Below are 48101 nucleotides of genomic sequence, written 5' to 3'. Positions count from 1 at the left end.
CCGCAGCCCCCGAAGCGCGAATTCGACCTCGGCAACGCCGTCCACACCGCTGTGCTCGGCGAAGGCCACGACATCGTCGAGATCGACTACCCGAACTACCTGAAGGCCGACGCCCGAGCCCAGCGAGACATCGCCTACGACGAGGGCAAGGTGCCGCTCCTGCCGAAGGAGAAGAAGCAGGTCGACGCCATGGCGGCAGTCGTCCGGCAGCACCCGATAGCCGGACCGCTGTTCGCGCCCGGCTCGGGCATCCCTGAGCGGTCGATCTGGTGGACCGACCCGGCCACCGGTGTCCGCTGCCGAGCCCGCCCCGACTGGCTGAAGACCCTGCCCGGCCTGACCCTGTGCGTCGACTTCAAGACCTGCCGCGACGCCAGCCCCGAAGCCGTATCGCGGGCCATACGCGACCACGCCTACCACCAGCAAGACCCGCTCTACCAGGACGGCATACAGGCCGCCGGACTGGCCCCCGACCAGTGCCGCTTCATCTTCGTCTTCCAGTCCAAGCAAGCCCCGTACCTGATCACCGTGGGGGAGCTCGTCCAGCAGGACCGCGACATCGGCCGCGCCCGCAACCGCCGCGCACTCGAGATCTACGCCAACTGCGTCGCCACCGACACGTGGTCCGACTGGACCGGGCCCGTCACCGAAATACCACCCATCTCCATGCCGCCCTGGGACACCATCCGCCAAGCCGAGGAGTACCTGTGAGCACCAACGAGATCGCCACCCGCGAAGAAGAGAGCGCGGCCGTCTCCACCTACCTCAACGCCAGCCCGCCGACCGAGTCGGAGCTGGAGGCGTGGGCCCGCGACGCCATCGCCATCTCGAACATCGCCGCGAACATCGCCACCACCAGCCTCGCGGGCCAGTACCGAGGCAAGCCCGACGAGGTCACCGCCGTCATCCTCGCCGGACACGAGCTGGGCATCCAGCCGATGACCTCCCTCAAGAGCATCGACGTGATCCAGGGGCAGCCCGCCCTGCGGGCGCACGCCATGCGTGGGCTGCTCCAGTCGAAGGGCCACGAGATCGAACTCGTCGAGTCTGACGACATCCACTGCGTCATGCGGGGCCGCCGTAAGGGCGCCGACGAGTGGCAGCAGGTCGTGTGGGACATCCCCCGCGCCCAGCGCCTGGGCCTCATGGGCAAGGACCAGTGGAAGAAGCAGCCCAAGACCATGCTGATCAACCGGGCCACCGGTGAGATCTGCCGACTGGTTGCCTCAGATGCCCTGCACGGCATGCCGTATGCGGCCGAGGAACTCGACGGGTACGCGCACGCCGAGATCGTCCCGCAGCAGGCTCCGCTCAGCGTCGCCACCATCACCGCACCGACACCCCCGGCCAAGCCGCAGCAGACCGTGGCCACCGACACGTACAGCGTGTCCCGCGCCGACACCACAGACGACGCCTCCGACGGCCTGTGGGACGAGGACGCCGCCGCCAACTCCACCGACTGGCCCGACGTGGCCCAGCCCGGATCCGCCGCCTAACCCACCAGCGAAGGGACGCCCCCGAGGCAGACGGGGGCGTCCCACCCCAAGGAGTAGCACATGACCATCAACCACCGGGCCGAGGCGGAGAAGCAGCTCGCCAACGCCGCCCGACACCTCACCGAACACCCCGGCGACATGCGGATCGCTGAAGTCGCCGCCGCCATCGGCCAGGGCCACGCTGCTCTCGCCCGCGACGAGGAGCAGGCCGCCCGGACCGCGGACATGCGGGACGCACTCCGGCTGCTGCGAGCCCGTGAATACGACGTCCGCGAGGCGGTGTCCACGCACATCGCCAAGGCCCTCGCCAGCCGAGAGCCGAATCGATGGAAGGCCGGACGCGAACTCGCCCAAGCCCTCGACATGGCCGACTGCAACGTGGACGACGCTATCGACGCCCGGCTCTCCGACGACGGCTGGGACCCGCGCGGCGCCTGGAAGGCCCCGGCGGACGGCGGCGGATGGATCGCCTTCGCCGCTGAAAGGGCCCCCAAGCGCGACCCGTGGGGGCCGGCGCCCGACATCACCGACGCGATCCCCGAGAACATCCGCCGAATCATCGCCGAGCAACTCGCCGACATGCTCCTCAACGGCGACAGCGAGACGGTCCAGTTGTGGGCCCGCAACTTCACCTACGCCCTGAAGAACGAGGGCGCCGACCTCACCGGCGACATCGAGAAGCGCATCACCGAACTCACCCTCGGCCGCGACCCCTCCGACCCGCCTTTCTAGCCCACCCCGGGCCGCCGCCACCCGACATGGCGGCGGCCCCACCCCTCCACGGAACCACACCCGGAAGGACACCCGCCATGAGCACTGCGCCCGCCCATGAAGAGACCTTCGCCGTGTACATCGCTGGCGAACAGATCGACGGCACCGACATCGGCATGACGTACATCCAGGTCACCACCCCACTCGGCCACCTCCGAATGACTGCCGAAGAAGCCGGCGACCTCGGACGCAAGCTCATCGCCGCTGCCGAATACGACCTTGTGGCCGAGCAGGAGGACGACCGATGACCCGCCGTCTCACCCCGGCCGAACGCCTCGCCGCTGTCGCGAAGGACCAACTGCTCGACGACATCGTCCGCCAGTCGGAGTGGTCCCAGTTCCTGGTCGAGCAGGCCGTGTTCGCGTTCTGCCTCGCCAACGGAACCGTCAGCGCCAACGACCTCCGGGAGGTGCTGCCCGAGCTGGGGCACGGCTTCATCGGTGCCGCCATCAACTCGATGCGTACCGCCCGGATCATCTCTCACACCGGAAAGGTTGTCCCTTCCACCTCGGAAGCCACCCACGGGCACCGCCTGGCTGTCTGGGAGCTCACACACAAGGGGCGGGCCATAGCCGCACAGCGGCGGGCCAGGCCCACGGAGCGGGCCGCGTGAGCCCCGCCGTGGCCTTCGCCCTCCACGTGGCCGTCTTCCTCCTCGCCGCCTGGGCCGCCACCCGCATCATCCGGCGGCGCCACCGGCGCGCCAAAGCCCGCGCCCGACTCGGCCGCGAACTCTTTCTCCTTCGCCACCGCAGCTGGGCCCGCCGGACCCTCAACGACATCCACGCCCTCCCCACCACCCGCGAATGGGGGACACAGTGACCACCACCCGCACCAAGCCCCTGCCGCCACACGGCAGCTACGCCCGAGCAAACGGCAGCCCCGGCTACCGGCCGCCCTGCAAATGCGAACCCTGCCTCATCACCCGGCGCAAGGAAGAAAAGCGCGCCAGGGTCAACAGGGAACTCGGCCGCAGTCCCTTCATCGACCCTGCGATGGCCCAAGCCCACCTCAAGCACCTCCACCAGACCATGACTTGGCCCAGCCTCGCCACAGCCACCGGCGTCCCCCTGAGCGGCCTCCTTCGCATCTACAACGGCGAACGCACCAAGATCTGCCACAGCACCCACGCCCGGATCATGGCCGCACAGCCCCCCGCGAAGGGCGATGGCGGACAACTCATCGACGTAACCGGCTCCAGGCGCCGCATCCAAGCCCTCGTCTACATCGGGCACTCCCTGCGCGCCATCGCCGACGCCGCCAACACCGGTCGCATGCGCATCCACGCCATCGCAACCAACGGTCAGCCGACGATCCGGCGCGAGCTCGCTGAACGCATCGAAGCCGCCTACAAGCAGCTCGCCCACCAAGCCGTGCCTGTCAACAAGTACACCCAGCGCAGCCGGAATATCGCGAGGTCCAAAGGCTGGCACGGCCCACTCGCCTGGGACACCGACACCATCGACGACCCCAAGGCCCAGCCCGACATCGAGCCCGCCGTAGAGCGCAAGCCGAACCGGACCGAGGCTGCCCGGCACATCTCCAGCGAAATCCAGCACCTCGCCGCCTTCAACCTCAGCGAAGACGAGATCGCCGCCCGCGTCGGCCGCTCCCGCTCCTACGTCCACGAACAACTCGCCGGCCGCCGCGGACCCGGATGGCGCCAGCAGCTCGACACCGCCGCATAGCCAGTAGCCGCACACAACAACGAAAGGGGAGCACATGGCCACAGACCTTGACCTGCCGACACGCGAGCAGGCGCGAGCCCTCACCGACCGCATCAAGGTCGCCGTCGAAGGCACCTGGCAGCTCATCCGCGAGGCATACACCTCCCGCACCTGGGCCGTCCTCGGATACGACACCTGGGACGCCTATGTGTCGAGCGAGTTCGGGAGCGCACGGCTGGCGCTCCCTCGAGAGGAACGCGCCGAGACCGTCGCGTCTCTTCGCGAGGCAGGGATGAGCATTCCTGCGATCGCGTCAGCCACGCGGCTGGGTGTGGGGACGGTGCATCGCAGCCTGAGCTCTACTTTTCCAGATGGAAAGGTAGACCAGCCCGACCTCATCACCGGAGTCAACGGCAAGAGCTACGCAGCGGTTCGCTCAACGGAGCCCAGGCAGAACATCTGGAGCGAAGCCAGCACGGGCGAGGTCATCGATGCCGAACTCGTTGACGAGCCCGCCCCTGCCGAGCCGCCGAAGGTGAAGCGGCGCCCGCTGCCCGAGGCGTTCACCGATGCTGGCCGCGACCTCACCCGAGCCGCCGAACGCCTTTCCCGGCTCGCCGAGGACGACCGGTTCAACAAGAACCGGACCCACACCCACCAGCAGGTGCCCGAACTCCTTGGCGCCCTGGAGCACACCGTGCGACTCGTGCAGGCCATGAACCTGCCCACCGCCACAGCAAGCGAAGAGGCCCGCCGCTGGTGGGCGACGAGCCTCCACAAGATCAGCGACGCCCTGACCGGCATCGCCAACTCCATCGAACAGGAGAAGTGATGAACCACTCCAGCGTAACCGCCCTCCCCTTGCACGACCTCTCCAGCAACAACGAGCCCACAGTCGAGGTCGTCACCGTCACCCCCGCCCTCGCCAAAAGCTGGCTCCAGCGCAATACCCACAACCGCAACCTCCGCCCCCGAGCCGTCTCCGACTACGCCCGCGACATGGCGGCAGGCAAATGGCAGCAGAACGGCGAAGCCGTCAAGTTCGCCAGCAACGGTGCCCTCCTCGACGGACAGCACAGGCTCACCGCCGTCACCGTCGCCGGCGTCCCCGTCCCCATGCTCATCGTCTCCGGACTCGACCCTGCCACTCAGGAAACGATGGACGCCGGCCGCAAGCGGTCCACCTCCGACGCGCTCGGCCTCCGCGGCGAAACCAACTTCACCATCCTCGCCTCCGTCCTGAAGCGCGTCTGGCTGTGGGAGCAGGGCGACTGCAAGTTCAACGGCAACGCAACTCCCACCACCGCCGAATGCACCGCGCTCCTCAACGAGAGGCCCGAGCTGCGCCGCTCGGCCGAGATCGCCGCCCGCGTCCACCAGACGTTCAAGTATCTGCCGCAGTCGGTCGTCGGCACAGCCCACCACGTGTTCTCTCGCATCGCAGCCGAGGAAGCGACTTGGTTCTTCCAGCGGCTCGCCGACGGCGCTGAGCTGCCCGTCGGCCACCCGATCCTCACCCTCCGCACCAGGGCTATGGCCGAGGCCGCCGACAGGCGGAAATCACCGGCCGACCGCCACATGGCCTACCTGGTCCGCTCCTGGAACGCAGTCCGCGATGGCCGTGAGCTGGGCCGCATCCAGTACGGCCCCAACGACGCCATGCCCATGCCCAAGTAGTCACGCCGCGGGGCCGTCCATCGCGACGGCCCCGCCCTAGCCGCACACGACAAAGCCCCGCCGATGGCGGGGCAAGGAGGGGATGGGGATGAGGTCAGGACTCGGAGGCTTCGGCCTTCTGCCGGCGCCGGAACGCGGCGACCTCGCGCTTGATGTAGACGCGCAGGTCAGCGGCGCGCGACAGGCCCTTGGCCTCGCACACCTCGCCGTAAGCCGCCCACGTCTCTTCATCCACGCGGATCACGCGGCCCGGGGTTCCCTTCGTCGTCATGGCACAACCATAACTGACCTGACATGCGAGGGGCACCATCGCTATGCAAAGTGCCCCTCTAATGACTCTCGGGTGCACGGGCACCTTGGGGTAAGATTGCAGCAGCCGGAGGGCAAGGACCGTGCCCTGCTGAAGCCTCCATGAGCGCTGCCCGCACGCAGCCGAAACCAGCAGCGAACCCCCTCCCCGAGAAGAGATTCACGTGAGTAAAGAGGCCATGGACTGGGCGATGGAGTACGCCCCGCCGATGCCGTCTCAGCTCGTCGCCACGCTGAGCGGACTCGCACGGCATGCCGACAAGCATGGCCGCGGAGCCTTCCCCTCTGTCGCGCGCCTGGCCGCCTATGCGTGCAAGGACAAGCGGTCCGTGCAGCGAGACCTGCGCAAGCTCGTCGAGCTCGGACTGATCCGACTTGGCGACCAGACGAAGGCGCAGCACCTGCCGGAGGGCAAGCGGCCAGACGTCTATGACCTCGCCCTCGAATGCGTCGTGCCAGGCGGTCGCGCGAGCTCGGATGAGGTGACGCAGGCGTCACGGGTGACGCTGGCGTCATCCCGCCGCAGGGGTGGCAAGAAAAAGCCCAGTTCAGACGACTTCTCGGAGCCGGGAGCGGATGACGTGGGCGTCACCGGTGACGCCGACGTCACCGGTGACGCCGACGTCGCCGATGGGGTGACGTCCACGTCGCAGGAGGGGCGACGCCCACGTCACCCAAACCAAAAGACTGAACCCACTACTGAACCTAAGAACACTCCTACGCCTCCGGCTTCGGAGAGCGAGTCACAAGGCTCCGCGCTCTTCGACTCGCCAGCTTCGTTTCCCGACGCCACAGACAGCCAGCAGCAGGAAGACGCCGCCTTCGTTGCCTTCTACTCCCGCTACCCGCGGAAGGTCAGCAAGGGCAACGCACGCAAAGCCTTCGCGGCCGCAGTGAAGCGTGGGGTGAAGCCGGAGACGCTCATCGCTGCCGCCGAGGCACACCGCGACTACTGGCGCCGCGTTCGAACCGAGACCCGGTTCATCCCGCACCCGGCGACCTGGCTCAACAGCGAGCGGTACGACGACGAGCTTCCTGCCGCAAGCCCGCCGGGCCCCTACGCCAAAGCCAGCGGCGACTACGAGCCCTGGCACAACCCCACCAACCAAGACGAATACGACGAGCCCTTCTAGGAGACCCCGTGGACTACGTCCAGCCGATCAACCCCAGGCATCACGACCTCGAGCCGCTGCTCGCCGCCCAGGGCCGCACCGTCGACTGGTTCAACTCTGGCGACTGCGATCCATACACCGAGTCGAACATCGCCCGCCACTCGTTCCTCGAAGCCGCCAAGGTGGTGCCGTTCCACTACCGCAGCACCATCGCCACCCTGCCCGAGCTCCGCACCTGGATCGCCACGCTTGTCGCCGAGGCCCGCAAGGTGCAGGCGGCGCACGGCCGGAGCTTCGCCACAGTCGCTCACGGCCCGTCGCTGATGCTGCTCGGCGTCACTGGTGTCGGCAAAACCCACCAGGCATACGGTGCGATCCGGTCCCTGGCGGTCACCGGTGTCGCCTCCCGCTGGGTCGTGACCACCGCCGCCGACATGTACGGAGCACTCCGGCCCCGGCACAACATCGACTCGGAGACCGAGTTCCGCAAGTACCGGGACGCCCGGCTGCTGCTGGTCGACGACCTTGGCGCGGAACGGAAAGCGACCGAGTTCACCGAAGAGATCAACTTCCGGCTCGTCAACCACCGGTACGAGCGGCACCTGCCGACCCTGTTCACGTCGAACGTGCTGCCGAAGGAACTCGCCGCCCGCCTCGGGGACCGGGTCACGTCGCGGCTCGCCGAGATGTGCCAGCGGATCACCATCAAGGGTGACGACCGCCGCCGGGGTGAGGCCGCGTGACCACCGACATCGACCCCGAGATGTGGACCGATCCCGTCGACGCCTCCGACTTCACACGCGTCCCCCCGCAGGACATCGACGCCGAACAGTGCGGGCTCGGCGCCCAGCTGCTCTCCAAGAACGCCATCGCCGATGTTCTCGACAGCCCGCTCCAGCAGCGCGACTACTACCGGCCCGCCCACGAGACCATTCAGCAGGCCATCCACGACCTGTACGCCAAGGGCGAGCCGGTCGACCCGATCACGGTTACCGCCGAGCTCACCAAGCGTGGCGAGATCACGCGCGTCGGCGGTCCCGACTACCTGCACCACCTCGTCCAGCAGACCCCCACCGCCGCCAACGCCGAGTACTACGCCCACATCGTTCACGAACAGGCTGTGCTGCGGCGTCTCGTCGAGGCAGGCAACCGCATCACCCAGCTCGGCTATGCGGGCGGCGACGCCAACGAAACCGCCGACGCGGCCATGGCCGAACTCAACGACGCCGTGCAGGTTCGCGAAGACGCCGACTCGGCCCTCATCGGCGACGACGCCGAAGACATGGTCGCCGAGCTCGAGGAGCTACAGCGCAACGGCCGCGCCATGGGCGTACCCACCGGCTTCTCCGATCTCGACGACCTCCTCCACGGGCTCCACCCCGGGCAGATGATCATTATTGCGGGGCGGCCCGCCATGGGAAAGTCCACCCTCGGCGTCGACATGCTCCGCGCCTGCTCCATCAAGCACCAGCGGCCAGCCGTGCTGTTCAACCTCGAAATGTCCAGGCGTGACGTCCAGCACCGCATCATGTCCGCCGAAGCCCGCATCGGCCTGCACCACATCCGCGGCGGCGCCATGACCGACTCCGACTGGGCCCGCTACGCCGAAGCCCTCCCGCGCTTTACCGCCGCGCCACTGACGATCGACAGCACCACCAACCAGACCGTCATGCAGATCAAAGCCCGCTGCCGCAAGCTCAAGCAGACCACCGGCCTCGACCTCGTCGTCATCGACTACCTCCAGCTCCTCGAATCCGGATCCTCCCGCCGCCAGGAGAACCGGCAGCAAGAGGTCTCCGACATGAGCCGCAACGTCAAGTTGATGGCGATGGAGCTCGAGGTGCCCGTGATCGTCCTCTGCCAGCTCAACCGCGGACCCGAGCAGAGGCAGGACAAGCGGCCGACCAAATCCGATCTGCGCGAGTCCGGATCCCTCGAGCAGGACGCCGACATCGTCATCCTCGTCCACCGCGAAGACGCCTACGAGCGCGAGTCGCCGCGGGCCGGCGAAGTCGACCTGATCGTCGACAAGCACCGCAACGGCTCCCTGGCCACGATCACCGTCGCCAACCAGCTCCACTACAGCCGTTTCGTGGACATGGCCGCCGACTTCAGCGCGCCCCTTGCCGCGGTGCCGGACGCGGGGGAGGCGGCGTGATCCTCACCGACTCGTGCCCCCGTTGCTGCCGCCGCGACATAGCCCCCACCAGCGCTCGCCGTGACGGCCAGCAAACCGTGCACTCCTACCGCTGCCGCTGCGGCCACCGCTGGACGACCTCCCGCCTCACGCCCGCCTACCGCCACCTCCACGCCGTCGACACCCGAAAGGCCGCCTGATGAACGCCGTGCCGATCCCGATCACGGTCCGCCGTTTCCAGTGCCCGCACTGCCGCCGCACCCACAGCAAGAAGCCGGCCGCGGTCGAGCACATGGGCCGCTGCTGGAAGAACCCGGCTAACCGGGGCTGCAAAACGTGTGCGCATCACCAGGAGGAGCGCTGGAGTACTCACCGTTGCTTCCCGAGCGTCGACTGCGGCTGTGATTCGTGGCCCGAGGCTTGCTGCCACCCGGATGGGCCGGAGCCGCTCGAGCAGCCGATCATCCACTGCCCGCTGTGGCAGGCACGTGCAGAGGAGCCTGCCGCATGATCGTTCATGGTTTCGCCGGCATCGGCTGGTCCGAGGGATTGCGCGAGCTCGGGTTGTCGGACATCGGCCTTGAGCTGGATGCGGCGGCGTGCGCGACCCGCATACGGGCTGGGCACGCCACGATCCGCTGCGACGCCACCCAGTACCCCACGTGGCCGTTCAAGGGCCGCACCACCGGCAAGATCGACTCCCCGCCGTGCCCCGGCTTCGGCAAGTCCGGCAAGAAGCTGGGCCTGTTGGATCTGCCGTTGGTGCATCAGGCCATCGAAGACCTGTCCCGCGGCAAGGACACCCGGGCCGCGATCGGCGCCGCATGCCGCGACGAACGCTCGATCCTGACCGCCGAGCCGATGCGCTGGCACTACGACCTGATGCCCGAATGGATAGCCCTCGAGCAGGTGCCGTCGGTGCTGCCCGTCTGGCAGCAGTACGCCGAGATCCTCACCCGCTGGGGCTACAGCACCGCGGTCGGCATCGTCGACGCCGCGGATCATGGGGCCGGGCAGCGGCGGCCACGCGCCATCCTCGCGGCCTCCCGGGTGCGCGAAGTCCAGCTTCCGGCCCCGACACACGGCGGGCTCGGGCAGCCGCCCCACGTGGCCATGGCCGATGTTGTCGGCTGGGGCTACACGCAGCGGCCGGCGCCCACCGTCACCAGCGGAGGCACCTACACCGGCGGCGCCGAGCCATTCGGCAACGGCACCCGGCAGGGCATGAAGCGGGCCTTCGGCACGCCGCTGTGGCGCGACCGGAGCGGTATCCCGCACCTGCGGCCGACCGTCGAAGAGTGCGCGGCCCTCCAAGGCTTCCGGCCCGAGCTCGAGTTCCACGGCCGGGCCGGGCAGCGCTATCTCCAGGTCGGCAACGCTCTCGCCGTCGCCGTCGCCGTCGCCGTCGTCCGCGCCGCGGCAGGTATCCCGGCGCCACAACCGGCCGCCCTCTCCGCCGCCACCGCCCTGCCTCTGCCTGCCCCTGCCACCGAAAGCGAAGCCGCCTGATGAGCACGGTCGCCCCCGGGGCTAGCGGGGGCGACCGCCCACAGATCCCACCACATCCGAAGGAGAACCATGAACCGTGACCCGATCACCCCCGCCACTGAGCCTGTTGGCCCGGACGGCTTCACGTTGCGCGAGCGCGCCTGGCTCAAGGCGGCCAGCGACGACATGGCCGAACTGAACGACCTGCTGGCCGAGCGTGGCTCCGGCCGCCGGTTCGGCATCGGCCCCGATACCCCGCCCGCCCCGTCGCCGCTGTGGGTGGCGGCCCGCCGCTCTGCCGCCTGGCTGGACGCGGCGAACGGTGCCAGCGAGCGGGAAACCCAGATGCGGCTGATGAAGATCAGCGAAGAGCTCGGCGAGGTGATGCAGGCGTACATCGGCGCCGTCGGCCAGAACCCCCGCAAAGGGATCACCCACAAGCCCGAGGACGTGGCGGCCGAACTGTGCGACGTGATCATGTCCGCCGCCGTGGCGTTGCACCGGTTCGCCGACAGCCCCGAGCAGGCCATGGCCGAGCACGCCGCGCAGGTCGTGGCCCGCATCGAGGCCCTCACCACATCCCCATCGCACGCTGAATGACGGACGGAGATTCCGATGACCTTTCACCTGTCCCCGCGCCAGGCCCTGGTGCTGGCTGCTGCCGCTGATGGCGTGCCGCTGTCCGTGGTGGCGACCCGGTTGGGCACGACCCGCACTCAGGTCGCGTCCCGCTTGTCGGAGGCGTACCGGGCGCTGGATGTGGTGTGGCTGCCGCGGGATGAGCGGCGGGCCGAGGCGGTGCGTGTGGCCCGACGGCACGGGCTGATCCCCGCCGAGGCGAAGCGGGAGGCGGCGTGATGGCCGCCGAAACCCCGTGCGGGCCGCTGTACGTCCGCCTGAGCGCCTCGGAGGGGATTCCCGGGCCTCGGGTCGTCTGGGGCGACGAGAGGCCGTCAGGCGCCCGCTCAGGCGGCTGGGTTGACGGCGAGCCCACCGTCGATGCCCCACCGCGGGGCTCCACGGCGCCTCTGAGTGCCCCGCAGCGCCCGGAGGTCGCCCGGGACCCGCAGGCCCCTCAACGGGCCGCGGACGAGCGCACAGCCCCGCCACACATCCCCGGGCAGACCGAACTCCCACTCCACCCCTACCAGCCCACCCTCTGGAGCCTGTGATGCCTGAGCCCTACTACGCCGACGACGGGGTGACACTCCACCTCGGGGACTGCCTCGACGTGCTCACCACACTGCCCGACGCCAGCGTTGACGCAGTGGTGTGCGACCCGCCCTACGGACTCGGGTTCATGGGCAAGGAGTGGGACACCCCCGGCTCCTTTGTTGAGCGGAAGGCCGCGAAGACCAACACGTTCGATCACGTCGGCGGCAACCACAACCCGATCAACTCGGCCGACGCCGCACGGACCTACCGGGTTGAGGGAATCCGCTTCGGGAATTGGTGCGAGCAGTGGGCGAGCGAATGCCTGCGGATTCTCAAACCGGGCGGATACCTCGCCGCATTCGGAGGAACCCGCACCTATCACCGGCTTGCCTGCGCGATCGAGAACGCCGGATTCGAGGTACGCGACTCACTTCACTGGATCTACGGCAGCGGATTCCCGAAGAGCAAGCAGCACCTCAAGCCGTCACACGAGCCGATCGTGCTCGCCCGGACGCCGCTGGTCGGCAGCGTTGCCTCCAACATCCGACAGCACGGCACCGGTGGCATCAACATCGACGGCTGCCGCACGATGGCTGGGCAGGACTACCGCGACAAGTGCGCCTCCGTCGTCGGGCTCGACTCGAACCGGAATGGCGACGCCTACGGTGAGTGGACTGGTGTCCGAGAGGACTCCGCACACACTGCGGGTCGCTGGCCGACGAACGTTGCACTGTCTCACGCGCCGCTTCTCGACGATCAGGGCGAGTCGGTTGGCGACGCCTGCGCTGACGGTTGCGTACCTGGGTGTTCCGTTGCCGAGATAGACGCGCAGAGCGGCGTGACGCGGAGCCGGATCGGCAAGCCCCGAGGCGCGGCTGCCGGAAACGGTTGGGGCATGACCAAGACCGGCACCGAGTACGACGATGCGGGCGGTGCGTCCCGGTTCTTTCCTGTCTTCCGATATGAAGCGAAGGCCCCGGCGTCGGAGCGCCCCCGGCTGCCTGACGGAACCGCACACCCGACGGTGAAGCCACTCGGCTTGATGCAGTGGCTGGTCCGTCTCGTCACCCCGCCGGGTGGCACGGTACTGGATCCGTTTGCGGGGTCCGGAGCCACGCTCGAAGCGTGTATCGGTGAAGGCTTCACGGCGATCGGAGTGGAGAAGCATCAGCCCTACGCCGAGCTGTGCAAGCTGCGCTTGTCCAAGCCGATAAAAACGACCCTGTTCGGCGACTTCAACCCGGCCGCATGAGCGCCGACCCGCCTGGGCTCGAGCGCACAGCCCCTCCGTCCGCCCCCGTGCAGCTCACCCTCCCGCCCGAACTCCTCGCCGCCATGCTCCTGCCCGCCCCGATCCCGTCCGCGCGACGCCGCGGCAGGCGCATCCACTGCCTGCCCGGCATCGCCACCTACCAGCCTGAGGAGAACCACCCGTGATCCGTGAAGGCAAGTTCCTGATCTCCCGCCGCCCCTACGCCGTCGACCTCAGCTCGCTGCGTCGCCTCGAACGTGACCCCGGGAAGACGTGGGCCTGGTGCGTGGTCGATGCCGTCTGGTTCCGGGGCCGCAAAACCGAGCCCGTGGCCTGTATCGGCACGCTCCGGACGATCATCGACAACCCGGCGCCCGCCGACGCCAGGGAGTTCCTGGAGCGGTACACCGACGGCCGCTATGGCGGCGACTGCGACGGCCGTTGGGACGGCGAGAACTACTGGGGCGCGCAGAAGCCCGAGGTGATCGAGCAGCACCTGGCGCTGCTGCGCCCCATGCTCGCCAACTATCCCGAGATCCCCGCTGGCCACAACGGGTGGTGGAGGTTCTGATGGCGACTACCCCGGCCGCCCTGGTCGCGGCTGCCGTGCTGCTCGCCGCCGGATACGTCCTCGGCCGCTGGCGGCCCGCCCGGCGTGCCTCCGACTGGGTCAATTGGAAGAAGTACCACCCGTCCGCGCGGCGTAACGGGCCCGTCTGGTGGGCCGCGTGGCTCGTCCTGTCCGCCGAGAACATCGGCTGGCTCATCGCCCACCCGATCCAGGGAGCCCGCGCCTGGCGGCACCGCAACGACCCGCCCCCGACCCGTAGCGAACCCCTGCGCTTCCGCAACATCACCGACCAGGAGAACCGATGACCGACACACAGTCTCCGTACTGCGCCTTGCTGGCCCGTCTGGAGGCGGAGCGGGCGAAGGCCGAGCGCAACGCCCCGCTGTGCCGCACCGAGGATGCGGCCCGGATCAACGAGGGCATGGAGGCCGGGCTCCGGATCGCCATCGGCCACGTGCTGAAGACGCTCCACGGGTCGGATGCGGTCGCGGCCTATCTGCGGGACGGCACCCTGCCGCAGGGCGATGCGGCGTTCGTTCCGCCGCCTCCCGGTTCGACCGCCGAGCAGCTGCCCGACGACATCCTGGCGTTGATCGATCCGCCGCCGTACCTGTCCACCGCGTGCGAAACCGCGCAGCTCCTCGAGCAGGCGGTGGCCGAGCATCCCGACCGGTCGGCGGGGCTGGCGGAGTGGGCCCGGCGAATGCATGACCGGTGCAGGATCAATAACAAGTACACCGGGAAGCTCTGCGCCTGCGCCCACCACGGGCCCGGCTGACCCCGAACGTGCGTGAGCCGCACCTGGTGGGGTGCGGCTCGGCGCCACCCCGTCCGATCCATCGGCCGGGGCCTTGTCCGAGTGGCGCAACGGTTGACGCAGCCGCCTTAAAAGCGGCCCCACCTGCGGGTTCGACTCCCGCCTCGGACGCCCCGACAGACCACACCGCGAACCACCGGAGAACCGCATGATCTCAACCCTCCCATCTGATTGGCATGCTGGCCACGGCTACACCTTGGCCGACCTGCACGATCTCGCTCGCCTTGCCGCTGCGACCGCTCACGGCGGGGAGCTCGATCCGGCGCTGCGCTATGACCTGGCGTGGTCCGCGATCGCCGTCGCCTTGACGGAAGCTGACGAACCCCCGACGCGACGCGACCTCTTGGCCGCCGGACGCACCGACATTCACGCCGAACTACAGGCGGTGAGGCATGCCCGGGGCGCGCTGAGCTCCGGCTCGGAGACGGCATCCAGCCGCGCGTACTGGCGCTTCTGGACGGACCTGCCAGAAGAGCGCGCAGAAGACCGCCTCACCGACCGGATCGCCGTGCGCCAGGTCCTCGATGTCCTCGACGCCCAACTGCTGGACGTGATCGCCGCCCTGGCGGTGCACGACGACTATCGGGCGGCGGCCAACGCGCTGGGTATGCCCTACAAGCTGCTCGCGAAGAAGATCGGCGTGGCGCGGCGGCTTGTGTGGGCAGCCTGGTTCGCGCCCGAGACGGCGCCGGCTCGCCGGGGTTACGACAAGCGCCGCGGCAATCGGCCACCCGGAGACCGCTGCGCTGCCGGGCATCTGCTGGAGGGCAGCAATGTGCGTCTCCGTAACCGGGGCCGAGGGCGGACGTCGCGGGTCTGCCGGACGTGCGCCGCTGTGAGAGCTGCCCGGTTCACCGCCGGGAGGGCCGCATGAATCCGCGACCCGAGGCGACTCTCGACAGCGCTCTGATGATGGTCCTCACCGGCCTCGTCGCGGTGCGCATCCTCGCCCTGGCCCGGCCTGGCGAGATGGCCCGCGCCCATGCAGAGGCGGCTGCCGACGGAGGCTTGGTCGACATCATCAGCGAGACCGGGGACCGGCTCACCGCGCCCGGGAACTTCCGCGGCCCCTGCGAGCGGAAGACGCGGGCGGAGGTCCTGAACGCCATGGCCGCGTGTCTTGCTCTCGGCGCACACCAGCCCGGCGGTGTCACCTGGGCCGGACACCACTGGTGCACCGCCCCCCACGACAACTGTCCGAACCGTCGGTACCGGGCGGCGTGACCGCCCTGCTCATATGGAGGAATCCAATGCGCCATGCCACCTACTACGCCTACGGGATCCGCATCCCCTACACCCATCCGGACAACTTCGAAGGTGTTCTGCGCGCCCTGAGGGCGGAGGGCGGTCGAATCGACTACCTCCTCGCCAGCGACATGGCCTTCCTGGTCACCGAGTGCGTCGAGATGGAACCCGGCGAGTTCAAGGTCATCACCCCTCGGTCGTTCGAACGGCCCGAGCGCGCCGCTTGGGATCGCACCCTGCATGAGGCCGCCGCCCTGCTCGGTCTGGCGGAGTCCCCAGAGCCTGGCTGGATCCTTGTTCCTGACCTCAGTTGAGCCGTGTGCCGCGAACTGGGGCGGGTCAGGCGTCGGGCTGGGCGGCCTCCCCGGTCGGCTCGGCGCGCTGAGGTAGTTCGGTGCCGGGGCGTCCGACGCACCATTCCCAGAGTTGGCGGGTGATGCTGCTGCGGTCGCCGCCCAGTTGGCGCGCGAAGGCGTCGAACTCGGCGGCGAGCTCGTCGTCGATGCCGCGTAGGACGCGTTGCTTGTGCTTGTGGGCGTTGGCCATGGACCGATCTTCTCAGGTGGGTTGCCACCCGTCAAAGGGTGTGTCATATTGGAGGTGGCAAGCCACCTGTGACCAGGGGAGGAAATAATGAGCGTCGCAACCGCCCAGATCGGAACCACCAACTGGCACCTGGCCGGCATTCGTACCTCCTCCGGTACCGAATGCGATCACTGCGGCCGAATCCTCAAGAACCTGTACGACGTCATCGACACCACAAACGGCCGCAAGATGACCGTCGGTCGAGGCTGCTGCAAAAAGGTCACCGGATGGTCGCTCGCCGCCTCCGAAGCCGCCCGCCTCCTCCGCGCGGCGCAAGCCGCCGCCCGCCAGGCCCAGGTCTGGCTGGAGTTCACCGCCGCATTCCCGGAGGACGCACAGATGCTGGAACACGACATCCGCACCTGGCGCCCGGCCCACCCGGGACAGTGCAACATCCCAGCCACCGTGAAGAACGACATCGCCCGCGAGGCCACCCCGCGCTCTTGGTGGAAGGGACGAATGCAGGAGTACCGCCGCACCCGCCGGCCCTGACTCACCGCCCCTGCCCGGCCTTCGGGTCGGGCCCTCACCCACCACCGCCAACGTCCCGAGGAGGGCGCCATGACTGAACTGGTCGAGGTCCCCGCCGAACTGGCCAACAAGATCGGCGCCGACGGCGGGCGCAGCGCGTGGCCGTGGTTCGCGGACCGCGATGCCGCCCACTGGGGCGCCACCCCGTACCACCACAACGGCGACCAGGTCATGCTGCTCCTCGACGGCGACGACGGCGAACTGGTCGCCGCCACCCGGCCCAGCGTCGAGGCCACCTACGGCCCGCTGACCGAGGTTCCGCACTGCACCACTTGCGGCAGCTACTTGTTCTACCGAGGTGCCTGCCGGTCCTTGGTCTGCCGCCAGGCGTGACGAGAGTGGCCTCCGTGGCCCCAGCCAATAACCCGCCGCACCCCCAACCCGCAGAGGAGGCCCCGATGGACACCGCCCTCACCCCGGCAGGCCAGGCCATCTACCTGTCCGACCTACCCACCGGGTCCCTCGTTACCCCGCACGACGCCCAGACCATTCGGGCTGCCGCGGTCGCCGAGATGGGCTGGGAGGGCTTGCGCCGAGCCCAGTTGATCGCGGCCTTCCGCAACGCTGCCCTCATGCCCGAGGCGCACCTCGCCCGCCACCAGTGGGCGCACGCGGCGGCCCTCTTCGCTTGCCCGGAGGGGATCCTGTGAACGACCGCGAAAAGTGCCGGAACTGCGGCCACACCTGGGGCGTTATCGGCACGCCGCGCGCTGAGGTGCTGTGCGGCCCGTGTGGCCGCCCGTCGCCCTCCCGCAGGCCCGCCCACTACTGGCACCTGCGCCGATGGGTCGGCCATGCGGATGTCCGTTACCGGTCCCCGGAGTGGTGGGACCAGCAGACCAGCATCGCCGACCTGGAACGCGCCGCCGAATACGCCGCACAGCAATGGCCCGAGGCGTCCTAATGCCCTTCCGTCGCATCACCTGCATCCTGCGTTGCCCCACCCCGCTCGGCCCTTCGGGGCCGGGCCCCACCCCGCCGCACGATCGCCCCTTGAGGAGCCCATCATGCACCGCACGATCGCCGGTCCCGCAGTGACTTGCCCCGACTGCAAGAACCAGACCTGCCACACCTGCCGATTCTGGCTCGAAAAGATCTCCTGGCATGAGGCTGGGGACGCCTTCCCCGGCGACACCAGCATCGTGGTGGCCCGTGTCGACAGCGTCCATTTCGTCGTCCGACCGATGAACAGCACCCTCCCCGCTAGGCATCTCGGGCTCGGCGGCCGCCAGATCACCTTCCGCTTCGACGACGGCCAGACCGTCACCTCCAACGACGTCATGTGCCAGGGCGACATCCCCGCCTGGTTCCGCAGCCGCCTCCCGGACAACGCCGTCATCGTCTCCCAGTCGACCGCCGGATCCCGTGCCTTGTTCGGGCCCGCGGAGGGCATCGACACCGACCAGGCCACGAGCGCGCCCGCAGAGGAGTCCCGGTGACCACCACGGCCCCGTCCGTCTACGAGATCGCCGACATCCTCCGCGGCGCACACACCGCGATCCGCTGCCGCGGCTGGACGCAGACCGAACCGCCCGCCGGCTGCGGCCCGGTGCACGCCCTGACCGCGATCGGCATCGGCGTCACCGGCTGGCTCTACGACCCGCGCACCATCCTCAGCCTGCACGACGAGGCCCGGTACGAGGCCGCCATCGCGCGCGTCTCCCTGCGCCTCGACCTGCACGGAGCGGATGACCTCGAGGCGTTCACCGCCTGGCATGACGACCCCGCCCGCACCCCGGACGACGTCCTCCACGCTCTCCAGGACACTGCCCGCGGTCTCGAGGGCTACCGGCCGGACCGCGTCATCACCCCCACCGTCCGGGACGTGACGAGCGTCCACCAGGGCGTGCTGCTGACCTGCTACGGCGAGGACAGCAACTACATGGCCATCGGCCACATCGCCCCCGCCCTCATGGTCACGGCCGGCGCCGAATGCAACCTGCACCTGACGGGCGAACCCCTCGCCGACGGGTGGCCGCAGGGCCGGCTCGAGCGGCGTGTCTGGCACACCTGGGCTCTGCACTGGCGGAACCCGCGGGGCGAGATCTGGTGGGACGTTGACCACGACCGGCGCACCCCCGGCGCGACGCCGATTACGATCCTGCCGGGGGACTGACGTGACCGACCGCCCCACCGTCATCCGCCGAACCCCGGCAGAGCTCCGCGAGCAGCGGGCCCGGCTCATCGCCGAAGCCGGCCTCACCTACGACGAGCTCCGGGACCGCGCCGACGCCTGGACGCTCAGCCCCGAGCAGCAGGACATCTGGGCCACCATCGAGGGCATCGACTACCTCCTCGGCGGCGCCACCCCGGCAAACCAGGAGACACAGTGAGTCATGCCATCGAGCCCGACCAGGTGTATGTCGCCTGCTACGACTCCGCGTTCCGGGTCCGGGTGCTCGACCACGAGCCGGGCGCCTTCTACATCCCCGAGCAGGCCATCACGTGACACTGTGCCCCGACGCCCGGTCGCACCCGTTCCGGTCGCGGGGCGCACTGTCCTCAGGTGTTCTTGAGTTTCGAAGGCCAGACCTGGTGCTCAGGGTCCCACCAGATGACATGGAAGACGTTTCCCACCAGGAAGCCCCACAGCCTGCCTGCGCCGCCCACTCGCAGTTTCCAGATTTTGGTCATGTCGGGCAGGCCCAGAATCTCGAGGCGCTCCAGTGCGGTGCGGTTCGGTAGCAGTGGCACGTCGTGGCATTTGCCCGGCCACTCTCCCTGATGGAACAGTTCGTTGATCGTCAGACTTTCGAATTTCCTCATGTCCGTGATCAGCGTCAATAGTCGTTCGTGGTCAAGCTGAGTGAGACCCCATGGCCCATCAAGGTCCAGGTGCGTGAACCGCCAACAGACCCGCTCCTCCGAGTTCGACGCGCTCGGCAACAGTGAAGCCGGATCACCCGTTCGCTTCTGCTCGGCGACGCGAGCCGACGGGACTTGCAGCTTCTTCTTGGCCTTCCCCCCTTTGGCCATTCAGTCCTCGCGGTCTACCAACGCGCCGAAATAGTCGGCGATGTCCGCGTCGCGAAGTTCCTCGTTGCTCCTCGCCAGATCCGTCACCCCGGCCCGATCCCGGGCGTACACCCACGGGCCCGCCTGATGTGTCATAGCCGACAATTCGTGCGCCGTGTACGTCTTGAAGTTCTCGAGGACGACATCAACCGACTCGCGCTCGTCATCATCCAAGGCTGTCGGGTCGCCGGCGATGTCGCCCTTGTCGAGCCGGTACCGGCCGCGGTGCTGGTCGTACAGCTCGTACACGACGGGCCCATTGGCCCAGGCTTCGAAGCGCTCGGGAAACAGCTGCCGGTCTTCCCAGGCCAGGTGGTAGCCGTAGGCGAAGTAGCAGAGCTTTTGCAGCTTCATGGCAGACATGGGCGCGGCTTTGGCCAGTATGTAGGCGGCTACGTCTTCAACATTTGCCATGGTCAGCGTCCTCCGGTGTCTGTCCTGTCACCGTAGACGAGTCGTCCCCTGTCGCGACTCGGCGGGTCTGCGGGCAGGGCGACACTTCCCCCAGGTGGGTCTACCGTATCGGCCGGTCCCTGAGCCTTGGAAGAGGGTGGGTGACAGGCTGGACAATATGCGACGCATCGAACGAGTGCGCGAATGATTGCCTGTCGAGGGAGCCCCGGCGCGCCAAGCGTCCAGGCCCACCTCACCGCCACCCGCCGAGCCCCCACATGATGAGCGCCCAGCCGCCCACCATCACCGTGGCGAAGATGACCAGCCACACATACACGCCGAACGGCGGCGACCACGGCTCGTCCGGTTTCGGCGGCTTCACCGGGCAGCATTTCGAGCAGTGCGGATCGTCAGGCATCCCCGCAGAATGCCGGGCCGCGGCAATGCGGGTGGCCTCGAGGGCGGCAGTCCACCCGGATAGGTGACGAGTCGAGGCGGGCTCGAGCTGGCCACATCGGCCGGAACCTGCCGCGTCACCCCAAGCCGGCGCGGGGAGCCTTCCACCGGCGAAACACCGCAACCAGGCAAGGGGGGAATGCGTGTTCGGAATTGGTGCTGTTCTTCAAGCCGTCGAGGACCTGAAGAAGAAGATCGACGGATTACAAGGCGCCCTCACGGCAGTGATCAAGCAAGGGCTCGACAACATCAAAACCAGCATCGACCAGATCGGCGGCGCAGCCCAGCGCACCAGCGAATCCGCGGGCAACATCAGCCGCAGAGTCGACAACCTCCACACCGAGGTCCAAACACTCCACACCGACATCGAACGGCTCCGCGCCAGCGTCGAAACCGCCGGAGCCGCAGCCGACAACCGAAGCGACGACCGGATCCTCCGCGAGATCGCCGATCTCCGGGCCACCATCGAAGGCTGGCGAGCAGACATTGCAGAAGCCCGCCATGCTGCCCAGCTCGCGCCGACCGCGCCCGCGGAAAGCCCCGAGACGCCAACCAGCAACGGTGAGCCGGACGGGCAGAAGCATCGCGACCACCTGAACCAGGCGGCCAGCATCAGCTCCGCCGAGATCACCTGCCACCGCGACATGTGGAACTTCCTCGTCAAACACGCCGTGAACGGAGACCTCTTCCGACTCCCCGGCAAGACCACCGAGCAAGCCGACGGCCGCATCTCCGTCCACACATCCGGGCCCACCCTTACCGCCGCCCTCGAAGCCCTCTGGGCGCTCCAGCACGAGGCAGCAAACCCGCCAGGCGTACAAGCCCTCGCCCGCGTCTTCTACCAGCGCATCGGCGAAGCCCTCGCCAAAGCCAAGCCGGCCGCCACCGAGCCGCGAGAAGAGGCGGCAGACCCCAACCAGCCGGGCCTTCCGCTCACCCGCATCGTCATCGACGACCGGCCCCCGGCCGAGGCAAGCAGCTGAACCAGCCAAAACGAGGCCCCCACCTGCTTGGGTGGGGGCCTCGCTGTGTTACTGGGCGGGCGAGCCCGAGCCGGAGCACGTCCCCTTGGACTGGTCCCCGTTCTCCTGATGCATCGGCGTCGGCTCGCCAGCCCGGGCGCTCGTACCCAGACCGCAGACGGGGCAGCTAGCGGCGAGCATGCCAGGGTCGAACCTCACGGGCGCCTCCTCGAGTCGTAGTCACCCGAGGGATACACCCGGCTACGGGGCGTGCGGGAGGCGCGTCAGAGGGTGCGCGCGAAGATGCGTGCGCCGTCATGGAAGTGCACCGTCACCCCGTGGTGCCCCTTCTTTGCGTCCTTCTGCAGCGACCACTGCTCGATGCTCGCGATCTCCCGCGACCCCGAGCCGGCCAGGATCCGGGCCAGCCAGCCCTCCGGGCCCTCAGCCCACGGCCCATCCAGGCTGACCGGGTCACGCTCATCCGGCCGCTCCGGCTGGTCGTACTGGTCACCCGGGGCCGACTGTGCGTTGAACTGGAAACGGGCTGTACGGCCCTCCAGAGCCACGGCTAGGCCGAACGGGTGCTTGCTGTCACCCGCTTCCTTCAGCGTGGACGCCTGACCCGCGGCCGGGTCCTGGCGGGCAAGGGACAGCGCGAACTCCTCGAAGCGCGTAGGGCGCATGTGGGTGATCCTCCTTGGCGGTGGTGGGACAGTCTACGAAGCCCCGGCCGGGCGGGCGGCCACCCGGCCGGGTGACATCAGATTTGCGGCAGAACCTTGCCCAGGAAGTCCTGCACGGGCCCGTAGAAGCCCTCAGGGACGTACTCGGCGAGCTGGCTACGGCTCGCCCAGGCGACTTCCGCGACCTCCCGGGCGGACGCCACGCAAGCCTCCCCGGAGACCACCGAGCAGGCCGTGTAGGAGATCCTGCGCCCTGTATCCGGGTGCACCCGCTCGCCGAGGTGCTGCGCCGCCATGACGGTCAGCCCCGTCTCCTCGAGCGCCTCCCGCGCCGCGGCATCGGCAGGGCTCTCGCCAGGCTCGACCACCCCGGCAGGGAACTGCCAGACGAGCCGGCCCTCGGTGACGCGCCGACGAATCAGCAGCACCCGGCCCTCATGCGTGATGACCGCAGCAGCAACAGCGGGCTGCCCGTCGGCTTCCTGTGGGGCCACACGAATCCCTCCCTCTTCGATCGTCATGCTTATCGCTGCCGCGGGAAGCGGCGCAGCCACTCGGGGATGCCGGGCTCGGCGTAGTGCAGCAGCGCGTACTTGTAGCTGAGCAGGTCCACGGCGCGCACCGACTGCGGGCCCCGCAGGTCCGCTGGACTCTCCCGCTCCAGTTGCGCGAGGGCTGACTGCCGCTGCTCTCGGTAGATGCGTGGCCGCTTCTTCTCGAACTGGAGGAGGAGGCGGCGAAGCCGGTCGTCGTCGAGGTCGTTGGCGGCGGCGTACAGCCGGTCAAGTTCCGCCTGTTGTCGATCTTGCTTGCCCGCGTGCTGGCCCGCGCGAGCGCCAGCGAGTGCGGAGGAGGATTTCCCCTCCTCGTCTTGCTGATCATTCTTGTAACTACCCGTGTTGTTAAAGACTTCCTGGTCCTCCGCCGTACTGGACGTCCGGCCTCCTGAACCTCCGGCTTCCTGGAAGGCCGTAACCCGGAGCTTCAAAGCCTCAGGGTCGTCACACGCCACGGTCTCCGTCCTCCAGAAGATTCGCTTCGTCTCCTCGTCCTTCATGCGCTTCCGCACGTGGGCGACGTAGCCCTTGCGTTCCAGCTCTTGCAGCGCTCGGCGCATCGCGTCCCTGCCCTCCACATCCGGGTCGCCCGAGGCGCGGGCCATCGCGACCAGCTTGTCGAACGTGATCTCGTAGCCGTCCGGGAAGCTCAGCAGATCCAACAGCAGGCCCTTCGCCCGCCAGGACAGGCGCCGGCTCTGTGCCGTCGTGTTGGCGACTGGAACCCAGCCGCTATCCGGCATCGTCCGTATGACTCTCATTGCACCGCCGCCCACTGGCAGACGCGGGCGCACTTCTGTACCTTCAAGACCGAACTCCTGGATCGCGGGCCGCATACCCGTGGATCTGAAGACGGCCGGGTGGACGCCACATCCACCCGGCCGTTGCTGTTTGCCTACGCCCGTCAGCCCGCAGTCTGCTGCTCGGCCACCCTCCGCGCCTCGGCCAGCTGCCGCACTTGGTCGCGCATCTTCTCGAAGTGCGCGATCGCCTGATCGATGAACGCCAGCGCCGCATGCTCCTGCAAGCTGGTGGGGTTTCCCCCTCCCGTAGCGTCGAAGCCCAGATACGGCATCCCGCTGTCCTCGTCCCTGTGGAACGGGTCCTGCCGGAGAGCGGCCACCATCACCTCCGACACCCCGCCGAACTCCGGGGCGGCCAGAGCGAGCGTCTCGCCCTCGTGATACAGATCCGACAGGTCAGCCAGCCGCTCCTCCGAGTGGCTACGCACACACCATTCCGGACACGGAACGGCGATCCGCTGCCCGCGGACCACAGCCGCCACCAGGCGCGGGGAGGCCGGCGGCGGGGGAGAGGCGGGGGCGGGAGACTGCTGGGTCGGGACATCGTGGGCTAGAGTCATGGGCAAAGCTCCACTTCTTGGTTGGGGTGAGCTACTGGTCAGCGGGCTGGCACCCGCTGGCTGAACGGGCCGGGCGTTCCAGCGCCCGGCCGTTCGCGTTACGGGGATCAGAGTGGGGCGCGACCCACCCTTCGGTGAACAGTTCGTTGCGTGAATGGGCTCACACTTTCGGCGGGACATCAGTGCCGTTGTGCTGGATGTTGTGGCGAGGTCGTTCGGTCCGGATCGCGCGGGCCTCCATGGCGAGCGCCTCCGTCTTGCTGTCGAACCACTCGATCGACAGTCCCGCCACCTCTGGCCACCAGTCCTTATCGGCGGCATGCTGCCCCCAGCGCTGCGGAGGCTTGGCGCTGATCCCGACGTAAAGCAGTTCGCCATCGGCGTTGCGGATTCGGTACAGGGCAGTGCGGACAGAGTCGTCAGACACCCGCGCCTTCCTGTTGGTCTTCTTCGATCGCCGCCCCTGGCCTGTCTCGGTTTCTTCAGCCCGATCCCGGGTGGGCTCTTCGGCTACGGCGGTCCAGTAGTCGGGAATCTTCGGGTGCCGCGCGTACAGCCAGCCAGCCATGGGGCTGGAGTAGCTGACGATCGGATCGTAGGGGTCCTCGTACATCTGGATTGGCCCGCCGTCGGAGGTTCTGAACACGGCACTCCCTCCGTGCGCGCACGAGCGCACACTCGGTTCATGACCGCATACGCTGCGCGGTCGTCCTAGACAGGAGACTCCACTGGTATAGGACCAAATGTCAAGGTGTCTGAGTTGGCAGAGATGGACGCCTGGTATACGCCCAGTCGGTTCCGGCAGGTAGACCGGTATCTTGGTCGTTCGTAGACCTGAGGAGGGATGGACGTGACGGATCCAGCGCAGGGCAAGAAGCCGCGCTACGAGCAGATCGCGGATGAGCTGCGCGCGCGGATCGAATCCGGTGTGTTTGACGAAAGCCGCAAGCTGCCCAGTGAGCGCGAGCTCTCGGAGGAGTTCGATACCGCACGCAACACTGTCCGGGACGCGATCCAAGTGCTGCGAGCCGAGGACCGCGTAGAGTCTCGCGGAGGTTCGGGCGTCTACCTTCGGTCGTTCCGGCGAATCAAGCGCGATGCCGTCGACCGACTGGCCAAGAAGCATTGGGGGGCAGGTCGCGCCATCTGGGACAAGGACTTGGGGGGGCGCGACCGGGGCGAAGAGGTCACCGTCAAGAAGGTGGTTCCGCCGGACGATATCGCTGGCACTCTCGGTGTCCGAGGCCAGAAAGCCTGGATGCGTAGCCGGGTGTTCCAGTCCGAAGGGCGCAAGATTCAGCAGGCGACGTCCTGGTACCCGGTCGACTTGGTGGAAGGCACGGCGATCACCGAGAGGGACACCGGTCCCGGCGGTTCCTACGCTCGGCTTGACGAGATTGGGCACGGCCCGTCTCGCTATCGCGAGGAGATCAAGATTCGCCTCCCCTTGTCGGCCGAGGCGAAGACTCTAGGGATCACCATGACTACCCCTGTGATCTTCATCATGCGCACGGCTTTCGACTCGGAGGGGCGCCCGGTCGAGGTCAACGAGATGATGCTGGACTCTGATAGCTACACATTGATCTACACATTTCCCTCCTGACCTGGAGGTCCGCCCCCTCAGCCCCTGCTGCTCAGGCAGGGGCTTTTTTGTGGGTGCTCAACTGGTCCTAGACAGGCGCTTGCGCTGAGCTGTCTTAGTTGCTTAAGTGGTCCTATACAGGTTCCGAGTCCGGGGCCTACACCACACCCATGCCCGAAGGGAGACAGATGAGTGACACCGCCCAGGTCCCGGCCTCGACAGCCGAGCGGATGCTCGCGGCAGCCGAGGTGGCCGAGACCCTCAACCTGTCGCTGACGGCGGTCTACCGCCTCGCGCGGAGTGGGGTTCTCCGAAGCCACCGGCACGGCCAGGGAGCAGTTCGCCCCCGCGGACTTCGCTTCCCCGAGTCGGCGGTGATCGAGCATCTCAACCGCTCGCGAGTCCCTGCCCCCGCGGCCGACGCCGCCTGAAACGCAAAAACCCCGGCCCGGCGCGCCTACGCCGATGGACCGGGGCCGACCCCCCGAAGCTGCTAGCAACTGGAGATCGAAATGAATCGTAGCGTCACTCCCCCGCCGCCCGCCTCGCTCTTCGACGGCGATGCCGCTTCCACGAAGCTGGGCCGCCGGCGCCGCTCTCTGACCCTGGTCTCTGACCTTCAGGTTCCGGCCGGCCCGGACTTGGAGGACGAGGCGTGGGAGAGCATCCGTATCGCCTATCTGACGGCGCTGGGACAGCGTGATTTCGACGCGATGGCTGCCGCCTATCTGGACGCGGCGGACATGGACGAGGCCCGGCCGGGCCAGCCGAAGCTGATCCCGGTTCTGGACGCGGCCGGCGTCCGTCTCCAGTTCGCGCAGGTGGCGTGATGGCGTCCTTTGTGATCGTCACGGAGGACGGCTCGTACCGCGAGGGGCGCGAGGCGTCGTTCCCGGAGCTGAACGTCGACCCGGTGCGGCTGGAGTCGTATTCGCACGAGGGCGACTACGTGGTGCTGCACTACGAGGGCGGCATCAAGAAGGCGATCCCGGAGTGCCGGGTCCAGCACATCGCCTATCGGAAGCAGGTGGCGTGATGGCTGCCGATTCTCTTGCCGCTGCCGAGGAGGCTGTGCGCGAGATTGGTGCCCGACTGGCGGCAGATCTGCCGTTCGAGGAGCGGTGGCAGGTGGCGCGGGAGCACGAGAAGGCGCTGCTGGACCGGGCCCACGCTCGCCGGGCTGCGGGTGTGCGGCTGTCGCGGTGGGATCTCATCCAGTTGGACCGGGCCGACCGGCACAGTCAGGGCGGGGGAACCCGGTGACCACCGCCGAGATGCTGCGTGAGCTGCCTGCCGGTGATGACCGGAACCTGCCGGTCCTAGACCGGATCGCCGAGGTGCTGCGGGCCGGGGGCGAGGACGTCGAGGTCGTGTACAACGCCCGCCGGGACGTGTTCCGCATCGTCACCCGAGAGCGGGTCGCGTCGTGAGGGCGGGTCGGGATCCGAAGCCGCAGTCGCCGGAGGAGGAGGCGGCCCGGAAGAAGCGGGTCGCAGCACTCCTCCAGCAGGCCGCCGAGGACTACCGCACCGGGTTCGGCAAGCCGAAGACGCAGTCGCAGAAGGCCCTCGCCGCCTAACCCCCCCTGATCCGCCGGGCCCGGTGGTGCATCCCCCAGCCCCGGGCCCGGCACCCCTCCCGACCTACCGGAAGGAGGTGAAGCCCATGGGTCGCCGTGACAGCCACACCCCCTAACCGCCCCACGGCGGGGTCTGTCGACGGGCCCCGCCACCACCGGCCCGGTTGTCCCCGGGACTCCCCAGCCCCCGGCTGGCGGGTGCCGAGCACGACCAGACCATCCAAGCCCAACACCTACAACCACCTGGAGGATTCATGGCCACCACCTACCAGCCCGGCAACTACGTGATCAGCGTCGTCGCCACGATGCCCGCCAAGGTCGCCCGCCAGCTGCATGCCCCGGAGCGGTTCCAGTACGACGGCGATGTCGCGACCGTCAAGTTCGGGCCGGTGCCGATCCGCGCCGTGAAGAAGGAGACCGACAAGAGCCTCGCCGCCGGGTTCCTCCGCTTCTGCATGGAGGAGCAGCCCGGCGCCAAGTACAAGATCCAGAGCATCGACATCAAGCCCGACGCCAGCTGACCACCTGACGCCCACATCAATCAAGGAGATCGAATGACCCGCCTGATCAGCAACGCCAGCCGTAAGGACGCCAAGCGCATGCTCGGCGAGTCGCGTCCGACCCACCACGGCAAGCCGATGCTCGGAGGCGAAGCCCCGGGCGACCTCAAGGGCTACTACACCTGCGCCAAGCCGGGATGCCCGGTGGTGGTCAACGACCACCCGTATCCGTCCGACCTGGAGAACAGCGAGCCGATCGACGACTGACCACCTGACGGCAGCCTGATCCGCCGGTCTCGGACCGGCGGTCCGATTCGAGAGGAGTACCAGCGGATGGATGCGCAGTTCCGCAAGGGTCAGAGGGTCCAGATCGTCAGCTCGGTGGACTATCCGGAGTACCGCAAGTACATCGGCCGCACCGCGACTGTCTACACCGACGGCCCCGACAGCTCCGGCCTCGTGGCCGTGAAGGGCCTCGAATCCAAGGTCAAGGAGCGGGTGCTCGGCTACGTCGGGTTCGCCCCCGAGGACCTGAAGAAGATCTGAGCGCTGCCTGACGGCAGCCCATCCCGCAGGTTCGACCCCGCACCTGCGGGTTGGTAAGCCCGCCAGACACCACCACCCCCAACACCACCCGAAGGATTCCTGATGCCTCACACCGTGCTTGCCGGGCTTGCCCGCCTCCGAATCGCCCTGATGATCGCCGGATTGTCGTGGCTGTTCGGCGTGGTCCCGCCCGTGTGGATGCGGGTCGGCCTCGGCCTGCTCGTGCTCGCCGCGCTTGTCCTGGATGGGCTGATCGACGAAGACAAGATCACCCGCCACTACGTGCGCACCAAGGGACCCGACGACTACAAGACCGCCGCCTAACCACCCCCAACACCCCCGAAGGGATTGAGTACCGTGACCACCTCCGTCGAGAAGCAGGTCAACGGGACGCCCGTGCCCGCTGCCGAGCCGCGGTTCGATCCGCGCGCCCTGGCCGAGGCGGAGGCGATCCGAAAGCGCGCCAACGCCGAAGCCGAAGCGCGTCGCATCGAAGCGCAGGGCAAGGCCGAGGCCGAGAAGATCAAGGCCGCTGAGGAGGCCGAGAAGCAGCGGCTCGCGAACGAGCGGGCACGCATGAAGCTGGAGAAGGACCAGGCCGCCCACGACGCCTACCTCGCCGAGAAGGCCGAGAAGGCAGCTAAGGCCAGGGCCGCCGCCGAGAAGGCCGAGAAGGCCGCGGAGGAGGAGGCTGAGCGGGAGGCCGCACAAGAGGCCGAGCAGGAGCGCAGCGAGAGCCTGTGGAAGTGGGGCGCCCGCGGCATCTACCTGGTCGGGCTCGTGATCGCGGCACCGGTCCAGTTCATCGCCTTCTGGGACCGGGAGCGCCCCTTCCTCGTCGCAGCTCCTGCCCTGCTGGAGGGCTTGGCTCTCGTCCTCGCCTGCGGCGCCGCATGGGCGGTCGCGCACCGGCGGGATGTTCTGCCGTACCGCATCGGCATCATGATGGGCGCCCTGCTCGCCGCCGGGATCAACATGTGGCATGGGCTGAAGGACCCGGCCATTGGCATCAACGCCGGCCTCATCGGCGCCATCGCCTCCCTCGGCGGGCCGATCGTGCTCATGGCCTACGAGCACGGCATCGCACAGAAGGCCGACGGCATCCCGTCGTACCGGGAGAAGCGGGCCGCGAAGAAGGCGAAGGAAGCCGAGGAGGCTGCACGGGCCGAGGCCAAGGCTGAGAAGCAGGCCGCTGACGCGAAGACCAAGGCCGAGAAGGCGGCCCAGCAGTTGCAGGCGGAGACCGAGCAGAAGCGGCGCGACGAGGACCGTCGGAAGCACCACCCCGAGGTGTGGGAGGTGGCCGAGGCGCTGCGCTCGGCACGCGGCTCGGAGTACGTCACCGAGCAGATCTGGGGTGACGCCTGGAGCCTCGTGCACGGCACTCGGAAGGTCGGTATCACCGCCAAAATCGAGGCCGACGCGCGGGCTGCGGAGAAGCGCATGAAGACCGCCACCGACCTTCCGATAATCGGTGACTTCTCGCAGGTCGAATCCCAACGACCCCCTCGCTCCAAGCGCGACCCTGACGCCCCCGACGGGCGCCGCAATAACGGCGGCACCCCTCCTGTTCGGCGCTCCGGTGACGCTGCCCCCAACAGCCCGCTCGCGCGCAAGCAGGCCGCCATCGAGCGGACCCCCATGACCGCCAAGAACGCCGCTCGCGGCGACGCCAACTGACCCCCTGGAGCCGCCGCCATGACTACCGCACCGCACTCCATCCCCCAGCCCAACCTGAACCTCCGCAAGCCGGTCGAGGGCGCTGTCGTCGAGCACCACGGCGAGATCGTCAAGCAGAATGGTGACGCCTCGTGGATGCGGTCGAAGCTCGCCCTCGCCGGACGCGCCAAGGACCACGCACTCGACAACAAGCTGTACGTCGGCTGGTCCGCCCGCGGATACAAGAACCTCGGGCGCCGCTGGCTGGACGCCCGCCGCGACGACTACCCGCAAATGATCGAGTCCGCTGTCGCCGAGCTGCGTTCCTCCAAGGGGAACACGGCAGCCGAAAGCAGCGCCAAGGAGCTGGTGAAAGAGCGCCGGGACGAGTACCGCGGACACAAGAAGCGCCACGACATCAAGACCGCCCTATGGAGCGCCGTAGGCGTGGCCGGGGCAGCGACCGGCGTCATCGTCGGCGGAACCCTGATCGAGGCATGCATGGCGGTCGGCGGCGCAGTCTTCGGCGCCTACCACGGACGACCCGACCCGGCCGAGGCCGAGGTTGAGGCCACCGCCCCTCCGCTGTCCATCATCGAGCAGACCGACAGCGGGTTCGGGCAGGACACGGGCCAGGTCTTCATGACCGTCGACCAGCTGCCCGAGGGCGGCAGCCCGTTCCCGATCGCTCAGGCCCGCACCCCGCAGCAGCTCGCCGAATGCGTACTGCGAGCCCTGATTGCCGAGGGCGTGCCGGTAGCCGAGGTCAGCGACGTGATCCGGCTGTCGTGGGGTTGGCAGTGCGTGGTCCGGGTTAGCGAAGGCACTCCCGAGGCGATCATCAAGGTGGCCGGCGACCTGGAGACCCGTTTCGACCTCGCCACCAACGGGGTCCGGCCGACTCCGATGAAGGAGCGGCGGGCCTGTGCGGTGCTGCGGCTCGTGGACCGGGGCGCCGACCCGTTCGCGTCCGCCCCTGGCCTGCCCTATCGGGCCCCCAAGTCGATGTCGATCACCGACAAGTTCCGCATCGGCAGCTCCGTCGGTGGCGACGAACTGGCGGTCTCCCTGGCCGGGGTCATGGGGCTGGTCGTCGCCACCACTGGAGGCGGCAAGACCGGCGTCCTCCAGGCCCTCGCCGAAGGAACCACTGCCTGCTACGACAACATCACCATCGACCTTGACCCGCACGGCGACGGCCTCGAAGACCTCCACGACGCTGTCCGCATCACGGCCCGCACCAATGAGCAGATCGAAGCCGTCCTGCTGTTCTTCTTCATGCTGTCGAAGGCGCGGGCCCGGCTGCGGAAGAAGCTCGGGATGGGTCGCAAGTGGAAGGTCAGCAAGGAGCACCCCCACTTCACGATCTTCTTCGATGAGTTCCCGAAGGGGTCCGACCTGGCCAAGCGTCTCGCCTTCGATCTACTCCTGGTCGGCCGCAAGGAAGCCGTGGCACTGGAGATCGCATCCCAGGGCGGCACCAAGCTGTACCTCGGAGAGAACATCGCCCAGATGATCGCTCTGAAGGCGGTCGGTCCGTGCAAGGTCGGCGACACTCGCGCGGTCTTCGGTGAAGGGTCCGTCAACGAGGGATGGCAGTCGCACAGGCTGTCGCCCGCCACCGACACCGACCCGAAGGACGCCGGGCACATCTACATCCAGGGCGTGCCGGGCATGCCCGACGAGCCGATCGAGTACAAGGTCCACGAGGTACCGTCGGCGACCCTGCGGACGCTGGCCACCGAGCGCCTGGAGGCGGGGCTCGTTGAGCCCGACCAGGCCAGCCTCGACGCCATGGCAGGCGTCGACCTGCCCGAATACGTCCTGCCTACCTACGATATCGAAGGCGTCCTCAAGAAGGAGGCCCCCGTCGAGCTCCTCACGTGGGAGCAGCTGTTGAAGCTGTGCGACGCCGAGCCGATGGCGGGTGCGCAGCCTGAGGCGACGACCGCGGTGATCGCCGATGCGGTCGACCTCATGGACAAGGCTGGGGTGGACCGGATGCGTACCGAGACGCTCGTTGCCAAGCTCGCCGAGCACTACCCGGATGCCTACGCCGACCTGACGGCCGAGTCGCTGAAGGAGATGCTCGCGCCCGCGGTGGGCAAGCCTGTGACGCTCGGCCCGCTGGACGGTCTGGCCAACCCGCGGGGCTTCAAGCGGGAGACCCTGGCCCGCTTCTTGTGACCGTAATGTCCTGATCATCCCCCTGCTCAAGCCTGCTCAAGGCGACGTTTCCGCAGGTCACCCCTGCTCAACCCGCTGCTCACGCCCTGCTCAACCTCTGCTCTGAGCAAGCCCTGAGCAGACCCCTGAGCAGCGCTGACCTGCAACGAAGCATCCCTGAGCAGGGCTGAGCAGGCCCGAGAGCACCCCATTCATCCACATATGTTCCACGAACTCGAAGGAGATCAGCATGACGCAGACCTGGACCGGCCCCCGCGGCGCGAAGGCCCTGGACCGCACCGCGAAGGTCGGCGACGTCCTCTGGGTCGTCGTCGACATCGCCACGGGAAAGGCGCCTTGGGAGGACGCCCAGTTGGCCAGCAAGTTCCCCGTCACCCACTGGAGCAGGCTGTACGGCAAGCCCATGGTCGCTGGCAACGTGAGCGCAGGCGACCTGGTGCTGAAGTACGGCATGGTCTGGTCCGACAAGCCCAAGGGGGTGCGCGACCAGGCGGGCCCCGGTCCGCAGGTCGCCGGCCCCCTCGGAGATGACACCGAGCGCTACTTGGACGAGACCGAACTGCGCGGCATGGAGAAGCTGGCCGCCGAGGCCCGGGACCGGCGCCGTAAGGGCAAGAGCGGCAAGCGGGGCTGGCTCTGATGGCAGCCAAGACCTACATCAGCTAAGCCCACTAGCCCACCCCATCCAGTAGATCCCGATCAAGGGGAACCCATGGAAGCCCAGCCCGAGACCATCCGCCACACCGCCGACATCATCGTCGTCACCCCCGATCGGCAGGTACTGCTGATCGAACGTCGCTGGGACCCCTACGAGGGCCATTGGGCCCTGCCCGGCGGCCACCGCGACCCGGGGGAGTCGAGTCGCGAGGCCGCCGCCCGGGAGCTCGCTGAGGAAACAGGTGTTCACGTGGCCACCGGCGACCTGCGCGAGATCGGCACATGGAACCAGCCCGGCCGCGACCCGCGAGGCAGGTACAGCACCGACGCCTACCTCGTCGTCGTTCCCACCGGAACTCCCATCGCTGCCGGAGACGACGCCCGCACGGCCCAGTGGTGGCCGCTGGATGCCTTGCCTCCGCTCGCATTCGACCACGCGGACATCCTCGCCGCAGCCGTGGATTCAACGTCCTGAAACACCCAATCTAGGAGAACGCATGACCGACTACAGCAACCCGGACACCCCGCTCACCGCCCGCCGCTACGCCTGGGACGCCACATTCACACGCGGACCCGTGCGCCACGGGACCGTCACGACCCAGCGCATCGAAGGGGGCAGCTACGACACGCAGCCCGGCGCCACCGTGGGTTCTCTCCTCGCAGGGCTCACCACCTGGTACTCGAAGGAATTCAAAATCCCCCGGGAAGACGTCGCCATCGTGAGCTACTCGCTACGCGAGAAGTAGCTGAGCCGGGGCGCCCCACCCGCGTGGCAGCAACCGGGGCGCCCCAAACCCTCCCCGAACCCCGAAAGGCCGTAGGAGGCCACTAGATGACCACAGCCATGCTCGATGCGGCAAGCCTGGATCAGGCCGCCGCCCGCCTCTACCGCGCGAAACCGCTCAGCCCGAGCGAACAGCGACAGTTCGCAGACATCGCCGCCGGATATCAGCGCACAGCACCCGGCAACCACACCACCCGCCAACTCACCAGCAAGACCGTCGATGAACTGGTCGCCGAAGCCCTCAACGGCATCAATCCGCACGGCACCCGCCCCCCGGTCGACGTCCGCCTGCCCGGCCGGCTCGCTGCCGTGCTCCCGGACTGGGCGCACCGTGGCCGCCGGAAGGATTTCACTCACCCGCCGTCCACCCAGCTGTACGTCGCCGCCACGATCCTGCGCGAATGGGGCTGGCAGGCCAAGCCGCACAAGATGCGGAACAAGCGCGGCCAGCGCTGCATCTGCGGCGCCCTCGTCACCACCGTGGCATTGGGTGTCGGCACCATGTCCGGCGCCGAAACCGCCGCCTGGCACGTACTCGGCGTGCTGCGCGATCAGGGCTGGCCCCGCCTGATCGGGGACTGGAATCGGGAATGCGGCAACGCCCAGAAGGCCATCGACATCACCCTCACCGCCTACCAGCGGGCAGCGGCGGCAGGCCAGTGAACATCACCGTCCACAGCCGGGTCCGTGGCGTGCAGCAGATGGCCACCCGGCTGGAGCAGATCGCGGATTCGGCCGGAAACCTCATCAGTCGCCGCCTCGGAGGCCCGCTGCCCGACGTCGAATTCGTCCTCACCGATGGAGCCGGAGTCGACCGGCTCCTCCACCAAGCCCACGCCAGCCTCGGCGGACCCGGCAAGCCCACCACCATTCGCGGACGTGTCGCCACCAAAATCAAGGCGCGCCGGTCCTTTGCCGCCACCGCCATGACCCACAGTGGTGCGGTCATCCTCGTCAATGTCCCCGAGCATCGCGGTGACCTGCGCCAGTTCGATCGCACCATCGTCCACGAGTTGGTGCACGCGGTGCAGTTCAACCTGCCCGGCGTCCGTGAGCGGCACATCGCCTACCTGCGTATGTGCGCATCCCGCACAGTCGACCGGGCATTCCTGCGCGACTGCGAGCGGCTTATCGACGCCCGCGAACGCGAAGCCGAAAACCTCGAAGCACTCACCCGGCAACTCCCGAAAGGACACTGACTCATGGGCTGGAACATTTCCCACGGCACCGACAGCAATGGTGAGGTGCGGCGCTCGTACACCACCATGCACAACCTCGGGCAGCAGCTTGCCCACGTGCTGTCCGCGCGTGACTGGCGCACCATCGCGTTTCTCTTCGACGGCAACGCTTGTGACGTTGTCATAGTGGCGCCTCGCAAAGCAGGGAAGATCGCGGTGGTCCTGAGCCGTGCCGCCCAGCATCGGTTGATGCCCTCAGATTGGGCGAAGGACGCGCAGGCGCTCGCCGACTCGGCCCAGCGTGCGGCCACCGCCCGGCAGCCGTGGGAGTGGAGCTGACGGCCGTGGCCAGCAAGGCTCCGCACCCCGGCCCGGGAGGCTCGAGCGGTAGTGCTCCGGGGGACCGCACCGTCACCGGGAATGGCCGCCGCCCCGGAAGGCATCCAGCAGGCACTCCCGAATCCACCAGTCGCCGCAACAAGCGGCCTACAGCGAGCTGAACAGAGGCCACAGTGATCACGTTCCGCAAGTCCATCCGGATCTTCCGCTGGCTCACGGTCAACCTGAATGGCCGCTCCTGGTCGATAACTCTCGGCGCCCGCGGCGGACCCCGGCACACGATCAGCTCGACCGGGCGCCGCACCAGTTCGATGGACCTGCCTGGCCCGTTCGGGTGGAGGCACAACCATCGGTGGGGGAGGCGGCGATGACCGCCCTGACGGACGTGGACTTGATCGCACAGCGCGTCAACGACCACATAGAACGCGCCGAACGTGGCGAGCAGCCGCCGGACACAGCCGAACGGTGTCTGAACTGGTATGCCACCGCCACCGGCATTTCCACCCAGGAGATCAGGGCCGCTCTAGCAGCCCGCAGCTGGGAACGCATCTGACCCGCCACCCAAACCCCGACCTGTCCCACGAGAGGAAACCCATGGCCATCTACCAGCCCGGCAACTACCGCTTCCGAATCGCCGTGACCGACCCGGCCGGGAAGCTGGAGCCGTTCGTGCTCGACAGCAACATCACCGTCGATCGCCCGATGACTGACCAAGAGATCGCACAGGTCATCGTCACAGCATCCAGCGCGGACTATCCCGCCGCGCGAGTACTGCAACTCCCCAACTCCAAGTACGGCCTCGTGCTCGAACCCAAGCGCAGCAACTGATCCCGCACAACCACACCGAGAAGAGGAGAAGCACATGGACAACGAGCAGTTCTACGACAAGTACAAGCAGCACCTGCGGCAGGAAGGCCGGTTCCCCAGCGAAGCCCAACTGGCCGAGGGCGCCGAATCCGGTGACGAGCCTGCCAGCGGCAACACCACCGACGACTGACCGACCCCGACTGCCTGCCCGCCGTGCTCCGCGTGCCGTCACGGGCGCGGGGCACGGCGGGCACACAGCCCGAACCCTGCCGCAAGGAGCCCCTGTGGACAAGAAGCTCGCCGCCGCCCTCAAGCGCGACGATCAGCGTGAGGCTGCCGGAATGCACGCCGACGACCGGGACACCTGCCACACCCACCAGTGCTGGGCCAGCGAATGCGAGAACCGGCACCGGCGCCCCACCGCCGGACGGCTGCTCGCTGAAGCAGTGGAGATCAACCGCATCCGCTACAACGCCCGCAAGCAATAGGGGAGGCCAGATGGAAAACGAATGCATCTTGTGCGGAGCCCCCGGCGGCGACCCGTACTGCAACGAAGACTGCCGCAACGCCGACGAATGTGAATGCCCCGCGGGCAGCGACTGCACCTGCTGACCGCATCACCGACCAGCCCACCACCAAACGGAAAGGACCACACCATGCCCACCAAGACCATCACCTTCGAGAGCATCATCGACCGCTACGCCAAGGCCGTTGCCGTCGTTGTCGACGAGGACCACGATGCGACCCCGGCCACCAACCTGGACGCCTTCCTCGGCCAGCTTCAGGACGCCATCGAGAGCCTCGACCAGTGCCACATGGACAGTGACGACGCGGACTCGGCCGTCACCTACCTGATCGACGCCCGCGACAGCGGCGGCGCCGAGCAGCAGATTCTGCTCGCTAAGGCAGAGCAGCACCTCGTCCGCGCCCGCGACCTGTTCGACGACTACGCGACAGCGTTCTAAGGCAAGATCTGACCCGCCCCCCACTGGGCGTGCCCAGCCCGATCACAGCGGGCTGGGCACGCTCGAACCCTAGCCGACACCCAGGGGTCGTGACCGATCGAGCGTGACGCCGTCCGTCACCTCGGCCCCGCTCGGATCCCGGGCGGGGCCTACTCGTGGGCGGGCTGTGGCTGCGGGGCGGGAACCTGCGCGCGGGCCATCCACCGGTCCCGACCCAGAGCAAGCGACGGGCGGCCCAACGGCACCAGGCCCAGCACCTCGCACATGCGCTGTAGCGTGGCCCGCACCTCAGCCTCCGACTCGGCCAGCACCACCACCGTCACGCCCATACAGGACAGTGTGGCGGGCAGAGCAGGGGAGCGGCGGGTATTTCGCCTACCCGTCCAGCTCGGCGCGCATCTCGTCCGTCCCCAGATCCAGCGTCAACGAGGCGGCCCCGCCCATGATGTCCGCGCTGTACTTGAAGCACGGCGAACCATCCAAGTCAGCGGCAGGATCCCCCAGGCAGCCGTCCGTCGCGTACCCGTTTGAGGCCGCACTCACCTTGTCGATGTCCTTCACCGACCGCGGATAGCGGGCCCTCGCGTCCGCGGAATCGATCGCGACCTCCAGGTCGATCACCACCTCGGCGATCCGTGTCAGGTGCTGGGCGCAGCGGTCCGCCCCCACCGTTGCGCACACCCCTTGCGTGCCCGAGCCAGTCGCGGCGTCGATCTTCGGGATCCATTCGGTGGACAGCTTGGCCGGCCGCTTCGGCGCTGCCGCGGCAGGCGTCGACTTCTTGGACGGTTTGCTCTTCGACTTGTCGCCGTCGTCGCTGCTGCCGCTGCTGCCGCATCCGGCGAGCAGCAGGCCCGCAGCAACGACGGCGATCATGTGGCGTCTCATGTCGTACCCCCCTGTGCTTGGTGCGGAAAAGCTACGGCATGATCGGATGTAGCGGGAGAGACTTGACCTATCTGCCGTGACGACGTCGCGTGCGCGCAGCCTTGCGGGCCATGCGCGACCGCCCGGCGAAGTAGCGGCCGGCGTTGGAGATGCGGGCCGCCTTCGACTTGCTGGCGCCCTGACGGCGCAGCGCCCTGTACGCGGCTTGGCGGGAGCGGTAGACGAATCCCCAGCGGCCCCCACGGTCCGACACCATCAGCGCTTCCCCCGCTTTCGGCCGCCCACGGTGATGGACGGGTAGCGGCGGCGGACAGCCTTCCGAACCTGGGCTTTCTCGCTGCTCGAACCGTGCTGCGCTACCCGTGCGAGGGCGTTGCGTGCCCGGCCCTTGGTGTCCAGCGGGTACTTGCGCTTGGAGGGCACGCCGAACGAGGACTTGGGTAGGCGCTTGCGGCGTTTGGCGGTCATCTTGGGGGACTTGGTCATGACGTTCTCCCTTCCGCTGCCTTCCATGGTGCGCCCAGAAGGTCAGCCCTGGTAGGGATTCGCCTACCCAATCGGCCATCTATCCTATGATTCGAAGGTGAGAATGGCGTGATTCTTCGGAATCATCGGACCGGGGAGAGAAGATGGCGGCAGGACCCAGCCCCTCAAGGCGCAAGAACATCGCCGACCGCGCAGAGCAAGCCGCCATCGTCTTCGATCTCAAAGCGCAGGGCCTCTCCTACCGGGCCATCGAAGCCATCACCGCCGCCCCCGACGGACCCACCGGCGGCAAACGCATCGCCGCCAGCACCGTCGGCGAACTCATCCACGACGAAGCGGCACGCCGAGTCGACCCCCGCGTCGACGAATGGCGCGCCATCCAGATCGAACGCCTCGAAGGCGTACTCCGCGACCACCGAGCACTCCGAGACGCCCACTGGCAGCGCGCCATGGGCACGGAGGAGAAGGGCCCCGAGGTAGCCGCCGCGCTCGCCGTCGACCGGGCCCTCAACGGGATCTCGCGCACCATCGAACAGGAGTCGAAGGTGCTCGGCATCCACGTCACGAAGATCGAAGCCCAGGTCACCGAAGTCACACAGCAGGACCTGGAGATGCAGGAGATCATCGCCGAAGCCAAGGCCAAGGTCGCCGCCGAAGAGGCTGCCCTCCGCGGCGAGGCCAGCGAATGACCACCCGCACCACCTGCGGGATCGAGAGCCTCGTCCCCTCCTGGCTACTCCACGACAGCGGCTACCGTAACGCCCTCCAGCAACACCTCCTCGACCGCATCGCCATACAGGGCTACGAGCCTGTCACTCCTGTCCGCATCCGTCAGGCTCCAGGTGAAGTGCCACCGCCGGTCGGCATGATCCTGCTGCGCGCTGAAGTCACCGTGGAGGAGTTCGACGTCGAGGTCGATGGGGACTGATGGGCGGCGTAGCGACCACGGCGCCCCCAAGGGTGGTGGACCCATACGACCCACGAGCGAACGCCGAGACGTTCGACCTACAGGGCTGGCTTGCCACGCTCGACGCCCGACTGCTGGCGACCTCGGAGGGGCGTCGTCTCCTAACCAGGCTGTCGCCCGCCCTCTTCGCCGTGACTTACCTCCGCCACCACCTCAAAGGCCGTGACGGCGAGGTGACGTTCGCCGATGCGCACCTCGACTGGTTCCGGCAGGCCCGCCAGTGGGTGCGCCCCGTACAGGCGCCGGCCGAGGACCGCATGGCGTGGATCGCGCCCCGCTCGTGCGGCAAAAGCACCATGGCGTTCCTCGCGCTACCCGCATGGGCCGCAGCCCATGGCTTCGCCCGCTTTATCGCAGCCTTCGCCGACTCGGCCATCCAAGCCGAGACACACCTGGCCACCTTTAAGCGCGAACTGGACACCAATGAACTGCTGCGTCAGGACTTCCCTGATCTCTGCGCCCCGGGGAAGCGCCCGTCGGGGGCGAACATGGCGGACACTCAGTCGATGTTCATCGCCAAGTCCGGGTTTGTGTTCGCCGCCCGCGGTATCGACGCGTCCAGCCTTGGACTCAAGGTAGGCGAGCGGCGGCCGGACCTCCTGCTGGCAGACGACGTGGAACCGGATGAGAGCAGCTACAGCCCCTACCAGGCAGCCAAGCGGCTCACCACGTTGCAGGACTCCGTGCTCCCCTTGAATGTCTTCGCCCGCGTTCTGCTGGTGGGCACGGTGACGATGCCGGGAAGCATCGTGCATGCCCTGTCCAAACACGCCCAGGGCATCGAGACCGCCGACTGGATCCGCGACGAAAACTTCCAGGTCCGCCACTACCGCCCCATCATCAAACGGGACGACGGCACCGAACGATCCATCTGGCCGGCCAAGTGGTCCATCGAATACTTGCAGTCCATACGGCACACCCGGAGCTTCGCCAAGAACTACGACAACTCTCCGCTCGGCTCCGATGGGGATCTGTGGACCCCGGACGACTTCCGCTACCCGGGCGAGGAGGGGCCGGACCCGATCACTCACATGATGCTCAGCATTGACCCTGCGGTGACGGCGAAGAAGAGCAGCGACTTCACCGGGCTGGCGGTGGTGTCGTGGTCGGCCCAACGGAAGCGGTGCACCGTCCACGCTGCGACCGCCCTCAAGGTGCAGCCAGGCCCCCTGCTGCGGGATCGCGTGCTGGCGATGCTCGACGAGTTTCCGCAGATTGGCCTCATCCTGCTGGAGGTCAACCAAGGTCACGACACTTGGCAGTCTGTCCTGCATCACATGCCGGTCAAGGTGAAGACGGTTACGCAGGCGGAGAACAAGTTCGCCCGAGCCGAGGGGGTGCTGAACCACTACCAGCGGGGTCGAGTTCTCCACGTGCAGAAGCTGCGGGAGCTCGAAGAGCAGATGTGCGCGTTCCCGAAGGCTCCGCACGATGACCTGGTGGATGCTGTGGGTTCGGCGGTGCGCCGCTTCATTCCAGCGTCATCGAAGGCGGTTACGAAGGCCAGCACCTCAAGCTACCTTTGATTCAAAGGTGGAGAGGTATTATCGCCTTAGTGAAGGGTGGTGGCCGTGGATGCGGACCTGATGGACCTGATGCATGGCATCCAGGAACTCGCCGACGCGCGCGCCGACTACGACAGGGCCCAGGCCTACTACGAGGGCGAAGTCCCCGAAGTGTTCGCCAGCTCCCGCATCCGCCGCGCCCTCCGCGCCAACGACATCGACTTCGACCTCAACTTCGCCAAGACCGCCGTCAACGCCGTCGTCGACCGCCTCGAAGTCGCCGCCATCACCAGCCCCGACAACGCCGTCAACACCCTCATCGCCAAACTCTGGGACGACAACAACCTCGCATTGGAGCTCCCCGACCTGCACCGTCGGGGCTGCGAGTACGGCGACGCCTACCTCATCTGCCTGCCCGTCGAAGACGACAAAGGGACCGTGCTGCGCGTCGAGATGTTCTACAACTCGCCGCAGACGGTGCGGATCATCTACTCGCAGGAGAACCCGCGGCTCAAAGAATTCGCGATCAAACGCTGGGTTGACGGCTGCTACCGGCGAGTCGAGCTGTACTACCCGGACCGCATCGAACGCTGGACCACCAAGAAGAACACGAGCGGCAAAGACGAAGCCGACTGGGAGCACTGGCTTGCTGGCCCAGACGAGGACACGGGCGAGGTCGACCCCGATTCGTGGCTCATCGAGCACGACTGGGGCGAGATCCCCGTCTTCCACTACCGCACCGACCGCCCCTACGGGGTGCCCGAACACTTCGGCGCCTACGGCCCGCAGAACGCCATCAACAAGTTGCAGTCCACCCACATGGGCACTGTCGACTACCAGGGCTTCCCCCAGCGCTACGCCCTCACCGAGGCGGCCACCACCGACACCGGCGACCTGGAGCCCGGCGACTGGGACGACGCCGACTTCCCCCCGGACGACCGCGACCAGGGCCCGTCCGACTCCGGCGACGACTCCAGCCTGAAAGCCGGACCGGGCGAGCTGATGCTGCTCCGCGGCTTCAAGGCCGTCGGCCAGTTCGACGCCGCACAGCCGAGCGTGTTCCTCGACCCGATCATCTTCAACGTGCGGGCAATGGCGCAGATCACCACCACGCCCACTTGGATGTTCGACCCGTCCGGCGAGCAGCCGTCCGGCCAGTCCGTGCGCGGCCAGGATGCGGGATTCACCCGCAAGATCTGCAACCGGCAGCTCAGCTTTGGCAGCACGCACCGCGAAGCGTTCGTCTTCAGCCTTCGCCAGCTCGGTGTTGAGGAACCTGTCGTGGATGTCCGCTGGGTGCCGGCCGAGACGGTCGACACCCAGGAGGGCTGGCAGACCGTCGGCGAGAAGATCAAGAATGGTGTGCCGCGCAAGCAAGCCCTCATGGAGGCGGGCTACCGCGCGGAGCAGGTCGACGAATGGCTCGAGGGCGTCGACGACGCCGAACTGTCCCGACGCGTCGGCATCCTCGCCGCTGTCGCCGACAGTGCCCAGAAGTTGGGTGCAGCAGCCGCCCTCGGCGTGGTCACCAGCGAGCAGGTGCAGCAGCTGCTCGCCGGAGCGCTCTCCGACATTGAGCTTCTCGCCGGCATAGAGGCCAAGACCTGATGGCCCGCCGCAACCTCAACGAGCGCCTCGCCCGGCTCATCCAGGGCGAGCACACCGACGCGGTCATCCGCCTCGAAGACCGCGCCACACAGCGCGTCCTCGGCAACCTCGACGACGACTTCACCACCCTGGTCCGCCGCACCCTCGCCGCCTGGACCACCGCATTCGGCGACACCACCGGGGACGCGACCAGCGACCCGGCGCTTCGGCGCATCCTCGCAGCTGTGCGGGCCGCTATACGGCGCCTACTCGCCCCGCTCGGACCCCGCGCCCAGCGCGCATTGGACGACACGCTCACGGACGCTGTACTGCTCGGCGCCCAGCAGCACACCGCGTTCGTCCGTGACGCCACCGGCCGCAACCCGGGCACACCCCCGCCTCGGCCCGGCCGGTCCCTGCGGGACGCCGCCGCACGCGTGCGGGACATCGTCACCGAGCGGCGCGACCGGGCCCTCGCCATGCTCCGCCCCACGGTGGCGCGCCGCTGGGGCCAGGTGCTCACCGGCATCGGCACCGCCCGCGGCGCACTCTCCGCTGTTCGCTCCCACATCACATGGGTCGTCGGCCGGGCCCTCAACGAGGGGCTCACGGCGGGGATTCGTGCGAACGGGGCGCAGAAACTCTGGGTCACGGAGCGGGACGCGTGCGTGCGCTGCGCCGCCTACGCCGGACTGGTGGCGGACGTGAGTGACGACTTCCCAGGCGGCCTGTCCTGGGATCCGCGGCAGCGCGGCCACGGCGACCCGCTGCCCGCACCTCCGCTCCATCCGCACTGCCGTTGCCGCGTAGTTGCCTGGAAGGACGAGTGGGCCGAGCCCGGCGTGCCGTCGTTCCCGGAGGCGCTCCGCCGTGAGGCCCGCCGCAGTATCGCTCGCGGCTTCTCGCTGCCCACCGAGTCCAATGCGGCCCGCATCCGGGCTGCCGCTGAGCTCCTCCGCCGCGGCGCCAACCTGCCCCGTTCCGTGGAGGCATACGCGGCCACCGCCATCGCTGCTGGCCGCTTCACCAACCGTTCTGTACCCACCGGGCGCCCGTGATGGGCGCACCGCAACCCGCAACCCCGTGATGGGAGACACCGTGAACAACCACACCGACCTCGCCGAGATCGTCGACCAGGCGCCTGGGATCAGCCTGCCGCCGCGCACCGTCATAGGTGTCGTGGCAGGGCGACCCGTGTACAACATCGCCGGAGGCTCCGAGGGCAACGACGTCGAAGTTGACGACGAGCCCGAGTCGGAGGTCGAGGAGGAACCGGAGGACGAAGAGGTCCCCGAGGTCAAGCCGAAGCCGGGCCCCAAGCCGGAGGCCAAGAAGGCGGAGGCCAAGCCCGGCGACGACGACTACGTGCCTCCGTCGCGCGACGAGTGGACACGCACTCAGGCCGCGCTCAAGAAGGCCAACGAGGACGCGAAGCGCAACCGGCTCCGGGCCCGCGAGTTGGAGGAGAAGACGCGGGCCGACGAGACGGAGCACGAGAAGGCGCTCCGCGAAGCACGCGAGCAGGGCGAGGCGAAGTTCCGTTCGCCGCTGGTGCGGGCCGCGGCACGTGCCGCACTGTCGGAGGCTGGGGCGTTCGCGGTCGCCGAGGGAGACGCGGCCAAGATCCGGGACCGGTTCGAGCGCCTGTACAAGCTGATCGACACCGATGGCGTGTCCGTGGACGACGACGGTGAAGTGTCGGGCCTCGAGGCGGAGATCGACACGCTCAAGTCGCAGTACCCCGAGTTCTTTGCGCAGCCGGCGGCGAAGAAGAAGGTGCGGCCGACGGGCGCGGAGCGGAAGCCGGTGGATGAGAAGCCTCGGTCGGCGGCGGAGCGTCACGCGGCACGAGTGCTCGGCACTTGACAAATGAAGATATAGTGATGATGTAGCCAACGATTTCGGTGATCGAAACCGTGACTGCCCTTTAATGCGAAGGTCGCCCGTGATGGGGGCCGAGCCGACAAGCTTCCCCATCACGCGCCCGCAGGAGCAGCAGTGGCACGCAACACGTTCGAAGCCTGGATCCCCGAAGAGTACGACTCCAAGGTCATCCAGCGCATCACGCAGACCTCCGTGGTCGAGGCACGCGCCTCCCGCATCCCCATGTCGTCCGACACCCGGCACGCCCCCCGCTCCGCGGGCATGGGCGTCGAGGTCATCGACAAGGGGAGCGCATACGGCGAGGACACCTCCCTCAACGACGACGTCATCCTCACCGCCAAGAAGTTCGGCAAGGTGCTCCGCATCGCCGAAGAGGACATCAACGATGCCCTCCCCGACACCCTCGCCGTGAAGATGTCCGACTGGGGCATCTCCTACGCCAAGATCCTCGACAACGCCAGCCTGGCCGTCACCGCAGCGCCCGGCACCGGCGTGCCCTTCACCTCGCTGTACTACCTGCTCCACACCACCGACGCCACCATCGGCTACACCGCCGACAGCAACATCACCGTTTCCGGCAGCGCAGGCCCCACCTACGCCGACTTCTCCAACACCATCGGACTCGTCGAGTCGGGCGACTACTACGACCCCGCCACGATGATCGCCATCGCACACCCCAGCTTCAAGAAGACCCTGCGTGGCGTCCTCGACACCCAGCAGCGCCCCATCTTCATCGAGGGCCTCGCCGGAACGCCCGACACCATCTTCGGCGTGCCGATCAGCTGGAGCCTCGGCGCCCGCACCAGCGCCACTGCCACCTCCTCCCCGACCGGCCGCCCCCTCATGGCGTTCGTGTCCACCGACCTGATGCTCCTCGGCATCCGCAGCGGCCCCGAGTCCGTGTTCATCGACGGCCGCGACGGCACCTCCGCTCTCACCGACGAGTCGCTCCTCAAGATGCGCGCCCGCCGCGGCTGGGCCTACGGCCACCCCGCCGGCGCCTCCATCCTCGTCGGCTAATCCACCCCCATCTCCCGCGCCGCTCCCACGGCCCGGCGGCGCGGGACAGATGAAGGAGGTGGGCCATGGCAGCAGCGAAGAAGACCGCCGCGACCGAGTCGAAGGCCCGCGCGGCAGAGTTCCCGGCCAAGGCCGGCGAGCCCGCCGTCGAAGTCGACGAGCGATCCACAGACGGCGCCGACGGAACCCGGCACGTCAAGCAGTTCGTCGTCCTCAAGTCCACTTGGCCTGGGCGCGACGAGGCGGAAAGCCACACGGCCAATGGTGCGGCCGTCGCCAACGAGGCGATCCAGCGCGGCCTGCACCCCCGAGGCGAACCCCGCTTCGACGGCGCCGAAGACCACCCGGACGGGCTGTCGCTGACGCTGACCTACAGCGTCGACACCGTGCCCTCTTCGGTGGACCACGCCCCCGGAGATACCACGACACCACGTGACGTGCTGCGCGGCGAGGGCTGACGATGGTTGACGCCTGGGCGACGCCGCAGCAGGTCATCGACACCACGGGTGTGACGGTGACCTGGGCCCAGCTTGTCCAGGCGCAGGCCGCGGTCGAGGTGTTCTCCAACCGGATCTACGCGGACACGCCGCGCATGCGCACCAGGGACGTGTACTGGCTCGGCAAGGCGGTCGCCTATCAGGCGGCGTGGCTGGTCGGCCAGTACGACGTGAGCACCCGGCTCGACTCGAGCCAGGTGCAGCAGGACGGTGTCGTGGCCTCGCTGGACGCGAAGGCGATGGTGTTGGCGCCGATGGCGAAGTGGGCGTTGCAGCGGGTGTCGTGGATGCGGTCCCGCACCGTGCACCTCCGGTCGCCATTCGAGGACGGCTACGGCTGGGCTGCGAACCCCCTGGCTGAGGGCTCCGACGATCGGCAGGAGTGGACGCCGATGGGGGACAGCCCGTGAACATGGCCACCACCACCGTTAGTGTTCTCGGCGGCACGACCACCGACGAGTTCGGCGACGAGAAGGACACCGAAACCCCTCTCGCCACCGGTATTCCGGCATCGCTGATGGAGGCCACCCGGCAGGCCTTCGAGCCGGTGACGGGCACGCCGCGCATCGTCCGCACTCACGTCTGCCGCCTGTCGCCCGCCACATCGGTGACCGAAGAGAACCGGATCCGGGACGAGCAGAGCGGCGAGATCTACATCGTCGTGTCCGTCACCCGCAACGCCAACCCGGTCATGGCGCAGCCGCTGCGCCTGGACCTGAAACGCACAGGACGAGCCGCGTAGCTCCGACATACACCCGCCCCGACGGCATCCGTGGCCCGTAAACGGCCAGCCAGCAGGGGCAGCACAGCCCGCCGACGTAGAGGAGGTGCAGGGCGATGGGCGCCGACTACCGCGTGGTCGTGAACCACGGCTGGCCCGGATGGCTGCGCAACCAGGTCACCCGCTACCTCCACAAGCTCGGCCGTGAAATCCAGAACGACGCCGAACGCCTGGCCCCCGTCAAGACCGGCCGGCTCCGCGCGTCCCTGTACCACGAGGTCAACCGCGGTGAGCTGCGTGTCGGGGTGAGGGACGTGCCGTACTGGATGACTGTCGAATTCGGCTCCGCCCCGCACATCATCACCCCGAAGAACGCCAAAGCCCTGTACTGGCCCGGCGCACGCCACCCCGTGGCAAAGGTCAACCACCCCGGCACCCCGGCACAGCCGTTCCTACGGCCGGCCCTCTACCGGCGGCGGGGTGGTCGCTGATGACCGTCACCCAGCGCGCGAACACAGAGCTCGTAGCTGTGGCCTGGCTACAGGGTGCCGAGGGCATGGAGCCGGGACAGGTCGCCACCACCCTGCCCACGGACGTGTCCACGTGGGAGGCGAACGGCTTCGTGCAGGTGTGCCCAGCGGTCGGCGGCTCGCCCCAGTTGCACTACGCACTCCGGGAGCCCGTGGTGCAACTGGACTTCTACGCCGTCAACCCGAACTCGGGAAAGCCCCCGTGGGGGAAGGCCGCCTCACTGGCTGAGCTGGCGGTGGCCGCGACATACGACGAGGCGCGCATGCAGCGCACCCTCACCCTCCTGCCGGGCTATCCGCAGGCCCGCGTCATGACCGCCCACTTCCTGACGGAGCCCCGTCGATTGCCTGGCGACGACTCGTCCTACGCCCGCTACACGGCCGACCTCGCCCTGCACTGGATCAGCCTCTAGGAGCCGCCATGCGAACCGTCCGCACCACCATCCAGCCCCACGTCGACGTCGAGGTGGATGACGCCGAGTACCTGGACCTGGAGCGCCAGGGCCTCCTCGTCTCGCGCCCGTCCGACTCCACTCCTGCCGCCGCACCGGCCAAGACCCCCACCCCGGCGAAGGCCAAGGAGGCTGACCGATGAGCGTCACCACCACCAACCTGATCATGGGACCGGCGACTCTCTACCTCGCCGACTTCGGCGCCACCGAGCCCACCGACACCGCCGTCAACGACGCCCCCGCAGCCTCGGCGTGGACCGACCTCGGCGGCACCCAGGACGGCTGCAAGCTCACCGTCGACCAGACCTACACCGACCTCGAGGTCGACCAGATCGTCGACGTGGCCGGCGCCCGGCTGACCAAGAGGTTGTTCACGATCGAGACCAACCTGGCTGAGCCGACGCTCGAGAACTTGCGATACATCCTCAACGACGGCACCGCGGCCAGTGGCTCGGGCTTCAAGAGCTTCGAGCCGATCTATGCCAGCTCGGCGACCCAGCCCACGTACCGGGCGGTCCTTCTCGACGGTTACGGCC

84 protein-coding genes and 1 tRNA gene (2 of these 85 running past the window's edge) are annotated in these 48101 nt (G+C 68.2%); 71 read left to right on the top strand and 14 right to left on the bottom strand.

Features of this window, described 5'->3' with window-relative positions; genetic code table 11:
* The 9 genes from ACT2CW_RS42755 to ACT2CW_RS42715 form a co-directional block, all read left to right on the top strand.
* Nucleotides 1-711, top strand: the 3' portion of a protein-coding gene (locus ACT2CW_RS42755) for a PD-(D/E)XK nuclease-like domain-containing protein (protein WP_445520516.1). The gene continues 153 nt to the left of window position 1, outside the view; 711 of the gene's 864 nt are visible here — the last part of the coding sequence; the start codon falls outside the window, past its left edge; it ends in the stop codon at nucleotides 709-711.
* Nucleotides 708-1496: a hypothetical protein gene (locus ACT2CW_RS42750; RefSeq protein ID WP_445520515.1), complete on the top strand. Its 789-nt coding sequence runs from the start codon at nucleotides 708-710 to the stop codon at nucleotides 1494-1496. The genes ACT2CW_RS42755 and ACT2CW_RS42750 overlap by 4 nt, the downstream gene beginning before the upstream one ends.
* Nucleotides 1497-1556: 60 nt before the next feature.
* On the top strand, nucleotides 1557-2228 hold the full coding sequence (locus ACT2CW_RS42745) for a hypothetical protein (protein WP_445520514.1): 672 nt from the start codon (nucleotides 1557-1559) through the stop codon (nucleotides 2226-2228).
* 77 nt (nucleotides 2229-2305) lie between these two features.
* The gene (locus tag ACT2CW_RS42740) at nucleotides 2306-2515 is read left to right on the top strand and encodes a hypothetical protein (RefSeq protein WP_445520513.1); all 210 of its coding nucleotides are present in this window, start codon (nucleotides 2306-2308) and stop codon (nucleotides 2513-2515) included.
* A complete protein-coding gene (locus tag ACT2CW_RS42735) occupies nucleotides 2512-2880 on the top strand; it encodes a hypothetical protein (RefSeq protein WP_445520512.1) in 369 nt (122 codons plus the stop codon). The genes ACT2CW_RS42740 and ACT2CW_RS42735 overlap by 4 nt, the downstream gene beginning before the upstream one ends.
* Nucleotides 2877-3089: a hypothetical protein gene (locus ACT2CW_RS42730; RefSeq protein ID WP_445520511.1), complete on the top strand. Its 213-nt coding sequence runs from the start codon at nucleotides 2877-2879 to the stop codon at nucleotides 3087-3089. The genes ACT2CW_RS42735 and ACT2CW_RS42730 overlap by 4 nt, the downstream gene beginning before the upstream one ends.
* Nucleotides 3086-3955 carry a hypothetical protein gene (locus tag ACT2CW_RS42725; RefSeq protein WP_445520510.1) on the top strand — a complete coding sequence of 290 codons (870 nt, stop codon included), beginning with the start codon at nucleotides 3086-3088 and terminating at the stop codon, nucleotides 3953-3955. The genes ACT2CW_RS42730 and ACT2CW_RS42725 overlap by 4 nt, the downstream gene beginning before the upstream one ends.
* A 34-nt stretch (nucleotides 3956-3989) precedes the next feature.
* Nucleotides 3990-4766, top strand: a complete 777-nt coding sequence (locus ACT2CW_RS42720; RefSeq protein WP_445520509.1) for a hypothetical protein — start codon at nucleotides 3990-3992, stop codon at nucleotides 4764-4766.
* Entirely contained in the window at nucleotides 4766-5611 is an 846-nt protein-coding gene (locus ACT2CW_RS42715) for a hypothetical protein (RefSeq protein WP_445520508.1), read from the top strand. The genes ACT2CW_RS42720 and ACT2CW_RS42715 overlap by 1 nt, the downstream gene beginning before the upstream one ends.
* A gap of 94 nt (nucleotides 5612-5705) precedes the next feature.
* On the opposite strand, the gene ACT2CW_RS42710 is transcribed toward ACT2CW_RS42715, so the two are convergent.
* Entirely contained in the window at nucleotides 5706-5882 is a 177-nt protein-coding gene (locus ACT2CW_RS42710; RefSeq protein ID WP_257632711.1) for a hypothetical protein, read from the bottom strand.
* A 202-nt stretch (nucleotides 5883-6084) separates the two neighbouring features.
* Here ACT2CW_RS42710 and ACT2CW_RS42705 point away from each other — a divergent pair, with 202 nt between their 5' ends.
* The 15 genes from ACT2CW_RS42705 to ACT2CW_RS42635 all read left to right on the top strand — a co-directional run bounded on the left by ACT2CW_RS42705 (nucleotide 6085) and on the right by ACT2CW_RS42635 (nucleotide 16011).
* Nucleotides 6085-7053 carry a helix-turn-helix domain-containing protein gene (locus ACT2CW_RS42705; protein ID WP_445520507.1) on the top strand — a complete coding sequence of 323 codons (969 nt, stop codon included), beginning with the start codon at nucleotides 6085-6087 and terminating at the stop codon, nucleotides 7051-7053.
* A gap of 8 nt (nucleotides 7054-7061) precedes the next feature.
* Nucleotides 7062-7775, top strand: coding sequence for an ATP-binding protein (locus ACT2CW_RS42700; protein WP_445520506.1), 714 nt, complete (start codon nucleotides 7062-7064; stop codon nucleotides 7773-7775).
* A 20-nt stretch (nucleotides 7776-7795) separates the two neighbouring features.
* On the top strand, nucleotides 7796-9190 hold the full coding sequence (gene dnaB, locus ACT2CW_RS42695; RefSeq protein WP_445520538.1) for a replicative DNA helicase: 1395 nt from the start codon (nucleotides 7796-7798) through the stop codon (nucleotides 9188-9190).
* 486 nt (nucleotides 9191-9676) lie between these two features.
* A complete protein-coding gene (locus tag ACT2CW_RS42690; protein ID WP_445520505.1) occupies nucleotides 9677-10678 on the top strand; it encodes a DNA cytosine methyltransferase in 1002 nt (333 codons plus the stop codon).
* Nucleotides 10679-10747: 69 nt separating this feature from the next.
* Nucleotides 10748-11257 (top strand): MazG-like family protein, encoded by a 510-nt coding sequence (locus tag ACT2CW_RS42685; RefSeq protein WP_445520504.1) that lies wholly within the window; start codon nucleotides 10748-10750, stop codon nucleotides 11255-11257.
* A gap of 15 nt (nucleotides 11258-11272) precedes the next feature.
* Nucleotides 11273-11515 carry a hypothetical protein gene (locus ACT2CW_RS42680; RefSeq protein WP_445520503.1) on the top strand — a complete coding sequence of 81 codons (243 nt, stop codon included), beginning with the start codon at nucleotides 11273-11275 and terminating at the stop codon, nucleotides 11513-11515.
* Nucleotides 11516-11828: 313 nt separating this feature from the next.
* Nucleotides 11829-13064 (top strand): DNA-methyltransferase, encoded by a 1236-nt coding sequence (locus ACT2CW_RS42675; protein WP_445520502.1) that lies wholly within the window; start codon nucleotides 11829-11831, stop codon nucleotides 13062-13064.
* A complete protein-coding gene (locus tag ACT2CW_RS42670; protein ID WP_445520501.1) occupies nucleotides 13061-13249 on the top strand; it encodes a hypothetical protein in 189 nt (62 codons plus the stop codon). Before ACT2CW_RS42675 ends, ACT2CW_RS42670 begins: the two co-directional genes overlap by 4 nt.
* A complete protein-coding gene (locus ACT2CW_RS42665) occupies nucleotides 13246-13635 on the top strand; it encodes a hypothetical protein (protein ID WP_445520500.1) in 390 nt (129 codons plus the stop codon). The genes ACT2CW_RS42670 and ACT2CW_RS42665 overlap by 4 nt, the downstream gene beginning before the upstream one ends.
* Entirely contained in the window at nucleotides 13635-13940 is a 306-nt protein-coding gene (locus tag ACT2CW_RS42660) for a hypothetical protein (protein ID WP_445520499.1), read from the top strand. The genes ACT2CW_RS42665 and ACT2CW_RS42660 overlap by 1 nt, the downstream gene beginning before the upstream one ends.
* Nucleotides 13937-14413 (top strand): hypothetical protein, encoded by a 477-nt coding sequence (locus ACT2CW_RS42655; RefSeq protein ID WP_445520498.1) that lies wholly within the window; start codon nucleotides 13937-13939, stop codon nucleotides 14411-14413. Before ACT2CW_RS42660 ends, ACT2CW_RS42655 begins: the two co-directional genes overlap by 4 nt.
* Nucleotides 14414-14488: 75 nt before the next feature.
* Nucleotides 14489-14563: transfer RNA gene (locus ACT2CW_RS42650), tRNA-Leu, on the top strand.
* An 85-nt stretch (nucleotides 14564-14648) separates the two neighbouring features.
* Entirely contained in the window at nucleotides 14649-15326 is a 678-nt protein-coding gene (locus ACT2CW_RS42645; protein ID WP_445520497.1) for a hypothetical protein, read from the top strand.
* Nucleotides 15323-15676: a hypothetical protein gene (locus tag ACT2CW_RS42640; RefSeq protein ID WP_445520496.1), complete on the top strand. Its 354-nt coding sequence runs from the start codon at nucleotides 15323-15325 to the stop codon at nucleotides 15674-15676. Before ACT2CW_RS42645 ends, ACT2CW_RS42640 begins: the two co-directional genes overlap by 4 nt.
* A 26-nt stretch (nucleotides 15677-15702) precedes the next feature.
* The gene (locus ACT2CW_RS42635; protein WP_445520495.1) at nucleotides 15703-16011 is read left to right on the top strand and encodes a hypothetical protein; all 309 of its coding nucleotides are present in this window, start codon (nucleotides 15703-15705) and stop codon (nucleotides 16009-16011) included.
* 25 nt (nucleotides 16012-16036) lie between these two features.
* Here ACT2CW_RS42635 and ACT2CW_RS42630 read toward each other — a convergent pair whose 3' ends face one another.
* On the bottom strand, nucleotides 16037-16243 hold the full coding sequence (locus tag ACT2CW_RS42630; protein ID WP_445520494.1) for a hypothetical protein: 207 nt from the start codon (nucleotides 16241-16243) through the stop codon (nucleotides 16037-16039).
* Nucleotides 16244-16330: 87 nt separating this feature from the next.
* On the opposite strand from ACT2CW_RS42630, the gene ACT2CW_RS42625 reads away from it, so the two are divergent.
* The 7 genes from ACT2CW_RS42625 to ACT2CW_RS42595 all read left to right on the top strand — a co-directional run bounded on the left by ACT2CW_RS42625 (nucleotide 16331) and on the right by ACT2CW_RS42595 (nucleotide 19146).
* A complete protein-coding gene (locus ACT2CW_RS42625; protein ID WP_445520493.1) occupies nucleotides 16331-16774 on the top strand; it encodes a hypothetical protein in 444 nt (147 codons plus the stop codon).
* 69 nt (nucleotides 16775-16843) lie between these two features.
* A complete protein-coding gene (locus ACT2CW_RS42620) occupies nucleotides 16844-17146 on the top strand; it encodes a hypothetical protein (protein WP_445520492.1) in 303 nt (100 codons plus the stop codon).
* A 65-nt stretch (nucleotides 17147-17211) separates the two neighbouring features.
* Nucleotides 17212-17463: a hypothetical protein gene (locus ACT2CW_RS42615; protein WP_445520491.1), complete on the top strand. Its 252-nt coding sequence runs from the start codon at nucleotides 17212-17214 to the stop codon at nucleotides 17461-17463.
* The gene (locus tag ACT2CW_RS42610; protein WP_445520490.1) at nucleotides 17460-17717 is read left to right on the top strand and encodes a hypothetical protein; all 258 of its coding nucleotides are present in this window, start codon (nucleotides 17460-17462) and stop codon (nucleotides 17715-17717) included. Before ACT2CW_RS42615 ends, ACT2CW_RS42610 begins: the two co-directional genes overlap by 4 nt.
* Before the next feature lie 103 nt (nucleotides 17718-17820).
* A complete protein-coding gene (locus ACT2CW_RS42605) occupies nucleotides 17821-18252 on the top strand; it encodes a hypothetical protein (protein WP_445520489.1) in 432 nt (143 codons plus the stop codon).
* Entirely contained in the window at nucleotides 18249-18929 is a 681-nt protein-coding gene (locus ACT2CW_RS42600) for a DUF6197 family protein (RefSeq protein WP_445520488.1), read from the top strand. The genes ACT2CW_RS42605 and ACT2CW_RS42600 overlap by 4 nt, the downstream gene beginning before the upstream one ends.
* Nucleotide 18930: 1 nt before the next feature.
* Entirely contained in the window at nucleotides 18931-19146 is a 216-nt protein-coding gene (locus ACT2CW_RS42595) for a hypothetical protein (RefSeq protein ID WP_445520487.1), read from the top strand.
* Nucleotides 19147-19315: 169 nt separating this feature from the next.
* Here ACT2CW_RS42595 and ACT2CW_RS42590 read toward each other — a convergent pair whose 3' ends face one another.
* The 3 genes from ACT2CW_RS42590 to ACT2CW_RS42580 form a co-directional block, all read right to left on the bottom strand.
* Nucleotides 19316-19789 carry a hypothetical protein gene (locus tag ACT2CW_RS42590; protein WP_445520486.1) on the bottom strand — a complete coding sequence of 158 codons (474 nt, stop codon included), beginning with the start codon at nucleotides 19787-19789 and terminating at the stop codon, nucleotides 19316-19318.
* Nucleotides 19790-20242 (bottom strand): Panacea domain-containing protein, encoded by a 453-nt coding sequence (locus tag ACT2CW_RS42585; protein WP_445520485.1) that lies wholly within the window; start codon nucleotides 20240-20242, stop codon nucleotides 19790-19792.
* 232 nt (nucleotides 20243-20474) lie between these two features.
* The gene (locus ACT2CW_RS42580) at nucleotides 20475-20639 is read right to left on the bottom strand and encodes a hypothetical protein (protein WP_445520484.1); all 165 of its coding nucleotides are present in this window, start codon (nucleotides 20637-20639) and stop codon (nucleotides 20475-20477) included.
* Between the two features lie 181 nt (nucleotides 20640-20820).
* On the opposite strand from ACT2CW_RS42580, the gene ACT2CW_RS42575 reads away from it, so the two are divergent.
* Nucleotides 20821-21660, top strand: a complete 840-nt coding sequence (locus tag ACT2CW_RS42575; RefSeq protein WP_445520483.1) for a hypothetical protein — start codon at nucleotides 20821-20823, stop codon at nucleotides 21658-21660.
* Nucleotides 21661-21923: 263 nt separating this feature from the next.
* Here the strand turns inward: ACT2CW_RS42575 and ACT2CW_RS42570 are convergent, their stop codons facing one another.
* From ACT2CW_RS42570 to ACT2CW_RS42550, 5 genes are all read right to left on the bottom strand, one after another.
* Nucleotides 21924-22325 carry a hypothetical protein gene (locus ACT2CW_RS42570; protein ID WP_445520482.1) on the bottom strand — a complete coding sequence of 134 codons (402 nt, stop codon included), beginning with the start codon at nucleotides 22323-22325 and terminating at the stop codon, nucleotides 21924-21926.
* 77 nt (nucleotides 22326-22402) lie between these two features.
* Complete coding sequence (locus tag ACT2CW_RS42565; RefSeq protein WP_445520481.1) at nucleotides 22403-22819, bottom strand: NUDIX hydrolase; 417 nt, start codon at nucleotides 22817-22819, stop codon at nucleotides 22403-22405.
* Nucleotides 22820-22848: 29 nt separating this feature from the next.
* Nucleotides 22849-23625: a hypothetical protein gene (locus ACT2CW_RS42560; RefSeq protein ID WP_445520480.1), complete on the bottom strand. Its 777-nt coding sequence runs from the start codon at nucleotides 23623-23625 to the stop codon at nucleotides 22849-22851.
* Nucleotides 23626-23786: 161 nt separating this feature from the next.
* The gene (locus tag ACT2CW_RS42555; protein ID WP_445520479.1) at nucleotides 23787-24245 is read right to left on the bottom strand and encodes a DUF6907 domain-containing protein; all 459 of its coding nucleotides are present in this window, start codon (nucleotides 24243-24245) and stop codon (nucleotides 23787-23789) included.
* A gap of 160 nt (nucleotides 24246-24405) precedes the next feature.
* Nucleotides 24406-24891 carry a GIY-YIG nuclease family protein gene (locus ACT2CW_RS42550; RefSeq protein WP_445520478.1) on the bottom strand — a complete coding sequence of 162 codons (486 nt, stop codon included), beginning with the start codon at nucleotides 24889-24891 and terminating at the stop codon, nucleotides 24406-24408.
* Nucleotides 24892-25089: 198 nt separating this feature from the next.
* Here ACT2CW_RS42550 and ACT2CW_RS42545 point away from each other — a divergent pair, with 198 nt between their 5' ends.
* The 25 genes from ACT2CW_RS42545 (at nucleotide 25090) to ACT2CW_RS42425 (ending at nucleotide 37028) form a co-directional block, all read left to right on the top strand.
* Entirely contained in the window at nucleotides 25090-25848 is a 759-nt protein-coding gene (locus ACT2CW_RS42545) for a GntR family transcriptional regulator (protein WP_445520477.1), read from the top strand.
* A gap of 167 nt (nucleotides 25849-26015) precedes the next feature.
* Complete coding sequence (locus tag ACT2CW_RS42540) at nucleotides 26016-26258, top strand: helix-turn-helix domain-containing protein (RefSeq protein WP_445520476.1); 243 nt, start codon at nucleotides 26016-26018, stop codon at nucleotides 26256-26258.
* 81 nt (nucleotides 26259-26339) lie between these two features.
* A complete protein-coding gene (locus ACT2CW_RS42535; protein ID WP_445520475.1) occupies nucleotides 26340-26657 on the top strand; it encodes a hypothetical protein in 318 nt (105 codons plus the stop codon).
* On the top strand, nucleotides 26657-26863 hold the full coding sequence (locus ACT2CW_RS42530; RefSeq protein WP_445520474.1) for a hypothetical protein: 207 nt from the start codon (nucleotides 26657-26659) through the stop codon (nucleotides 26861-26863). Before ACT2CW_RS42535 ends, ACT2CW_RS42530 begins: the two co-directional genes overlap by 1 nt.
* On the top strand, nucleotides 26863-27090 hold the full coding sequence (locus ACT2CW_RS42525) for a hypothetical protein (RefSeq protein WP_445520473.1): 228 nt from the start codon (nucleotides 26863-26865) through the stop codon (nucleotides 27088-27090). Before ACT2CW_RS42530 ends, ACT2CW_RS42525 begins: the two co-directional genes overlap by 1 nt.
* Entirely contained in the window at nucleotides 27087-27257 is a 171-nt protein-coding gene (locus ACT2CW_RS42520; protein WP_445520472.1) for a hypothetical protein, read from the top strand. Before ACT2CW_RS42525 ends, ACT2CW_RS42520 begins: the two co-directional genes overlap by 4 nt.
* A complete protein-coding gene (locus tag ACT2CW_RS42515; RefSeq protein WP_445520471.1) occupies nucleotides 27254-27406 on the top strand; it encodes a hypothetical protein in 153 nt (50 codons plus the stop codon). Before ACT2CW_RS42520 ends, ACT2CW_RS42515 begins: the two co-directional genes overlap by 4 nt.
* 254 nt (nucleotides 27407-27660) lie before the next feature.
* Complete coding sequence (locus ACT2CW_RS42510; RefSeq protein WP_445520470.1) at nucleotides 27661-27927, top strand: hypothetical protein; 267 nt, start codon at nucleotides 27661-27663, stop codon at nucleotides 27925-27927.
* Nucleotides 27928-27960: 33 nt separating this feature from the next.
* The gene (locus ACT2CW_RS42505) at nucleotides 27961-28173 is read left to right on the top strand and encodes a hypothetical protein (protein WP_445520469.1); all 213 of its coding nucleotides are present in this window, start codon (nucleotides 27961-27963) and stop codon (nucleotides 28171-28173) included.
* Between the two features lie 66 nt (nucleotides 28174-28239).
* On the top strand, nucleotides 28240-28452 hold the full coding sequence (locus tag ACT2CW_RS42500; protein ID WP_445520468.1) for a hypothetical protein: 213 nt from the start codon (nucleotides 28240-28242) through the stop codon (nucleotides 28450-28452).
* A gap of 102 nt (nucleotides 28453-28554) precedes the next feature.
* Entirely contained in the window at nucleotides 28555-28776 is a 222-nt protein-coding gene (locus ACT2CW_RS42495) for a hypothetical protein (protein WP_445520467.1), read from the top strand.
* A gap of 33 nt (nucleotides 28777-28809) precedes the next feature.
* Nucleotides 28810-30132, top strand: a complete 1323-nt coding sequence (locus ACT2CW_RS42490; RefSeq protein ID WP_445520466.1) for a hypothetical protein — start codon at nucleotides 28810-28812, stop codon at nucleotides 30130-30132.
* 18 nt (nucleotides 30133-30150) lie between these two features.
* A complete protein-coding gene (locus ACT2CW_RS42485) occupies nucleotides 30151-32298 on the top strand; it encodes a hypothetical protein (protein WP_445520465.1) in 2148 nt (715 codons plus the stop codon).
* A 229-nt stretch (nucleotides 32299-32527) separates the two neighbouring features.
* Entirely contained in the window at nucleotides 32528-32938 is a 411-nt protein-coding gene (locus ACT2CW_RS42480; RefSeq protein ID WP_445520464.1) for a hypothetical protein, read from the top strand.
* Nucleotides 32939-33010: 72 nt separating this feature from the next.
* The gene (locus ACT2CW_RS42475) at nucleotides 33011-33430 is read left to right on the top strand and encodes an NUDIX domain-containing protein (RefSeq protein ID WP_445520463.1); all 420 of its coding nucleotides are present in this window, start codon (nucleotides 33011-33013) and stop codon (nucleotides 33428-33430) included.
* A gap of 22 nt (nucleotides 33431-33452) precedes the next feature.
* Nucleotides 33453-33701: a hypothetical protein gene (locus ACT2CW_RS42470; RefSeq protein WP_445520462.1), complete on the top strand. Its 249-nt coding sequence runs from the start codon at nucleotides 33453-33455 to the stop codon at nucleotides 33699-33701.
* A gap of 86 nt (nucleotides 33702-33787) precedes the next feature.
* Nucleotides 33788-34402, top strand: coding sequence for a DUF6197 family protein (locus ACT2CW_RS42465; protein WP_445520461.1), 615 nt, complete (start codon nucleotides 33788-33790; stop codon nucleotides 34400-34402).
* On the top strand, nucleotides 34399-34938 hold the full coding sequence (locus ACT2CW_RS42460) for a hypothetical protein (RefSeq protein ID WP_445520460.1): 540 nt from the start codon (nucleotides 34399-34401) through the stop codon (nucleotides 34936-34938). The genes ACT2CW_RS42465 and ACT2CW_RS42460 overlap by 4 nt, the downstream gene beginning before the upstream one ends.
* A 3-nt stretch (nucleotides 34939-34941) precedes the next feature.
* The gene (locus ACT2CW_RS42455; RefSeq protein ID WP_445520459.1) at nucleotides 34942-35256 is read left to right on the top strand and encodes a DUF7739 domain-containing protein; all 315 of its coding nucleotides are present in this window, start codon (nucleotides 34942-34944) and stop codon (nucleotides 35254-35256) included.
* 173 nt (nucleotides 35257-35429) lie between these two features.
* On the top strand, nucleotides 35430-35627 hold the full coding sequence (locus ACT2CW_RS42450) for a DUF4236 domain-containing protein (protein ID WP_445520458.1): 198 nt from the start codon (nucleotides 35430-35432) through the stop codon (nucleotides 35625-35627).
* Nucleotides 35624-35809: a hypothetical protein gene (locus ACT2CW_RS42445; protein WP_445520457.1), complete on the top strand. Its 186-nt coding sequence runs from the start codon at nucleotides 35624-35626 to the stop codon at nucleotides 35807-35809. Before ACT2CW_RS42450 ends, ACT2CW_RS42445 begins: the two co-directional genes overlap by 4 nt.
* Nucleotides 35810-35850: 41 nt before the next feature.
* Entirely contained in the window at nucleotides 35851-36084 is a 234-nt protein-coding gene (locus tag ACT2CW_RS42440; protein WP_445520456.1) for a hypothetical protein, read from the top strand.
* Nucleotides 36085-36118: 34 nt separating this feature from the next.
* Nucleotides 36119-36253, top strand: coding sequence for a hypothetical protein (locus tag ACT2CW_RS42435; RefSeq protein WP_445520455.1), 135 nt, complete (start codon nucleotides 36119-36121; stop codon nucleotides 36251-36253).
* Between the two features lie 94 nt (nucleotides 36254-36347).
* Entirely contained in the window at nucleotides 36348-36551 is a 204-nt protein-coding gene (locus ACT2CW_RS42430) for a hypothetical protein (protein ID WP_445520454.1), read from the top strand.
* A gap of 168 nt (nucleotides 36552-36719) precedes the next feature.
* The gene (locus ACT2CW_RS42425; RefSeq protein ID WP_445520453.1) at nucleotides 36720-37028 is read left to right on the top strand and encodes a hypothetical protein; all 309 of its coding nucleotides are present in this window, start codon (nucleotides 36720-36722) and stop codon (nucleotides 37026-37028) included.
* A 149-nt stretch (nucleotides 37029-37177) separates the two neighbouring features.
* Here the strand turns inward: ACT2CW_RS42425 and ACT2CW_RS42420 are convergent, their stop codons facing one another.
* From ACT2CW_RS42420 to ACT2CW_RS42405, 4 genes are all read right to left on the bottom strand, one after another.
* Entirely contained in the window at nucleotides 37178-37357 is a 180-nt protein-coding gene (locus ACT2CW_RS42420; RefSeq protein ID WP_445520452.1) for a hypothetical protein, read from the bottom strand.
* Nucleotides 37358-37403: 46 nt separating this feature from the next.
* Entirely contained in the window at nucleotides 37404-37904 is a 501-nt protein-coding gene (locus tag ACT2CW_RS42415) for a hypothetical protein (RefSeq protein ID WP_445520451.1), read from the bottom strand.
* A gap of 79 nt (nucleotides 37905-37983) precedes the next feature.
* Entirely contained in the window at nucleotides 37984-38172 is a 189-nt protein-coding gene (locus ACT2CW_RS42410; RefSeq protein ID WP_445520450.1) for a DUF7218 family protein, read from the bottom strand.
* Nucleotides 38172-38402 (bottom strand): hypothetical protein, encoded by a 231-nt coding sequence (locus tag ACT2CW_RS42405; protein WP_445520449.1) that lies wholly within the window; start codon nucleotides 38400-38402, stop codon nucleotides 38172-38174. Before ACT2CW_RS42405 ends, ACT2CW_RS42410 begins: the two co-directional genes overlap by 1 nt.
* A gap of 143 nt (nucleotides 38403-38545) precedes the next feature.
* Between ACT2CW_RS42405 and ACT2CW_RS42400 the strand changes: the two genes are divergently transcribed.
* From ACT2CW_RS42400 to ACT2CW_RS42335, 14 genes are all read left to right on the top strand, one after another.
* Entirely contained in the window at nucleotides 38546-39091 is a 546-nt protein-coding gene (locus tag ACT2CW_RS42400) for a hypothetical protein (RefSeq protein WP_445520448.1), read from the top strand.
* Nucleotides 39088-39330 carry a hypothetical protein gene (locus ACT2CW_RS42395; protein WP_445520447.1) on the top strand — a complete coding sequence of 81 codons (243 nt, stop codon included), beginning with the start codon at nucleotides 39088-39090 and terminating at the stop codon, nucleotides 39328-39330. The genes ACT2CW_RS42400 and ACT2CW_RS42395 overlap by 4 nt, the downstream gene beginning before the upstream one ends.
* A gap of 35 nt (nucleotides 39331-39365) precedes the next feature.
* The gene (locus ACT2CW_RS42390) at nucleotides 39366-40895 is read left to right on the top strand and encodes a hypothetical protein (protein ID WP_445520446.1); all 1530 of its coding nucleotides are present in this window, start codon (nucleotides 39366-39368) and stop codon (nucleotides 40893-40895) included.
* Between the two features lie 45 nt (nucleotides 40896-40940).
* Complete coding sequence (locus ACT2CW_RS42385; RefSeq protein ID WP_445520445.1) at nucleotides 40941-42482, top strand: phage portal protein; 1542 nt, start codon at nucleotides 40941-40943, stop codon at nucleotides 42480-42482.
* The gene (locus ACT2CW_RS42380) at nucleotides 42482-43519 is read left to right on the top strand and encodes a hypothetical protein (RefSeq protein WP_445520444.1); all 1038 of its coding nucleotides are present in this window, start codon (nucleotides 42482-42484) and stop codon (nucleotides 43517-43519) included. Before ACT2CW_RS42385 ends, ACT2CW_RS42380 begins: the two co-directional genes overlap by 1 nt.
* Before the next feature lie 40 nt (nucleotides 43520-43559).
* A complete protein-coding gene (locus ACT2CW_RS42375; RefSeq protein WP_445520443.1) occupies nucleotides 43560-44327 on the top strand; it encodes a phage scaffolding protein in 768 nt (255 codons plus the stop codon).
* A 132-nt stretch (nucleotides 44328-44459) separates the two neighbouring features.
* Nucleotides 44460-45365, top strand: a complete 906-nt coding sequence (locus ACT2CW_RS42370) for a phage major capsid protein (RefSeq protein ID WP_445520442.1) — start codon at nucleotides 44460-44462, stop codon at nucleotides 45363-45365.
* Between the two features lie 65 nt (nucleotides 45366-45430).
* Nucleotides 45431-45823 (top strand): hypothetical protein, encoded by a 393-nt coding sequence (locus tag ACT2CW_RS42365; protein ID WP_445520441.1) that lies wholly within the window; start codon nucleotides 45431-45433, stop codon nucleotides 45821-45823.
* A 2-nt stretch (nucleotides 45824-45825) separates the two neighbouring features.
* Nucleotides 45826-46272, top strand: coding sequence for a hypothetical protein (locus ACT2CW_RS42360; protein WP_445520440.1), 447 nt, complete (start codon nucleotides 45826-45828; stop codon nucleotides 46270-46272).
* A gap of 2 nt (nucleotides 46273-46274) precedes the next feature.
* The gene (locus ACT2CW_RS42355; RefSeq protein ID WP_445520439.1) at nucleotides 46275-46604 is read left to right on the top strand and encodes a hypothetical protein; all 330 of its coding nucleotides are present in this window, start codon (nucleotides 46275-46277) and stop codon (nucleotides 46602-46604) included.
* A 95-nt stretch (nucleotides 46605-46699) separates the two neighbouring features.
* Nucleotides 46700-47074 carry an HK97 gp10 family phage protein gene (locus ACT2CW_RS42350; RefSeq protein ID WP_445520438.1) on the top strand — a complete coding sequence of 125 codons (375 nt, stop codon included), beginning with the start codon at nucleotides 46700-46702 and terminating at the stop codon, nucleotides 47072-47074.
* On the top strand, nucleotides 47074-47526 hold the full coding sequence (locus ACT2CW_RS42345) for a hypothetical protein (protein ID WP_445520437.1): 453 nt from the start codon (nucleotides 47074-47076) through the stop codon (nucleotides 47524-47526). Before ACT2CW_RS42350 ends, ACT2CW_RS42345 begins: the two co-directional genes overlap by 1 nt.
* A gap of 8 nt (nucleotides 47527-47534) precedes the next feature.
* The gene (locus ACT2CW_RS42340) at nucleotides 47535-47708 is read left to right on the top strand and encodes a hypothetical protein (RefSeq protein ID WP_445520436.1); all 174 of its coding nucleotides are present in this window, start codon (nucleotides 47535-47537) and stop codon (nucleotides 47706-47708) included.
* A protein-coding gene (locus ACT2CW_RS42335; RefSeq protein WP_445520435.1) for a phage tail tube protein crosses the window boundary here: on the top strand, nucleotides 47705-48101 show its 5' portion. It continues 164 nt past the right edge of the window; 397 of the gene's 561 nt are visible here — the first part of the coding sequence; its start codon is at nucleotides 47705-47707; its stop codon lies off the right edge, out of view. The genes ACT2CW_RS42340 and ACT2CW_RS42335 overlap by 4 nt, the downstream gene beginning before the upstream one ends.

The organism is Streptomyces sp. NEAU-174 (assembly GCF_052665095.1).
The sequence above is the reverse complement of the archived record's forward strand: the minus strand, read 5'-3'. Positions and strand labels throughout refer to the sequence as shown.

Bases quoted from the DNA above. Each gene is read 5' to 3' on its own strand.
- ACT2CW_RS42745 (WP_445520514.1), top strand. From the start codon at position 1,557: ATGACCATCAACCACCGGGCCGAGGCGGAGAAGCAGCTCGCCAACGCC.
- ACT2CW_RS42740 (WP_445520513.1), top strand. From the start codon at position 2,306: ATGAGCACTGCGCCCGCCCATGAAGAGACCTTCGCCGTGTACATCGCT.
- ACT2CW_RS42735 (WP_445520512.1), top strand. From the start codon at position 2,512: ATGACCCGCCGTCTCACCCCGGCCGAACGCCTCGCCGCTGTCGCGAAG.
- ACT2CW_RS42720 (WP_445520509.1), top strand. From the start codon at position 3,990: ATGGCCACAGACCTTGACCTGCCGACACGCGAGCAGGCGCGAGCCCTC.
- ACT2CW_RS42715 (WP_445520508.1), top strand. From the start codon at position 4,766: ATGAACCACTCCAGCGTAACCGCCCTCCCCTTGCACGACCTCTCCAGC.
- ACT2CW_RS42710 (WP_257632711.1), bottom strand. From the start codon at position 5,882: ATGACGACGAAGGGAACCCCGGGCCGCGTGATCCGCGTGGATGAAGAG.
- dnaB (WP_445520538.1), top strand. From the start codon at position 7,796: ATGTGGACCGATCCCGTCGACGCCTCCGACTTCACACGCGTCCCCCCG.
- ACT2CW_RS42690 (WP_445520505.1), top strand. From the start codon at position 9,677: ATGATCGTTCATGGTTTCGCCGGCATCGGCTGGTCCGAGGGATTGCGC.
- ACT2CW_RS42685 (WP_445520504.1), top strand. From the start codon at position 10,748: ATGAACCGTGACCCGATCACCCCCGCCACTGAGCCTGTTGGCCCGGAC.
- ACT2CW_RS42680 (WP_445520503.1), top strand. From the start codon at position 11,273: ATGACCTTTCACCTGTCCCCGCGCCAGGCCCTGGTGCTGGCTGCTGCC.
- ACT2CW_RS42675 (WP_445520502.1), top strand. From the start codon at position 11,829: ATGCCTGAGCCCTACTACGCCGACGACGGGGTGACACTCCACCTCGGG.
- ACT2CW_RS42670 (WP_445520501.1), top strand. From the start codon at position 13,061: ATGAGCGCCGACCCGCCTGGGCTCGAGCGCACAGCCCCTCCGTCCGCC.
- ACT2CW_RS42660 (WP_445520499.1), top strand. From the start codon at position 13,635: ATGGCGACTACCCCGGCCGCCCTGGTCGCGGCTGCCGTGCTGCTCGCC.
- ACT2CW_RS42655 (WP_445520498.1), top strand. From the start codon at position 13,937: ATGACCGACACACAGTCTCCGTACTGCGCCTTGCTGGCCCGTCTGGAG.
- ACT2CW_RS42640 (WP_445520496.1), top strand. From the start codon at position 15,323: ATGAATCCGCGACCCGAGGCGACTCTCGACAGCGCTCTGATGATGGTC.
- ACT2CW_RS42635 (WP_445520495.1), top strand. From the start codon at position 15,703: ATGCGCCATGCCACCTACTACGCCTACGGGATCCGCATCCCCTACACC.
- ACT2CW_RS42630 (WP_445520494.1), bottom strand. From the start codon at position 16,243: ATGGCCAACGCCCACAAGCACAAGCAACGCGTCCTACGCGGCATCGAC.
- ACT2CW_RS42625 (WP_445520493.1), top strand. From the start codon at position 16,331: ATGAGCGTCGCAACCGCCCAGATCGGAACCACCAACTGGCACCTGGCC.
- ACT2CW_RS42620 (WP_445520492.1), top strand. From the start codon at position 16,844: ATGACTGAACTGGTCGAGGTCCCCGCCGAACTGGCCAACAAGATCGGC.
- ACT2CW_RS42615 (WP_445520491.1), top strand. From the start codon at position 17,212: ATGGACACCGCCCTCACCCCGGCAGGCCAGGCCATCTACCTGTCCGAC.
- ACT2CW_RS42605 (WP_445520489.1), top strand. From the start codon at position 17,821: ATGCACCGCACGATCGCCGGTCCCGCAGTGACTTGCCCCGACTGCAAG.
- ACT2CW_RS42590 (WP_445520486.1), bottom strand. From the start codon at position 19,789: ATGGCCAAAGGGGGGAAGGCCAAGAAGAAGCTGCAAGTCCCGTCGGCT.
- ACT2CW_RS42585 (WP_445520485.1), bottom strand. From the start codon at position 20,242: ATGGCAAATGTTGAAGACGTAGCCGCCTACATACTGGCCAAAGCCGCG.
- ACT2CW_RS42580 (WP_445520484.1), bottom strand. From the start codon at position 20,639: ATGCCTGACGATCCGCACTGCTCGAAATGCTGCCCGGTGAAGCCGCCG.
- ACT2CW_RS42570 (WP_445520482.1), bottom strand. From the start codon at position 22,325: ATGCGCCCTACGCGCTTCGAGGAGTTCGCGCTGTCCCTTGCCCGCCAG.
- ACT2CW_RS42560 (WP_445520480.1), bottom strand. From the start codon at position 23,625: ATGCCGGATAGCGGCTGGGTTCCAGTCGCCAACACGACGGCACAGAGC.
- ACT2CW_RS42555 (WP_445520479.1), bottom strand. From the start codon at position 24,245: ATGACTCTAGCCCACGATGTCCCGACCCAGCAGTCTCCCGCCCCCGCC.
- ACT2CW_RS42545 (WP_445520477.1), top strand. From the start codon at position 25,090: ATGGACGTGACGGATCCAGCGCAGGGCAAGAAGCCGCGCTACGAGCAG.
- ACT2CW_RS42540 (WP_445520476.1), top strand. From the start codon at position 26,016: ATGAGTGACACCGCCCAGGTCCCGGCCTCGACAGCCGAGCGGATGCTC.
- ACT2CW_RS42535 (WP_445520475.1), top strand. From the start codon at position 26,340: ATGAATCGTAGCGTCACTCCCCCGCCGCCCGCCTCGCTCTTCGACGGC.
- ACT2CW_RS42530 (WP_445520474.1), top strand. From the start codon at position 26,657: ATGGCGTCCTTTGTGATCGTCACGGAGGACGGCTCGTACCGCGAGGGG.
- ACT2CW_RS42525 (WP_445520473.1), top strand. From the start codon at position 26,863: ATGGCTGCCGATTCTCTTGCCGCTGCCGAGGAGGCTGTGCGCGAGATT.
- ACT2CW_RS42510 (WP_445520470.1), top strand. From the start codon at position 27,661: ATGGCCACCACCTACCAGCCCGGCAACTACGTGATCAGCGTCGTCGCC.
- ACT2CW_RS42505 (WP_445520469.1), top strand. From the start codon at position 27,961: ATGACCCGCCTGATCAGCAACGCCAGCCGTAAGGACGCCAAGCGCATG.
- ACT2CW_RS42500 (WP_445520468.1), top strand. From the start codon at position 28,240: ATGGATGCGCAGTTCCGCAAGGGTCAGAGGGTCCAGATCGTCAGCTCG.
- ACT2CW_RS42495 (WP_445520467.1), top strand. From the start codon at position 28,555: ATGCCTCACACCGTGCTTGCCGGGCTTGCCCGCCTCCGAATCGCCCTG.
- ACT2CW_RS42485 (WP_445520465.1), top strand. From the start codon at position 30,151: ATGACTACCGCACCGCACTCCATCCCCCAGCCCAACCTGAACCTCCGC.
- ACT2CW_RS42480 (WP_445520464.1), top strand. From the start codon at position 32,528: ATGACGCAGACCTGGACCGGCCCCCGCGGCGCGAAGGCCCTGGACCGC.
- ACT2CW_RS42475 (WP_445520463.1), top strand. From the start codon at position 33,011: ATGGAAGCCCAGCCCGAGACCATCCGCCACACCGCCGACATCATCGTC.
- ACT2CW_RS42470 (WP_445520462.1), top strand. From the start codon at position 33,453: ATGACCGACTACAGCAACCCGGACACCCCGCTCACCGCCCGCCGCTAC.
- ACT2CW_RS42465 (WP_445520461.1), top strand. From the start codon at position 33,788: ATGACCACAGCCATGCTCGATGCGGCAAGCCTGGATCAGGCCGCCGCC.
- ACT2CW_RS42455 (WP_445520459.1), top strand. From the start codon at position 34,942: ATGGGCTGGAACATTTCCCACGGCACCGACAGCAATGGTGAGGTGCGG.
- ACT2CW_RS42445 (WP_445520457.1), top strand. From the start codon at position 35,624: ATGACCGCCCTGACGGACGTGGACTTGATCGCACAGCGCGTCAACGAC.
- ACT2CW_RS42440 (WP_445520456.1), top strand. From the start codon at position 35,851: ATGGCCATCTACCAGCCCGGCAACTACCGCTTCCGAATCGCCGTGACC.
- ACT2CW_RS42435 (WP_445520455.1), top strand. From the start codon at position 36,119: ATGGACAACGAGCAGTTCTACGACAAGTACAAGCAGCACCTGCGGCAG.
- ACT2CW_RS42425 (WP_445520453.1), top strand. From the start codon at position 36,720: ATGCCCACCAAGACCATCACCTTCGAGAGCATCATCGACCGCTACGCC.
- ACT2CW_RS42420 (WP_445520452.1), bottom strand. From the start codon at position 37,357: ATGGGCGTGACGGTGGTGGTGCTGGCCGAGTCGGAGGCTGAGGTGCGG.
- ACT2CW_RS42415 (WP_445520451.1), bottom strand. From the start codon at position 37,904: ATGATCGCCGTCGTTGCTGCGGGCCTGCTGCTCGCCGGATGCGGCAGC.
- ACT2CW_RS42410 (WP_445520450.1), bottom strand. From the start codon at position 38,172: ATGGTGTCGGACCGTGGGGGCCGCTGGGGATTCGTCTACCGCTCCCGC.
- ACT2CW_RS42405 (WP_445520449.1), bottom strand. From the start codon at position 38,402: ATGACCAAGTCCCCCAAGATGACCGCCAAACGCCGCAAGCGCCTACCC.
- ACT2CW_RS42400 (WP_445520448.1), top strand. From the start codon at position 38,546: ATGGCGGCAGGACCCAGCCCCTCAAGGCGCAAGAACATCGCCGACCGC.
- ACT2CW_RS42395 (WP_445520447.1), top strand. From the start codon at position 39,088: ATGACCACCCGCACCACCTGCGGGATCGAGAGCCTCGTCCCCTCCTGG.
- ACT2CW_RS42380 (WP_445520444.1), top strand. From the start codon at position 42,482: ATGGCCCGCCGCAACCTCAACGAGCGCCTCGCCCGGCTCATCCAGGGC.
- ACT2CW_RS42365 (WP_445520441.1), top strand. From the start codon at position 45,431: ATGGCAGCAGCGAAGAAGACCGCCGCGACCGAGTCGAAGGCCCGCGCG.
- ACT2CW_RS42360 (WP_445520440.1), top strand. From the start codon at position 45,826: ATGGTTGACGCCTGGGCGACGCCGCAGCAGGTCATCGACACCACGGGT.
- ACT2CW_RS42355 (WP_445520439.1), top strand. From the start codon at position 46,275: ATGGCCACCACCACCGTTAGTGTTCTCGGCGGCACGACCACCGACGAG.
- ACT2CW_RS42350 (WP_445520438.1), top strand. From the start codon at position 46,700: ATGGGCGCCGACTACCGCGTGGTCGTGAACCACGGCTGGCCCGGATGG.
- ACT2CW_RS42345 (WP_445520437.1), top strand. From the start codon at position 47,074: ATGACCGTCACCCAGCGCGCGAACACAGAGCTCGTAGCTGTGGCCTGG.
- ACT2CW_RS42340 (WP_445520436.1), top strand. From the start codon at position 47,535: ATGCGAACCGTCCGCACCACCATCCAGCCCCACGTCGACGTCGAGGTG.